This is a genomic window from Cytobacillus sp. GQ23, from assembly GCF_059758675.1.
Window position 1 is genome coordinate 1 of the sequence record NZ_JCAXER010000030.1, and the last position, 56,166, is coordinate 56,166.

General features: G+C 41.5%; 66 protein-coding genes (1 of these 66 only partly in view). 15 read left to right on the plus strand and 51 right to left on the minus strand.

Annotation, left to right across the window (positions count from 1 at the left end):
• Positions 1 to 9 precede the first annotated feature (9 nt).
• The gene (locus tag AC6CHU_RS21135; protein ID WP_159862313.1) at positions 10 to 408 is read right to left on the minus strand and encodes a cytidine deaminase; all 399 of its coding nucleotides are present in this window, start codon (positions 406 to 408) and stop codon (positions 10 to 12) included.
• A gap of 928 nt (positions 409 to 1,336) precedes the next feature.
• On the opposite strand from AC6CHU_RS21135, the gene AC6CHU_RS21140 reads away from it, so the two are divergent.
• A complete protein-coding gene (locus AC6CHU_RS21140) occupies positions 1,337 to 3,496 on the plus strand; it encodes a YhgE/Pip domain-containing protein (RefSeq protein WP_498122718.1) in 2,160 nt (719 codons plus the stop codon).
• 386 nt (positions 3,497 to 3,882) lie between these two features.
• Positions 3,883 to 4,242, plus strand: a complete 360-nt coding sequence (locus AC6CHU_RS21145; protein WP_159862315.1) for a cyclic-phosphate processing receiver domain-containing protein — start codon at positions 3,883 to 3,885, stop codon at positions 4,240 to 4,242.
• 146 nt (positions 4,243 to 4,388) lie between these two features.
• Here the strand turns inward: AC6CHU_RS21145 and AC6CHU_RS21150 are convergent, their stop codons facing one another.
• From AC6CHU_RS21150 to bla, 5 genes are all read right to left on the minus strand, one after another.
• A complete protein-coding gene (locus AC6CHU_RS21150) occupies positions 4,389 to 5,567 on the minus strand; it encodes a M20 family metallopeptidase (RefSeq protein ID WP_498122757.1) in 1,179 nt (392 codons plus the stop codon).
• 6 nt (positions 5,568 to 5,573) lie between these two features.
• Positions 5,574 to 6,836: a Zn-dependent hydrolase gene (locus AC6CHU_RS21155; protein ID WP_498122720.1), complete on the minus strand. Its 1,263-nt coding sequence runs from the start codon at positions 6,834 to 6,836 to the stop codon at positions 5,574 to 5,576.
• A gap of 18 nt (positions 6,837 to 6,854) precedes the next feature.
• Complete coding sequence (locus AC6CHU_RS21160) at positions 6,855 to 8,060, minus strand: hypothetical protein (protein WP_159862318.1); 1,206 nt, start codon at positions 8,058 to 8,060, stop codon at positions 6,855 to 6,857.
• A 259-nt stretch (positions 8,061 to 8,319) separates the two neighbouring features.
• The gene (locus AC6CHU_RS21165; protein ID WP_498122721.1) at positions 8,320 to 9,150 is read right to left on the minus strand and encodes a glycerophosphodiester phosphodiesterase; all 831 of its coding nucleotides are present in this window, start codon (positions 9,148 to 9,150) and stop codon (positions 8,320 to 8,322) included.
• A gap of 169 nt (positions 9,151 to 9,319) precedes the next feature.
• Complete coding sequence (bla, locus tag AC6CHU_RS21170) at positions 9,320 to 10,246, minus strand: class A beta-lactamase (RefSeq protein WP_498122723.1); 927 nt, start codon at positions 10,244 to 10,246, stop codon at positions 9,320 to 9,322.
• Between the two features lie 236 nt (positions 10,247 to 10,482).
• Between bla and AC6CHU_RS21175 the strand changes: the two genes are divergently transcribed.
• The 3 genes from AC6CHU_RS21175 to AC6CHU_RS21185 all read left to right on the plus strand — a co-directional run bounded on the left by AC6CHU_RS21175 (position 10,483) and on the right by AC6CHU_RS21185 (position 13,359).
• A complete protein-coding gene (locus AC6CHU_RS21175) occupies positions 10,483 to 12,264 on the plus strand; it encodes a BlaR1 family beta-lactam sensor/signal transducer (protein ID WP_498122758.1) in 1,782 nt (593 codons plus the stop codon).
• Between the two features lie 34 nt (positions 12,265 to 12,298).
• Positions 12,299 to 12,685, plus strand: coding sequence for a penicillinase repressor BlaI (gene blaI / locus AC6CHU_RS21180; protein ID WP_159862322.1), 387 nt, complete (start codon positions 12,299 to 12,301; stop codon positions 12,683 to 12,685).
• 227 nt (positions 12,686 to 12,912) lie between these two features.
• Positions 12,913 to 13,359 carry a YndM family protein gene (locus AC6CHU_RS21185; protein ID WP_251283543.1) on the plus strand — a complete coding sequence of 149 codons (447 nt, stop codon included), beginning with the start codon at positions 12,913 to 12,915 and terminating at the stop codon, positions 13,357 to 13,359.
• 54 nt (positions 13,360 to 13,413) lie between these two features.
• Here AC6CHU_RS21185 and AC6CHU_RS21190 read toward each other — a convergent pair whose 3' ends face one another.
• From AC6CHU_RS21190 to AC6CHU_RS21275, 18 genes are all read right to left on the minus strand, one after another.
• Positions 13,414 to 14,268: a manganese catalase gene (locus AC6CHU_RS21190; protein WP_159862324.1), complete on the minus strand. Its 855-nt coding sequence runs from the start codon at positions 14,266 to 14,268 to the stop codon at positions 13,414 to 13,416.
• Between the two features lie 282 nt (positions 14,269 to 14,550).
• Positions 14,551 to 14,715, minus strand: a complete 165-nt coding sequence (locus tag AC6CHU_RS21195; RefSeq protein ID WP_159862325.1) for a hypothetical protein — start codon at positions 14,713 to 14,715, stop codon at positions 14,551 to 14,553.
• Between the two features lie 162 nt (positions 14,716 to 14,877).
• Positions 14,878 to 15,438, minus strand: coding sequence for a sugar O-acetyltransferase (locus tag AC6CHU_RS21200; RefSeq protein WP_159862326.1), 561 nt, complete (start codon positions 15,436 to 15,438; stop codon positions 14,878 to 14,880).
• 73 nt (positions 15,439 to 15,511) lie between these two features.
• On the minus strand, positions 15,512 to 15,721 hold the full coding sequence (locus AC6CHU_RS21205) for a hypothetical protein (protein ID WP_035325521.1): 210 nt from the start codon (positions 15,719 to 15,721) through the stop codon (positions 15,512 to 15,514).
• A gap of 131 nt (positions 15,722 to 15,852) precedes the next feature.
• Entirely contained in the window at positions 15,853 to 16,560 is a 708-nt protein-coding gene (locus tag AC6CHU_RS21210) for a DNA alkylation repair protein (RefSeq protein ID WP_159862327.1), read from the minus strand.
• Positions 16,561 to 16,606: 46 nt separating this feature from the next.
• Positions 16,607 to 17,302: a Type 1 glutamine amidotransferase-like domain-containing protein gene (locus AC6CHU_RS21215; protein ID WP_498122725.1), complete on the minus strand. Its 696-nt coding sequence runs from the start codon at positions 17,300 to 17,302 to the stop codon at positions 16,607 to 16,609.
• A gap of 123 nt (positions 17,303 to 17,425) precedes the next feature.
• Positions 17,426 to 18,667, minus strand: a complete 1,242-nt coding sequence (locus tag AC6CHU_RS21220) for an MFS transporter (protein WP_159862329.1) — start codon at positions 18,665 to 18,667, stop codon at positions 17,426 to 17,428.
• A gap of 563 nt (positions 18,668 to 19,230) precedes the next feature.
• Complete coding sequence (xylF, locus tag AC6CHU_RS21225; protein WP_201306455.1) at positions 19,231 to 20,298, minus strand: D-xylose ABC transporter substrate-binding protein; 1,068 nt, start codon at positions 20,296 to 20,298, stop codon at positions 19,231 to 19,233.
• A gap of 29 nt (positions 20,299 to 20,327) precedes the next feature.
• Complete coding sequence (locus tag AC6CHU_RS21230) at positions 20,328 to 21,863, minus strand: response regulator transcription factor (RefSeq protein ID WP_498122727.1); 1,536 nt, start codon at positions 21,861 to 21,863, stop codon at positions 20,328 to 20,330.
• Entirely contained in the window at positions 21,838 to 23,298 is a 1,461-nt protein-coding gene (locus AC6CHU_RS21235) for a sensor histidine kinase (protein ID WP_498122728.1), read from the minus strand. Before AC6CHU_RS21235 ends, AC6CHU_RS21230 begins: the two co-directional genes overlap by 26 nt.
• On the minus strand, positions 23,295 to 24,272 hold the full coding sequence (locus AC6CHU_RS21240; protein WP_159862333.1) for a sugar ABC transporter substrate-binding protein: 978 nt from the start codon (positions 24,270 to 24,272) through the stop codon (positions 23,295 to 23,297). The genes AC6CHU_RS21235 and AC6CHU_RS21240 overlap by 4 nt, the downstream gene beginning before the upstream one ends.
• A 184-nt stretch (positions 24,273 to 24,456) precedes the next feature.
• Complete coding sequence (locus AC6CHU_RS21245; protein ID WP_159862334.1) at positions 24,457 to 25,632, minus strand: sugar ABC transporter permease; 1,176 nt, start codon at positions 25,630 to 25,632, stop codon at positions 24,457 to 24,459.
• 12 nt (positions 25,633 to 25,644) lie between these two features.
• Entirely contained in the window at positions 25,645 to 27,165 is a 1,521-nt protein-coding gene (locus AC6CHU_RS21250; protein ID WP_251283552.1) for an ATP-binding cassette domain-containing protein, read from the minus strand.
• A gap of 84 nt (positions 27,166 to 27,249) precedes the next feature.
• Positions 27,250 to 28,362 (minus strand): sugar ABC transporter substrate-binding protein, encoded by a 1,113-nt coding sequence (locus AC6CHU_RS21255; protein WP_159862336.1) that lies wholly within the window; start codon positions 28,360 to 28,362, stop codon positions 27,250 to 27,252.
• Positions 28,363 to 28,640: 278 nt separating this feature from the next.
• Positions 28,641 to 28,946, minus strand: a complete 306-nt coding sequence (locus AC6CHU_RS21260; protein WP_159862337.1) for a hypothetical protein — start codon at positions 28,944 to 28,946, stop codon at positions 28,641 to 28,643.
• Between the two features lie 119 nt (positions 28,947 to 29,065).
• The gene (locus tag AC6CHU_RS21265; RefSeq protein ID WP_498122730.1) at positions 29,066 to 29,839 is read right to left on the minus strand and encodes a TerC family protein; all 774 of its coding nucleotides are present in this window, start codon (positions 29,837 to 29,839) and stop codon (positions 29,066 to 29,068) included.
• 134 nt (positions 29,840 to 29,973) lie between these two features.
• Entirely contained in the window at positions 29,974 to 30,831 is an 858-nt protein-coding gene (locus tag AC6CHU_RS21270) for a manganese catalase family protein (RefSeq protein ID WP_498122731.1), read from the minus strand.
• A 387-nt stretch (positions 30,832 to 31,218) separates the two neighbouring features.
• On the minus strand, positions 31,219 to 31,407 hold the full coding sequence (locus AC6CHU_RS21275; RefSeq protein WP_159862340.1) for a DUF4177 domain-containing protein: 189 nt from the start codon (positions 31,405 to 31,407) through the stop codon (positions 31,219 to 31,221).
• 144 nt (positions 31,408 to 31,551) lie between these two features.
• On the opposite strand from AC6CHU_RS21275, the gene AC6CHU_RS21280 reads away from it, so the two are divergent.
• A complete protein-coding gene (locus AC6CHU_RS21280; protein ID WP_159862341.1) occupies positions 31,552 to 31,875 on the plus strand; it encodes a DMT family transporter in 324 nt (107 codons plus the stop codon).
• A gap of 2 nt (positions 31,876 to 31,877) precedes the next feature.
• Entirely contained in the window at positions 31,878 to 32,222 is a 345-nt protein-coding gene (locus AC6CHU_RS21285) for a DMT family transporter (RefSeq protein ID WP_498122732.1), read from the plus strand.
• A gap of 27 nt (positions 32,223 to 32,249) precedes the next feature.
• Here the strand turns inward: AC6CHU_RS21285 and AC6CHU_RS21290 are convergent, their stop codons facing one another.
• Positions 32,250 to 32,798 carry a GNAT family N-acetyltransferase gene (locus tag AC6CHU_RS21290; RefSeq protein ID WP_159862343.1) on the minus strand — a complete coding sequence of 183 codons (549 nt, stop codon included), beginning with the start codon at positions 32,796 to 32,798 and terminating at the stop codon, positions 32,250 to 32,252.
• 111 nt (positions 32,799 to 32,909) lie between these two features.
• Positions 32,910 to 33,101: a hypothetical protein gene (locus AC6CHU_RS21295; protein WP_159862344.1), complete on the minus strand. Its 192-nt coding sequence runs from the start codon at positions 33,099 to 33,101 to the stop codon at positions 32,910 to 32,912.
• 147 nt (positions 33,102 to 33,248) lie between these two features.
• Here AC6CHU_RS21295 and AC6CHU_RS21300 point away from each other — a divergent pair, with 147 nt between their 5' ends.
• A complete protein-coding gene (locus AC6CHU_RS21300; RefSeq protein WP_498122734.1) occupies positions 33,249 to 33,716 on the plus strand; it encodes an SRPBCC domain-containing protein in 468 nt (155 codons plus the stop codon).
• 35 nt (positions 33,717 to 33,751) lie between these two features.
• Here AC6CHU_RS21300 and AC6CHU_RS21305 read toward each other — a convergent pair whose 3' ends face one another.
• Complete coding sequence (locus AC6CHU_RS21305) at positions 33,752 to 33,955, minus strand: ChaB family protein (protein WP_498122735.1); 204 nt, start codon at positions 33,953 to 33,955, stop codon at positions 33,752 to 33,754.
• A 125-nt stretch (positions 33,956 to 34,080) separates the two neighbouring features.
• Entirely contained in the window at positions 34,081 to 34,557 is a 477-nt protein-coding gene (locus AC6CHU_RS21310) for an Lrp/AsnC family transcriptional regulator (protein ID WP_498122736.1), read from the minus strand.
• 208 nt (positions 34,558 to 34,765) lie between these two features.
• On the opposite strand from AC6CHU_RS21310, the gene AC6CHU_RS21315 reads away from it, so the two are divergent.
• Positions 34,766 to 35,695 (plus strand): DMT family transporter, encoded by a 930-nt coding sequence (locus tag AC6CHU_RS21315; protein WP_498122738.1) that lies wholly within the window; start codon positions 34,766 to 34,768, stop codon positions 35,693 to 35,695.
• Positions 35,696 to 35,779: 84 nt separating this feature from the next.
• Here AC6CHU_RS21315 and AC6CHU_RS21320 read toward each other — a convergent pair whose 3' ends face one another.
• The gene (locus AC6CHU_RS21320) at positions 35,780 to 36,049 is read right to left on the minus strand and encodes a hypothetical protein (RefSeq protein WP_498122740.1); all 270 of its coding nucleotides are present in this window, start codon (positions 36,047 to 36,049) and stop codon (positions 35,780 to 35,782) included.
• A gap of 24 nt (positions 36,050 to 36,073) precedes the next feature.
• The gene (locus AC6CHU_RS21325; protein WP_498122742.1) at positions 36,074 to 36,433 is read right to left on the minus strand and encodes a hypothetical protein; all 360 of its coding nucleotides are present in this window, start codon (positions 36,431 to 36,433) and stop codon (positions 36,074 to 36,076) included.
• A 181-nt stretch (positions 36,434 to 36,614) separates the two neighbouring features.
• On the opposite strand from AC6CHU_RS21325, the gene AC6CHU_RS21330 reads away from it, so the two are divergent.
• Entirely contained in the window at positions 36,615 to 37,055 is a 441-nt protein-coding gene (locus tag AC6CHU_RS21330; RefSeq protein ID WP_159862350.1) for a cell wall hydrolase, read from the plus strand.
• On the opposite strand, the gene AC6CHU_RS21335 is transcribed toward AC6CHU_RS21330, so the two are convergent.
• From AC6CHU_RS21335 to AC6CHU_RS21395, 13 genes are all read right to left on the minus strand, one after another.
• A complete protein-coding gene (locus AC6CHU_RS21335) occupies positions 36,994 to 37,680 on the minus strand; it encodes a hypothetical protein (protein ID WP_201306456.1) in 687 nt (228 codons plus the stop codon). The genes AC6CHU_RS21330 and AC6CHU_RS21335 overlap by 62 nt on opposite strands.
• Before the next feature lie 319 nt (positions 37,681 to 37,999).
• The gene (locus tag AC6CHU_RS21340) at positions 38,000 to 38,461 is read right to left on the minus strand and encodes a hypothetical protein (protein WP_251283555.1); all 462 of its coding nucleotides are present in this window, start codon (positions 38,459 to 38,461) and stop codon (positions 38,000 to 38,002) included.
• Between the two features lie 384 nt (positions 38,462 to 38,845).
• A complete protein-coding gene (locus AC6CHU_RS21345; protein WP_498122743.1) occupies positions 38,846 to 39,175 on the minus strand; it encodes an IDEAL domain-containing protein in 330 nt (109 codons plus the stop codon).
• A 73-nt stretch (positions 39,176 to 39,248) separates the two neighbouring features.
• Entirely contained in the window at positions 39,249 to 39,662 is a 414-nt protein-coding gene (locus AC6CHU_RS21350) for an RrF2 family transcriptional regulator (protein WP_159862353.1), read from the minus strand.
• A 77-nt stretch (positions 39,663 to 39,739) separates the two neighbouring features.
• Complete coding sequence (gene spxA, locus AC6CHU_RS21355; protein WP_159862354.1) at positions 39,740 to 40,135, minus strand: transcriptional regulator SpxA; 396 nt, start codon at positions 40,133 to 40,135, stop codon at positions 39,740 to 39,742.
• 216 nt (positions 40,136 to 40,351) lie between these two features.
• Positions 40,352 to 40,795 (minus strand): GNAT family N-acetyltransferase, encoded by a 444-nt coding sequence (locus AC6CHU_RS21360; protein WP_159862355.1) that lies wholly within the window; start codon positions 40,793 to 40,795, stop codon positions 40,352 to 40,354.
• Between the two features lie 106 nt (positions 40,796 to 40,901).
• The gene (locus AC6CHU_RS21365; RefSeq protein WP_159862356.1) at positions 40,902 to 41,642 is read right to left on the minus strand and encodes an ABC transporter permease; all 741 of its coding nucleotides are present in this window, start codon (positions 41,640 to 41,642) and stop codon (positions 40,902 to 40,904) included.
• Entirely contained in the window at positions 41,639 to 42,550 is a 912-nt protein-coding gene (locus tag AC6CHU_RS21370) for an ABC transporter ATP-binding protein (protein WP_498122744.1), read from the minus strand. Before AC6CHU_RS21370 ends, AC6CHU_RS21365 begins: the two co-directional genes overlap by 4 nt.
• Before the next feature lie 193 nt (positions 42,551 to 42,743).
• A complete protein-coding gene (locus AC6CHU_RS21375; RefSeq protein WP_498122745.1) occupies positions 42,744 to 43,541 on the minus strand; it encodes a hypothetical protein in 798 nt (265 codons plus the stop codon).
• 107 nt (positions 43,542 to 43,648) lie between these two features.
• Positions 43,649 to 44,062, minus strand: coding sequence for a DUF3021 domain-containing protein (locus AC6CHU_RS21380; protein WP_498122746.1), 414 nt, complete (start codon positions 44,060 to 44,062; stop codon positions 43,649 to 43,651).
• Positions 44,059 to 44,517 carry a LytTR family DNA-binding domain-containing protein gene (locus AC6CHU_RS21385; protein ID WP_498122748.1) on the minus strand — a complete coding sequence of 153 codons (459 nt, stop codon included), beginning with the start codon at positions 44,515 to 44,517 and terminating at the stop codon, positions 44,059 to 44,061. Before AC6CHU_RS21385 ends, AC6CHU_RS21380 begins: the two co-directional genes overlap by 4 nt.
• Before the next feature lie 178 nt (positions 44,518 to 44,695).
• Positions 44,696 to 45,133, minus strand: coding sequence for a YfmQ family protein (locus AC6CHU_RS21390; protein WP_498122750.1), 438 nt, complete (start codon positions 45,131 to 45,133; stop codon positions 44,696 to 44,698).
• Between the two features lie 22 nt (positions 45,134 to 45,155).
• On the minus strand, positions 45,156 to 45,347 hold the full coding sequence (locus AC6CHU_RS21395) for a hypothetical protein (protein WP_159862362.1): 192 nt from the start codon (positions 45,345 to 45,347) through the stop codon (positions 45,156 to 45,158).
• 160 nt (positions 45,348 to 45,507) lie between these two features.
• Here AC6CHU_RS21395 and AC6CHU_RS21400 point away from each other — a divergent pair, with 160 nt between their 5' ends.
• A complete protein-coding gene (locus AC6CHU_RS21400; RefSeq protein ID WP_251283565.1) occupies positions 45,508 to 45,987 on the plus strand; it encodes a VanZ family protein in 480 nt (159 codons plus the stop codon).
• 34 nt (positions 45,988 to 46,021) lie between these two features.
• On the opposite strand, the gene AC6CHU_RS21405 is transcribed toward AC6CHU_RS21400, so the two are convergent.
• A complete protein-coding gene (locus tag AC6CHU_RS21405; RefSeq protein WP_498122751.1) occupies positions 46,022 to 47,473 on the minus strand; it encodes a serine hydrolase domain-containing protein in 1,452 nt (483 codons plus the stop codon).
• 329 nt (positions 47,474 to 47,802) lie between these two features.
• On the opposite strand from AC6CHU_RS21405, the gene AC6CHU_RS21410 reads away from it, so the two are divergent.
• A complete protein-coding gene (locus tag AC6CHU_RS21410; protein WP_159862365.1) occupies positions 47,803 to 48,408 on the plus strand; it encodes a cupin domain-containing protein in 606 nt (201 codons plus the stop codon).
• Positions 48,409 to 48,573: 165 nt separating this feature from the next.
• On the opposite strand, the gene AC6CHU_RS21415 is transcribed toward AC6CHU_RS21410, so the two are convergent.
• From AC6CHU_RS21415 to AC6CHU_RS21425, 3 genes are all read right to left on the minus strand, one after another.
• Positions 48,574 to 48,804 (minus strand): hypothetical protein, encoded by a 231-nt coding sequence (locus AC6CHU_RS21415; RefSeq protein WP_159862366.1) that lies wholly within the window; start codon positions 48,802 to 48,804, stop codon positions 48,574 to 48,576.
• A 128-nt stretch (positions 48,805 to 48,932) separates the two neighbouring features.
• The gene (locus AC6CHU_RS21420) at positions 48,933 to 49,352 is read right to left on the minus strand and encodes an RDD family protein (RefSeq protein WP_159862367.1); all 420 of its coding nucleotides are present in this window, start codon (positions 49,350 to 49,352) and stop codon (positions 48,933 to 48,935) included.
• On the minus strand, positions 49,300 to 49,791 hold the full coding sequence (locus AC6CHU_RS21425; RefSeq protein WP_498122753.1) for a DUF5412 domain-containing protein: 492 nt from the start codon (positions 49,789 to 49,791) through the stop codon (positions 49,300 to 49,302). The genes AC6CHU_RS21420 and AC6CHU_RS21425 overlap by 53 nt, the downstream gene beginning before the upstream one ends.
• Positions 49,792 to 49,893: 102 nt before the next feature.
• On the opposite strand from AC6CHU_RS21425, the gene AC6CHU_RS21430 reads away from it, so the two are divergent.
• Entirely contained in the window at positions 49,894 to 50,349 is a 456-nt protein-coding gene (locus AC6CHU_RS21430; protein ID WP_159862368.1) for a YusW family protein, read from the plus strand.
• A gap of 127 nt (positions 50,350 to 50,476) precedes the next feature.
• Here the strand turns inward: AC6CHU_RS21430 and AC6CHU_RS21435 are convergent, their stop codons facing one another.
• From AC6CHU_RS21435 to AC6CHU_RS21445, 3 genes are all read right to left on the minus strand, one after another.
• The gene (locus AC6CHU_RS21435; protein ID WP_159862369.1) at positions 50,477 to 51,184 is read right to left on the minus strand and encodes a DNA alkylation repair protein; all 708 of its coding nucleotides are present in this window, start codon (positions 51,182 to 51,184) and stop codon (positions 50,477 to 50,479) included.
• Between the two features lie 131 nt (positions 51,185 to 51,315).
• Entirely contained in the window at positions 51,316 to 52,290 is a 975-nt protein-coding gene (locus AC6CHU_RS21440) for a DUF2268 domain-containing putative Zn-dependent protease (RefSeq protein WP_498122756.1), read from the minus strand.
• Positions 52,291 to 52,389: 99 nt separating this feature from the next.
• Positions 52,390 to 53,160 (minus strand): class I SAM-dependent methyltransferase, encoded by a 771-nt coding sequence (locus AC6CHU_RS21445; protein WP_159862370.1) that lies wholly within the window; start codon positions 53,158 to 53,160, stop codon positions 52,390 to 52,392.
• Positions 53,161 to 53,678: 518 nt separating this feature from the next.
• Here AC6CHU_RS21445 and AC6CHU_RS21450 point away from each other — a divergent pair.
• Together AC6CHU_RS21450 and AC6CHU_RS21455 are read left to right on the plus strand one after the other, a co-directional pair.
• A complete protein-coding gene (locus AC6CHU_RS21450; protein ID WP_159862371.1) occupies positions 53,679 to 53,930 on the plus strand; it encodes a YiaA/YiaB family inner membrane protein in 252 nt (83 codons plus the stop codon).
• A 789-nt stretch (positions 53,931 to 54,719) separates the two neighbouring features.
• Entirely contained in the window at positions 54,720 to 55,106 is a 387-nt protein-coding gene (locus AC6CHU_RS21455; protein ID WP_159862372.1) for a DUF1259 domain-containing protein, read from the plus strand.
• A 59-nt stretch (positions 55,107 to 55,165) separates the two neighbouring features.
• On the opposite strand, the gene AC6CHU_RS21460 is transcribed toward AC6CHU_RS21455, so the two are convergent.
• Positions 55,166 to 56,166, minus strand: partial view of a bifunctional cystathionine gamma-lyase/homocysteine desulfhydrase gene (locus AC6CHU_RS21460; protein ID WP_159862373.1) — the 3' portion only. 127 nt of this gene lie beyond the right edge of the window; only the last 1,001 of its 1,128 coding nucleotides appear in the window; its start codon lies off the right edge, out of view; the stop codon is at positions 55,166 to 55,168.

Consider the following 56,166-nt stretch of genomic DNA (forward strand, 5'->3'; position numbering starts at 1 on the left):
CTATTTATGCTACATCTCTAAATCCGTAAATGCATAAGGCAATAAATCCTTTAATGTCAGTTCTAATATTTCTTTCTTCTCATTTGTTAAGTAGACTGGCATATCAGGCAAACAAAACTCCGCTAATACCTGCCTGCAAATGCTGCATGGCGGAAGAAAATCTGCCGTATCACCAGCTACAGCTATAGCTTGAAAATCACCTTTTTTGTAACCGTTAGCAATTGCAGTGAAAATGGCTGTTCGTTCGGCGCAATTCGTTGCACCTAACGAGACATTTTCCACGTTCACTCCATTAATGACAGTGCCGTCTTTCAGTAATAAAGCAGCTCCAACTGGAAACTTGGAATAGGGAGCATAAGCTCTCTCCTTCATACTGCGTGCACTTTCCATCAATTGCTCTTTATTCATCGTTACCCATCCTTTACAAAGAAGAATGAACTTTTCACAGTCCCCTTAGGCCAAAGTAAAAATTGGCAGGATTTTTATCATATATTTTTTTGAAAAGTTTGTCAATAAACCCACACTGCAATCTGCAGAAAAAATAAAAGCTTGATTACAATCCTATAGTTGGTATTATTATCCTATGATACTATTATTGATTAAACACCAAGGAGGAATGAATGTGCACTGGAGAAAATACTTTATTCTATTAATTCCAGCTCTTGTGATTTTTATAGCTTCAGCCTTTATCATTCCATATAATAAATTTTATTTAATATATATAATTCCCTTCACTTTTTGGGTGATTTACTACTCTTGGCTTTATATAGAGAAAAGGAAAAAAAGGCAGTAGCTTATGTTTATTAACATATTTACCTTTTTGTACTCTTATGAAAAAGCAAAACGCCTGCACAGACAGCAGATTTCATAATAGTAACTCCATCCCGGAAGACTTATCTATAAACCCTATTTTCTTATAAAGCGGGTAGCCAGCCTTAGAAAAATGCAGCCATATCCGCCTTACACCTAAACCTTTACATTCTAGAATACATTTTTCCACAAGAGAACGAGCAGCACATGCCCTCTATATTTTGTTTTAGTATACATATTCATTATATATGCTTACAATCCGCTAATATTTTCCCCATGCGGCGGTCACTCAAAAAATACTCATCCTCCTATGGCAGCAACAGGACCGTTAAATCCGTTTTTCGCTCATCCAACTTTATCCGATAAATCCATAACCTTTATTTTAAAGCTCCAAATGTTATTGTCATTGCTGTGAGCACTTAGTATTTGTATAGAGGTTGTAATGTTGTGTACACTGGGATTCTGAATATATTTAAACGATTATTCACAAAATCTATATGAAGACGAGAAGATAGGACTGAAAAGCATGTGGAAAATTTATAAGAATGATATTAGAAGTATTTTTACTAATTGGGTTGCGGCAGTATTAATTGGAGGCTTGACGCTGCTGCCTTCTTTATATGCCTGGTTTAACATTGTGGCTTCCTGGGATCCCTATAGTCAAACGGATCAGCTTCCAGTGGGAATCGTGAATGAAGATGCCGGAGCAGTGGTTCGTGATAAGAACATCCATATAGGGGATGATATCATCAAGGAATTAAAGAAGAACGATGATATGGACTGGCACTTTGATGACCGCAAAGACGCGATGGAAAAGGTAGAATACGGTGACTATTTTGCTGTCATCGTAATCCCGGAGAATTTCTCTCAGAAGCTGGGGACCGTCATGGAAGACAAGCCCGAAAAAGCGAAAATTGAGTATTATGTGAATGAAAAAATCAATGCCATTGCACCTAAAATCACAGAAAAGGGTGCTGGCGGGATTGTCGATACGGTTACAAGCAATTTCATCTCATCTGTAAACGGCACTATTTTTGAGAGATTCAATGAATTGGGTCTGGAAATTGAAAAGGACCTTCCGGATATAAAGCGGTTCGAAGAGTATGTTTTTCAAATAGAGGAAAAGCTTCCTGAAATTCATTCTTTATTAAGCAGCTCCCTATCAGACGCTGAAAACGCCAAAATAATGATTGATAAAGCACAAGCACTCGTTCCTGAAGCCAAAAGTGCAACAGGCAACGGTCTGCAGACCATTAATGAAACGATGACATTCCTAAATGAGGCAGAGAATCGCCTGAATACAATGGAACCCAAGATTCAGGAGAACCTGGAGAGTGTCCAGAATATGGCGATAAAAATAAACGATTTTGTCTCTTCGGTGCAATCCTCTGACTTGAACCTGGACCAGGGAAAGGAAATAAGCAATCAAATCAATGAGCAGATAGCGGGTTCTCTTCAGAACCTAGAAACTATTGAAGCAGCATTAAAGCAGCTGCAGGAAACAAATAAGGAACAAGAATCAAACCAAAATCAGGAGCAAATTAACAGGGCTCTGGAACAAGTCGCCTTGTTAAAACAGGAACTGCAGACGATCCAGGAAAACGGGCAAAAGGTCACTGTCTTTCTTTCAGACAAACAGCAGGAAGCAGATGAGTTCATCACCCGGCTTCAGGAACGTTCAGCTGCAACTGCAGACAGGATCGACACATTTGTGAAAGAATATAACGAAAGCATTCGGCCAGCCATCAAAAAAGAAGTGGCCAGCGCCAAGGACACATTAAACAACGCCCGGAATATCCTGACCGATATTCAATCCGCCATACCTGAGATTGAAAAAATCCTTGCTAATACGGAGGGGAACTTAGGTGAAGGAGAAAAAACGCTGAAGCACCTATTAGGAGAGTTTCCTTATGTAAACGAAAAGGTTAATCAATTAGCAGACAGGATTAGGGAAATCCAGGGTGAGACAGACATCAACGAGATCATTGAGCTGCTGCAAAATGATCCCGAAGCAGAGAAAGGTTTCTTCGAAGAACCTGTTCAGCTCAATAAAAACAGCCTATTTCCAATCCAAAATTATGGAACGGGTATGACTCCTTTCTATACCGTACTTTCGATCTGGGTAGGTGCTTTACTATTAATTTCTTTATTGGCTACAGATGTTCATCATTCTGAAGAATTTACGGAAAGACAAATCTATTTTGGCAAACTGCTCACCTTCCTTAGCATTGGGTTTGCACAGACCCTAATAGTGACTCTGGGTGATATCTTCTTGCTGGGAGTGGATGTGGCAGAACCAGTATGGTTTGTCTTGTTTGGACTGGTAAGCAGTTTAGTGTTTATATTAATTGTTTATACCTTAGTATCTGTATTTGGAGATGTAGGAAAAGCTATGGCGATTGTCTTGCTGGTACTGCAGATTGCGGGTGCTGGCGGAACCTATCCGATTGCCCTGCTTCCTGAGTTTTTCCAAACCATTCATCCGTTCCTGCCATTCTCTTATGTAATTGACATTATGAGAGAAGCTGTAGGCGGCATAGTTTGGGAAAAAGTATACAGAGACCTCTTGGTTCTCATGATTTTTGGCATCATTGCGCTATTAGTTGGCACTTTCCTGAAGGAGCCATTGAGCAGAAAAACGAAAGCACTGATGAAGAAATCGAAGGAATCAGGGTTGTTTCATTAGGTTCAAATGTATGCAAACAGAGATTACCATACCACTGAAGCTCTGAAAATTACACCTTGAATTATTTCATGATCGGAGAGTCCTTCCGCAGCTAAACTTCGGCCACACTCATCACTAGGAAGAGTGTGGTCTTTTTAATTGGTGTTTTACCGGTATTGTCCGCTGATTTTCGCTCCATGCTGTTCAGCAGTCCATGAGCTTCCTCGAAGCTGCAAGCCTTAAAAGCCAAACCCTGCAGTTTTTAATGGAGAAAGGAACGGCTGATATCTTCCAATGAATCCCTCTTCCGTATCTTTGCATCCATGTGTATGTTACAATGAAATAAGTAACACAACTTAGGGTCACCATGACTTTTCTTAGTCACCCCTTCGAAAGGGGATTAAAAAGTGGAGAAAATAAGCGTATTTCTTGATGATTACAGGAAAGCGCCTGATGGTCATGTATTAGTTGAGACCATTGATGAATGTATCCTTTTGCTTCAGACCTATGACATTGACCACTTGTCTTTAGACCATGATTTAGTAAGCAAATCAAGAAATGGTCTTATGCTTGTTCAAATGATGGTTCAAAAACAGTTATTCGCAGATCGCATAACTGTTCATTCAGCCAATTCAGTCGCCGGGAAAGCCATGTACCACTATCTAAAACAGGCACAGCACGATTTTGAAATGCCCTCTGATATTAAAGTCATCTTACGTCCACTGCCTCTAAATTACATTCCGCCAAGGTATCTGCAAAACTATTAATGATTAGTAGCCATCAACCATTCTCCTTCGTCAAAGGAATTTTATAAATCACTTATATATAGGAAGCAGATCTAATCGACTGCTTCCTTTTTCGTGTCTTCAAACAGAAAAATCCGCTCCTCATACAAGGAGCGGATTGAACAGCTTTACGGTTTTTCGTTCAAGTATGCCCATGCATATTGTGCATATAGCTCTGCACCAGTTGATAAGGCGTCTTCATCAATATTGAATTTACCGTGGTGGTGTGCCCACTCTGTATCTTTCTCCGGATTGCCGCTGCCGACGAGGGCGAAGCTGCCAGGTGCTTTCTCCAGGTAAAAACTGAAATCTTCTGCCCCCATTGTGGGCTTTTCATTAAATAAAACATCTTCCCCGAAAGCTTCAGAGGCAACCCTTTGGACCAGCTGCGCACTGGATTTATCATTGATTACTGCCAGCGAACCCTGAGTATATTCTACCTCTGCTTTAGCACCATAGATAGCTGCCGTGTTTTCAGCATAATGCTGCAGCTGTTTTTCAATATAATCTCTTGTTTCAGGATCAAAGCAGCGCACTGTTCCCTCAATGACTGCATTTTCAGCGATGATATTGAATCTTGTACCCACTGTCATTTTCCCAATGGTGACTACGGCAGGCTGCTGGGCATCAATGGTTCTCGACACCACACTCTGCACATTCATAACAAAGGAAGAGGCGACAATAGCGGCATCAATGCAATCATGCGGCATTGCCCCATGCCCGCCTTTCCCTTTGAATGTCACTTTGAATATATCGGCTGATGCGAAGGATGGCCCGGGTGTACAGGACACTTTATGTGTCGGCATTTGCGACCAGATATGAATGCCAAAGACATTGTCCACATCTTCCATTGCACCCTGTTCCACCATCATCCTCGCCCCTTCCGCCACTTCTTCGGCTGGCTGGAACAGAAGACGGACACTCCCCGGCAGATCTTCTTTAATTTCATTTAATGCCTTGGCGGCAATCAGCAGCATGGCAGTATGAGCATCATGTCCGCATGCATGCATTTTGCCGTTTTCTGTGGATGCATAAGGAAGATCTTTATTTAATTCTTCCACCTGCAGCGCATCCATGTCTCCCCTTAAAGCTACCGTCTTTCCAGGCTTCCCTCCTGTAATTTCAGCAATGACACCCGTTGGTTCCGTTCTTCTATAATCGATGCCCAGTCCATCCAGGTACTCACAGATAAATTGAGTGGTTTCAAATTCCTCCCATGATACTTCCGGTTTACGATGCAATGTTCTGCGCAGTTCTGTTAATTCATCGCTATATGCCGCAATCAATTCTTTTAATCTGTTATGAATCATGACTTATTCCGCCTCCGTTAACTCTGCTGCTGCCTCAAAAAGAATCTGAACTGCTTCTGCAATATGCCGGGAATCTGACCATTCCTCCGGACAATGACTAAGTCCGTTTTTACTCGGAATGAATAGCATTCCGGTACTTGTGTAGTCAGCGAAAACCATGGCATCGTGTCCTGCACCGCTATTCATAGGATATGAAGGGTATCCCAGTTTACTGCTTTTCTCTTTTAAAAGACTGACAATCTCTTTATTCATCTCTTTTGGCTGAATATATAAAGGCTGTTCAATGGTTATTTCGACACCGCTATCATGATAGGACTCGGCTAATTCCTTCACTCTCCGAATGACATTCTGGACATGCTCCTCCTTGCCGGAGCGTATATCTACAGAAAAAACTGTCTGATCGGGAATCACATTGGCTCCGTTTGGATATACCTGCAATCGTCCCGTTGTCACAACCGTCCCATCTCCTTCAGCTGCTGCAAGCCCAGGAAAATGGGCAATCATCCCGGCTGCCGCAACCAGCGCGTCTGATCTTCTATCCATTGGTGTGGTCCCTGCGTGGCCGGCTTGTCCTTTTACAGTTACCTCCAATTGCGTCAATCCGACAATTGCTTCGACGATCCCAATTGGAATATTCTTTTCTTCTAAAATAGGACCCTGTTCAATATGCAATTCCAGATAAGCCTTGACTGACTTCTGGTCTCTTGCTTTCGGGAGAGAAGGATCTAGCCCAATTTTCTCCATAGCTTCAACGGTCGTAATGCCATCTTTATCCTTCAATGTTTTGAAGTCTTCCTCGGTCAGCAAACCAGCCATCCCACGTGACCCCATTAGACCGCCGCCGAATCTGGAGCCTTCCTCCTCGATAAGAGCGACAACCTCTAAAGGATATTTTGGCGCTAATCCATTTTCAGCAAAAAGCTTAGCCACTTCAAGCCCCGCCACTACTCCTGCTGGCCCATCATAGGCCCCTCCATTCGGCACTGAATCAAAGTGAGATCCGACCAGAACACTCGGTGCATCTTTCAAGGATCCTTCAAGCTTTCCAAAAATATTGCCCAATCCATCTTCACGGACACTCAAGCCTGCTTCCTTCATTTTCTCCTTAATATACTGCCGTGCAAGCAGATCCTCCTGGCTATATGTTAATCTGGTTGTTCCTCTGCCTGGTGTCGCTGTATATGTGCTTAAGGTGTCAATATGGTTTTCGATTCTCGTCTGAACTTTTTCCAGATTCACATTTTTCCCTGTTTGAACTTCGCTCATTTCGATTCAATCCCTTTCTTATAATAATCCGACAAATATTCCAGCCAAGACTACCGACACAATGGTAACGGTGATGAATCCCCCGACAAGCATAGGCGGAAGCATATTGCTGGTCAGCATTTCCCTCTCTTTTTCATCTTCTGTCAATGATTTTATGACTTCATTTGTAATAATGTAATCAGCCGGGAAACCATATAGTGCTGTCAGGGAAACAGCGAAAGCCATTTCCTTGCTCACTTTTAAAATTTTCCCTGCGATAAATGAGAAGATATACATTCCGATTACGCCCAGAATAATCGTACCGGCAAGCGGATAAATAATTTCGAGCATCATCCCTGGGGTAGCCTGCTTTAAGCCGTCAAAAATAAAGAGCATGAGGGCCATGATCGCAAAACCAAAGCCATTTGCTTTTTGGAGCACCTGCTTTTCAAGAAAGCCAAGGCTTGCAGCAATAACCCCGAATAATAGACAAAGGACAAATGGACTGACATTGGCAACAGGTGCAAGCAGTGTTGAAGTCAGGTAAGCAAGATAGGATACAATAGCCAATCTTAAAAATTTGAAGAAGTCTGTATTATATTTCTCCGGTACTTTTTCTATGAGCTTCAGTCCAGGCCTAACAGTCTCCGCTGCTGCAGCCGTCTCTTCAGCGGCCTTGTTCTGCGCCTTAAAAACAAGCTGTCCGCTTCGGTACTGCTTCAAAAGCCGTTTTCCTTCTTTTTTCAGGACGATGGATGTAAGCGGGTATCCCGCAAATCCCTGCATCACATATATCACAATCGCAAAGACAGATAATGAAGCAAGACCCGCTTCTTTCGCACCTTCAGACATGATCAAGGCAGAAACTACACCGCCGACTAAAGGAGGAACAGCTACAACCATAGTTTGATATCCAAAAATAAATGTTCCAATTCCAAATAAAATGGCAATAATCCCTATAATTCCTGACAAAGCAATTACAATCGTCTTCCACTGATTTTTCAATTCCTTAATGGAAAGCAATGTGCCCATATTGGTTATCAATAAGTACATCATCATTGTGGCAACAACCGGCGGAACCCCTGCCAATGCCACGATATCCTGTGGAAAGAATGTCCAATATCCTGCAAGGAACAGAACGGCACAGACAAATATGGATGGCACCCATGCCTTGGTCCGGACTGCAACCAAATCTCCTATGAATAAAATAAACAAAAGAATGACTAACGCTAACATCTGTGACATAAATCCTTCCCCCTCTTAGTTGAATACCTATTCATTCGTGTTGCGAAAATATATATTGTTAGAATAATAATACAATTATACTATTCAGTCAATTTAAATTATTTTTAATTTTTTTGTAACCGTTATCAATCTGTCTTCTGTATGACAATATCTCTTGAATCAATTTAGCAAAATAATATTATTATTTTAAATGTCTATTAAAACTGAAAAAAACCCGCCATTAATGACGAGTCTACTCCATTTTTGATATAGATTAAGCCTAGTTTCTGGGATCTACATAATCCGGATAATCGGTAATAATGGCGTCAACCTTCATTTCGAACAGGAAATCAGCGGCTTCCTGGCTGCGCACAGTCCATGATCCAATTTGCATGTCAAGAGAGTGAACCTGATTCACTAATTCTTCGGTAACAATTCCATAGCTTGGATTAAACCAATCTGCATAAGCTGAAAAATCCTTTAAAGCTTCCGCGGTAGTATCTGCAGGGTTAGACGTCAGTACCCCAATCGGAATTTTAGGCAAAAGCTGATTCATTGTTTTCATAGATTCAAAGTTAAAAGACTGGATAATGATTTTTTCATTTTGCGGTTTACCAAGATTTCGTTCTTTTAACGCATCAGCAACCTGTTTTTCAATGCCGGGATAAAGCTCTGGGGCCTTCAATTCTATTAAGATTCCAACCTTTCCGCGGTAACGATCCAGAACCTCTTCAAATGTCGGGATTTGTTCCCCCGTAAATTGTTCCCCTTTCCAGCTGCCGGCATCAAGACTTCTTAAATAATCTAACGGCAAGTCCCCCACTTTTCCGGTGCCATCTGTTGTTCGATCCACAGTTGTATCGTGGATGACCACTAATTCTCCATCTTGGCTCCTTTGAACATCAATTTCGATAAAATCGGCTTTCATGTCAACGGCAAGATCAAATGCGGCGATTGTATTTTCCGGCGCATACCCTGTCGCACCGCGGTGAGCGATATTATCCACTTGTTTCCTTTCCCCAGTTCCCGGTTCTGCTGCCAGCGTCTGAGTGATTGGGCTGAACAGCAGCGACAAAGCCACACCTGTACCAATTAATAACTTTTTGCTCACGCACTCCATCTCCTATCTAAAATATGTATTCAACCATATTCTAGATAAGGATTGTTGAAGAGGTATGTGATTATTTTTATGGCTAAATTAAGATCATGTTAACAAAAACCAGCCATTTTCCTTATGATTTTTTACAAAACAAATGAATATTTCTCCCCTTTCATATGTTTTAATCCAAAGCCTTTATGGTCATCTCCGCTGCCTCTGCAATCAGAGCGTTATCAAATTCAGCATCCTTTGTCTTCCTGCTAGAAAGGATTGTCATGATAATCGGTTCTCTGTCCGGAGGCCAGATAATCGCAATGTCATTACGTGTGCCATATCCTGCTGCACCGCTCTTATCAGCCACCTCCCAGCCGCTTGGCACACCGGCACGGATTAATGGATCCCCAGTAGCGTTCCCCCGCATCCAATCGGTTAAGATGTTCCTCTTTTCCTCAGTTAGAAAATCGCCAATTAAAACTTTCTGAAGGCTTGCTGCAAGTGCTTTTGGTGTACTAGTATCCTGGATGTCCCCCGGCTTTGCCTCATTCAAATCTGTCTCGAAACGCTCAGGCCTTGTGACAGTATCCCCCATTTCCTTTAAGGCTGCTTTGAATCCTTCAGGGCCACCTAATTCCTCTAATATTATGTTGCCTGCGGTATTGTCGCTGTACCGGATTGCAGCTTCACAAAGTTCTCTTAAAGTCATGCCAGTATCTACATGCTTTTCTGTAACCGGAGAATATGTAACCAGATCATCACTTGTGTATGTAATGATTTCATCCATTTCCTCCAGTGACTTTCTCTCCAGCAATATGGCTGCTGCCAGCGGCTTGAATGTAGATGCGTAAGCAAATCTTTCGTTAGATCTGTAAGCAATTTTCTTTTTTGTTCCTGTGTCATATGCATAAACGCCAAGCCGTGCGTCAAATTTCTTCTCCAGCTGTTTGAACTTTTGGTTTGTATTTATAGAAGTTTCTTTAAAGTTTTCTGCCGCACTGGCATCTGATTGAGAATTACCATTTGCACAGCCAGTCAGGGTAAGAAGCAAAAGCAGAACCAAACAGACTAGCCGGGCTCCTATTAACCTATTCTTACTATTGTATTTCCTCATTTTTATAACCTCTTTCCTCAAAAAAATTTTCTCCAGCCATTTTTTAAACAGCATTAATGACTACAATTGTAATCTAATACTACATATGTAATCCTCGATTGTCAAACCCTATTATAATCAGAGATTCTATGATCTCCCTAATTTGTTAAATTAAAAATAGGATGCTAGAATGGTTGGGATTCATTTTATCTATGGAATTGAAACTGGATGTCAAAAAGTGCGAGGAAGGTATGAGAATGATCACAAGCTCACAGTCTTTAGCTGTTTTTTTGGAATGTCTGCTGGTGTCTTCCTTTACAATCGGAGTCGTTTTTCTTTTTAAAAATATTTTCAGGAAGCATTTAACAGCACAAACCCACTATAATCTTTGGTTTCTATTATTGCTTGCTCTGCCGCTGCCTTTTATCCCATTACATTTCATGTCATTTGCGGATTCATTATCTTTTTGGAATAACAATAGCAGCCTTCATTCCCAAACTGCTCCTGCTGCTGATACTTCTTTAAGGCAAAATAATTGGATGGAGGACCTGACCGTTTCGGTAGAACGCTATGATTTAGCCTTCTTAAGTAATGCTGTCTTCTACACTTGGATTTCCGGAGTCGCTATTCTGACTGTTTTTATGCTGATCGCAATGCTTAAAATCAATAAAGTAAAGAAACACACCAATTGTCTTAGAAATAAAGAGATTTTATCCTTATTCGAACACTGCAAACACAAACTGAAGATTTCAAAATGCATTATTGTCGGAGAATCATCTCTCGTTAAAACCCCCATGACGTTTGGACTTTTTAAGACATATGTGGTTCTCCCCCGTCATTTTGACCAGTGGCTTTCTGAAAAGGAGATAGAATATATTTTTTTACATGAACTGAACCACTATAAAAATAAAGATTTTGCAGTCAACTATTTAATGGTGATTCTGCAAATTATATATTGGTTTAGTCCCCTAGTTTGGCTTGCTTTAAGGAGGATGAGGCTGGATCGCGAAATTGCCTGTGATGCAGCGGTTTTAAATACCCTGGATGAGCCTGATTATACTGAGTATGGAAACAGCATTATTCATTTTGCCCATAAAACCTCAAGGGCAGTGACAGTCGATTTGGCAAACCATTTAAACGGGTCAAAGAAACAAATCAAAACGAGAATCGAAAAAATTGCCTGTTTTAAACCGGAATCAAAACGGCTGAGATGGAAAAGTGCGGCTGTACTCATTTTGGCAGGGATATTTATTGCTGGCCAAGCTCCATTTATCTCTGCTATGGGTCGTGATAATAGCAGCTATAACTTGAAGGATGAAAACATTAGTTATGAGGATTTAGGCAATTATTTTGAAGGATATGATGGAAGCTTTGTATTGTATGATAAAGAAGCAGATCAATATCTTATTCATAATAAAAATCAAAGCACATTAAGGGTTTCACCAAATTCCACTTATAAGATTTATAGTGCACTGCTTGGTTTAGAGTCAGGCACCATTACGGTTGAAAATTCATCGGCAAAATGGAACGGATTTACGTATCCGATTGAGTCCTGGAATGCGGATCAGGATTTAACTTCTGCCATGAGAAATTCCGTAACATGGTATTTTCAGATGTTAGACAAGCAGATGCAGCCGGGTACGATTCAAACTTTTATAGACCAAATCAATTACGGGAATCGTGATTTATCTGGTGGAATAGAGGAATATTGGCTGGAATCCTCCCTTAAGATTTCTCCTGTGGAGCAAGTTCAGCTGCTTAAAAGCTTTTATGCAAATCAATTTGGATTTAAAGAAAACAATATCCAAGCAGTGAAAGATTCCATTAAACTAGAAAGAAAAGAGGGTTCCCTCCTTTCAGGAAAAACAGGTACAGGCACTGTAAATGGAAAAAACATTAATGGATGGTTCATCGGATATGTTGAGTCAGAGCATAACACATACTTTTTTGCAACGAATATCCAGAATGATAATAACTCTAGTGGAAGTAAAGCAGCTGAAATCACATTATCTATATTGAAGCAGAAAGGCATTTATTAATTCGTTTATCTCATTAATTAAGGAGGGTGGTCATATGACTGAAAGGATTCCCAGCATTTCAGAATCCGAGTGGGAAGTCATGACGGTTCTTTGGCATGGTGCACCTAAAACAGCTAATGAAGTCATTCAATCCTTGCAAGAGCGTACAGACTGGAAGCCCAAAACAATCCGGACTCTTCTGGACAGGCTTGTCCATAAAAATGTAGTTGGCGTAAATAAAAATCAGAGAATCTATACCTTTTTCCCGCTCTATTCACAGGATCAATGCCAGCGGGCAGAAGCTCAATCCTTTATTAAGCGAATCTATGGAGGAACAGTCAAATCCATGCTGGTCCAATTCATCCAGGAAGACTCCCTGACTGAGGAGGAAATTAACGAACTCCGGACAATTTTGGCAAAAAAACAAAAGAAGGATCATTAACTTACATGCAAAAACCTCACAATTGTGGGGTTTTTTGCGTTCACTTCTTTGCCGAGCCTCCAAAAGTTGCGACTAGTGCGGTGAAAGCACTAATTTCAACAGCAGAAGTCCAGTTAAATGTCCTTTAATATTTTCGCATTCTACTTATTCCATTTTGAATCAATGAATAGGTGCGCGGGCATATTTTCCTCTAGTACATACAGAATAAGGAAAAAGGAGGAATGAATATGCCTCATGGAAAAGCATTGGCACTTAAATTTATAGGAAGCTTGGTGCTCCTATATATCATACTTGGCATGATATTTAGAATGAGCTTTATTAACGTATTTCTTATAACTGCTTTACTGTGCATCATATCTTATACTCTCGGGGATATGCTGATCCTTCCAAGAACCGGCAACACCTTTGCCGCAGCTGCCGATTCCGGCCTCAGTTTCGTCTTAATATGGTTTCTAAGTTCCATCTTAACGGATGGGGAAAACCTCTTGGCCATGTCCATAATTGCTGCAATAGGTACTGCTTTATTCGAATACTTCTTCCATAAATATTTGGCAAAGGTTATGACTGAAGCATCATCAGAGAATAAGGGTGCACAGCATGTAAGCCTGCGTTATAGCACAGAAGCATCTGAAGAGATTACCCCTCTTAATCCGGAAGAAGGGAGGGAAAATTAACAGTAACACAATAGAAATAGAAAACACCCCGCTTTGATTAGCAGGGTGTTTTCATTAAGAAAGGCTTGGAGGAATTTGTTCCTGCCGCATAACTGAAGGCGGCGTATTATAAATATACGGAGGTGCCGGCTTTAATTTCGGTTTTTTCGCAAATGGCTGCGGATTCTGAACATACTGGAACGTACCCATTCCATCCATGCTCGGCCCGCTGGCCCAGCGTCCTTTGGCACTTTGATCTCCATCTGAAAAATTGAATAAAACATAGGAGACTTCCTGCTTTTCCAAGTTTTTAGGGAAAGTACTCGGAACCACGATATTTTCTTTCGATTCTAATTCCTGAATCGCCGCAATCCACTGATTTTGGTGCATCGTATCCCTCGCCAGCAGCCAGGAGAGCATATCTCTTACTCCACGGTCATTTGTTTCGTTATAAAGCCTGGCTACCTGAAGACGTCCCTGAGATTCTGCTGTAAGATTCGCCCGGAAATCAGCCAGGAGGTTTCCGCTTGCAGCAATATAATCCGCCTTCCATCGATTGCCGACACTATCCGCCGGCATTGCTCCCAGTCCAGAAACGATTACATGCTGAGGATTCATTCCTCCCAATATGGCCTCCATTACAGGATCCTTAGCAGCCTCATCCTGTGCTCCAACCGGCGCCCCATCGAGCAGTCGTGCTATCATCGTACAAAGCATCTCTATATGTGCCAGTTCTTCCGTCCCTGTGTCCATTAATAAGTCGCGGTACTTTCCATCCCCGCGGGTATTCCATCCTTGAAATAAGTATTGCATGGCAACCGAAATTTCCCCGAATTGTCCTCCAAGTACTTCCTGCAGCTTCTTAGCAAAAATCGGGTCCGGTCTCTCAGGCTTGGCATGATATTGAAGCTCTTTGATGTGATAAAACATAGGAGTCCTCCTTTATCTTTGTCATACCTTTATAAGCCTATGAACGCCCGCTCGTCTAAATGCTAAATTTTGTATCTTTAGCCCTATTTGTCAAGGTGAAAACAAGAACAGAAAGGAGGATTTGTTAGTCCGTAAGAATCCCTCCAATAAAAAAAAGACCCCTTCGGCAAGGAGCCTTTGACTTGGATATTTTTCCGTCAGCATGAATGACTGCCCTCCATCGTTAAAATGGTTGGCTGCAATGGATCATTTCCAGCTTAGACTCAAACTCAAGTTTTTGTATCATAGCCCGCCACATTCAGGAGGTTTTTCCTTTTCTCCTTCAGCAAAATCGCAGCCTTCTGCAACTGATTCAAGGCCATACTCTGTAGTGCTGATATCCTTAGAACCCTGATCATGTATGGTGCTGCTTAATTCCTTACCCTGCTCTTCTTTATTTTCTCTCATGAGTTTACCTCCGCCCTTTTTATAAGAAGTTTTCTCTTAGAGGATTCAGGTTATTCATGCAGAGGAATTCTTGGGATGTGTATTGCAGAGTTATACTGTAACTTCGCAGCACAGCTCTCCCTCCTTACGCTGAGCATAAAAAGCCTAACACTTGGAATCGATCTACAGCTCAATCTGCTTAATGACTTTTGCCGGGTTTCCGCCCACTACCGTATTAGCCGGGACGTCTTTGTTAACGACCGCACCTGACGCGATCACTGCATTGTCCCCAATTGTTACACCTGGATTAATGACAGCACTTCCCCCAATCCATACATTGTTTCCAATCGTAATCGGTTTTGCATATTCCCTGCCTGAATTGCGTTCAGCAGGGTGAAGCGGATGAGTTGCCGTATAGATATGTACGCCGGGTGCAAGCATGCAATTATCTCCAAAACGCACTTCACAAACATCCAGGATGGTACAGTCAAAATTCGCAAAAAAGTTTTCTCCTACATGGGTATTATAGCCGTAATCAAATCGGATATTGGGCTCCATATATACATTTTCCCCGGTAGACCCAAGCAGCTCCTTTAATAACTTTGTCCGCTTTTCTCCTTCTGTCTCCAGAGTCTGATTGTACATTCTGACCTTTCGTCTTGCTTCCCCGCGTTCCTTTAATAATACCGGATCGGCAGGATCATACATTTCTCCGGCCAGCATTTTTTCTTTTTCTGTTTTCATTTAATGACCTGCTTTCCAGAAAATATTCAGATAAAGAACTGAAAAAAGGACAGTATTCCTGTCCCCTGTCCCTTTAGCGCGACGCTTTAGGCGGCTGGCAAACGTCACATTTGCGCTGGTGATTATTTTTGAATTTCGTAAATGTTTTTTCAAACTGGCTTCCGCATGCACATTGAAAAAGCAGCTTTTGAGAAAAACCATGATATTCCGTCGATAGCAGTTTACTATCCGAGTTCTTCTCAACGAACTCGTTAATTTTGCTGATGGTCCATCGTTTATTCATTACATGACCCTCCATATTTATACTCAGAGCGGAGGCTTTCTCGGCATCCGTTTCACTATGAGTGCTTATTTATAATTCTTAAGTTCCTCATTATAACACAAAGGGGCAAGTTCATTATCATGTCCAATAAGTTAGCATCTTACATATTTCCGTTTAAAGCCAATCTTTCCTCTGTCTACTTCCTTCTGGATATTATCTGAGGCCTTCAGGATGGCACTTTTTTTCTTACCCCTTTTCATTTCGACCGGCCCAATGGCTTTTGCAATTTCAACTGCCTTTTCATGGAGCGGCACAAATGAAACACCCACAGTATATACGAAATTATTCATTGCGGATTTGGTTCGCTCGGGAGAATCGTGAATAGTGTCTTTCACTTTATCAAGCATTTTAGCCAGCTTCTCTTCTGAAAATTCAGCGTCCGGACGATTTCCCAAAAGCCAGCAGTAGCAGCTCCAGCCACCAGACATCCGCAGTTCTTCCCCGCTTTCGATCCATTTATCTGCAACTTCCTGTGCAATATCACTTTCAGCTAATGTAACAGCAACCACATAATCGGACAGCATATAAAAATAGGCTTTATCCATCCAGCGGTCAAAATCCGCTTCCGTCATAGCTTCAGGATCTGCAATGACACCTGCAAAGTACATGGCATCGTAGTTTCCTGTAGCGTATAGCTCCTCTGCCAAAGGCTGATTCCTTTTTATTTTTTTAGCAATTGGCTTCATTGCACCTGTTGCCACTCCAAAAAGCGGCTCATGCGCGCCATTTGATATGTACATTTTCTTGGTCCGTTCCTTGCCAAGAGCTTCGAGCTCCTGCATAACCGTCTGCAAATCCACTTTAAGCACTTCCTTCCATTATTAATGTTAAGTTCTCTTGTGCGCCTCAAGAACCCAAGTATTCTGTTTTCAGTTCAATCTCTTTTACTTCCTTATCGCAATAGACCTTATAGGCCCTTGCGCCGGGTCTAGAGCTTACGATTCGGCTGACCTCCTCCTCAATAAAGTGGATAGCCACTCCATCATCCGCTGCAATTCCAGGCTTTATTTTATCAGAAGCCAAAAGCTCATGGTAGGCAGGCCTTCTTTCCGCTTCGCCATCGTAATGAGGACAATTGCTTCCTTTTAAGAACCCCAGGCATGTTAAAGGCTCCAATTTATCTCCATAAGAATCCGTAACCCCTTCTTCAAACCAGCAAATGGATCCTGCGCTGATGCCGGCTAATACGATCCCTTGATCCCATGCCTTTCTTAGAATCTTATCTAATTCCCATTCTTTCCATAATGCCAATAAATTCTTCGTATTTCCGCCTCCAACATAGATGATATCTTTATCTAAAATAAACCCCTCTATATCCCTTGTTGGCGGCTTAAATAAAGATAAGTGGGACGGCTGGCATTTCTGTTTTTCAAAAAAGTCATAAAACCATTTAATGCAGATATCGGAATCACCTGTTGCAGTAGGCACATAACAGACTTTAGGATTTTCTTTACCTGACTGAGATAAAATATATTCATCCAGCAATGGATTCTCGGGCTCCATGGAGAACCCTCCTCCTCCGAGTGCAATAATTTGCCTCATCTTTCTACTTCCCTTCAAATGACATTACGTATAAATATTCTCCTTCAGTACTGTTGTTCCTTGTTTTTACATAAAAAAATGGAGCTGCCACTTTTGACAGCTCCACTTTACAAAGACCTCTTACTATTCACTTAGCGCAGGCTTTCCTGCTTCAAGAAGCACCTGATCCCGGCCTAAAATAACAGCTAACAGGATAATGAATGCCCCCGTTCCCACAAGAAGCCATTCGATGGCTATGAAGTCTGCGATTGGGCCAAATATCAGCATGCCAATCGGCATCATAGAGGTGGAAATCATCCCCATGACACCAAACACTCTGCCTAAATAATTCTCTTCAATTTTTTCCTGCAGCAATACGGTTACAGGTGTATTGAAAATTGGCATGGCAATCCCGAACAAGGCCATGAACACTAAATAAATCCAGAAAACCGGCACGATGCCAAGCGCCAGGGTGCAGATCCCCATGATGAGACTGGCAAGGGTCATGGATTTAATTTTATTTGGATATCCGCCCCAGGAAGCAATGATTGCCCCTCCTGCCATCATGCCAACTGAAAAGGCAATTTCAATGGCGGTCAAAAGCCACACATCTCCGCCAAAGGTCCGGGTAACCTGCAGCGGCGTCAGGAAGGCAGCAGGTGCCATTAGGACGAAGAAGATCGCAAAGAACAGAAAGAATTTTTTCAGAAACGGGCTGCTATTGACATATTGGAGCCCCTGTTTAAAGTCGCTGAAGTAGCTCGTTGTCTGTTCAGCTGCTGCTTTTTCGTGCACAGCGACTTTAACAAAAGCCATCAGAGTTATTATGGCAATCGCTGCTGTGGCGACATCGATGAAGAAGATGACTTCAAGTGACGCCATTGCGATTAAAGCGGCGCTGACCATCGGTGAAACAAACATAATGACAGCCTGTATGCTCCCATTTACGCCATTCACCTTTGTGAGCTTATCCTTAGGAACGATCTGCGGCAAAATAGCCCCGACTGCAGGAGTCTGAATCCCTGTTCCCAGGGCACGAATCCCAGCCATGACAAACAGCAGCCAGATGGATTCATATCCCATTAAAAAGAGAATGGCAAGTATCAGTGTTGAAAAGGCAATGAGGCCATCCGCTAAAATAATCAGCATTTTCCGGTTGTACCGGTCTGCCCAGACACCCGCAACCGGTGATAAAAAGAAGGTTGGAATGAACCCGCAAATGATATAGAGAGTCATCATCAAACCGGATTCGGTTGTTAAAGTAATATGCCACATAATGGCGTATTGAACGAGCGACGATCCAAAAAGGGAGACCGTCTGGCTGCTTAAAAATAGAATAATATTTTTCAGCCAATTTTCCTGCAGATTTGGATTTACGGTATTCATATAATAACCACTCATTTCTATATTTAATAGGCTCTTTTCCTAGAAATTATGATGTTCCGCTTATAAATGCTGCCCGTTGATTTCCGCTCCAGGTGCTCGCTTTCCGCGGGCCGGGCGCTGAGCCTCCTCGATGCTGCGCATCTGCGGGGTCTCACCTGTCCCGCTACTCCCGCAGGAGTCTCGCACCTTCCACTACAATCAACTCAGTAAATAAAATCCGAATAGCAACAACCTTTACGAAAAAGCCATTTAATAAAAACAAGCTTTGCCTATATTCAGCTGATCAATTCCGTCCAATACATTCTATTTCTAAAGACAGCAAAAAAGAGGGGAAATTCATCCCCTCTTTAAAAGATACCGTTAAATATAGGTTTCCTTAAATAGACAGACCAATCCCTTTGCTCTGAACATAGGCAGAGCCTTCAAACGTATTCAGTTAACGATTGAAAAGCGGGCTTCTTAGTCTCATTGATGCTGTCAAAAGGAAAACCTCCATTTCATTATAATTACATTAATTTTACCAGCAAAGACCGGTTGAAGCAATACCTGGAGAGGTAAAGTCCTTACTTATAAACATCTTCCCGGGAATGGAACCCATCAGCAATAATAGTCCGATCCATATTATCTTTATCTACGGCAATTGGCGGAAGAAGGACGGCAGGGACCTCGATTTTGCCATTGTTGATTTTTTGGTTTGCTTCAACAGACTCTCCCTTTGCCATTCTGACCGCAAGTTCAGCAGCTTCTTTGGTTAGTGTGCCGATAGGTTTGTATACTGTCATCGTCTGCGTGCCTCTGATGATCCGCTGGGCAGCAGCAAGCTCGGCATCCTGTCCGGCTACTGGGATCTTCCCTGCCAGCCCCTGCACAGCGAGCGCCTGGATGGCTCCACCCGCGGTTGCATCGTTAGCTGCAATCACTGCGTCTATTTGACCCTGATTGGCGTTAAGTGCTTCTTCCATGTTCACAAATGCATTAGCCGGCGTCCAATCTCTGGACCACTGATCATATACAACCTGTATATCCCCTCTTTCAATAAAGGGCTGGAGCACATTAAAGACTCCTCGTTTGAATAAATGAGCATTATGGTCGGTGACTGCTCCCCCAATGTATACATACTTTCCTTTAGGTACCAGCCTTGTGATTGCTTCTGCCTGCTGTTCGCCAACTTTTTCATTATCAAAAGATATATATAAGTCAATATCCGCATTTTTTACGAGCCTGTCATATGAGATCACCTTAATGCCCGCTTCGTGTGCCTTTTTGACAATTGAAGCAGTCGCTTCAGCATTATGGGGAACAACAACCAGCAGGTCCACCCCTTGTTTAATTAAGGTTTCCGCCTGCGATATTTGAACGGCGTCATCCCCATTAGCCGCCATGATCTCCACTTCGGCTCCAAGCTCTTCAACAGCCTCCTTGAACAGATCTCTGTCCTTCAGCCAGCGCTCTTCCAATAGTGTATCCATTGAAAAGCCAATCTTAATTGACTTTTCCTCCCCGCCGCCATTCATTTGTTCACCAGCAGCAGGAACGGGATTCCCATCACGCACTGTACCTATTTCACAGGCTGACAGGGTGCATGCCAGAAACAGCGCAGTCAAAATGAGTTTCCAGTGGATTCTATACATCTTCCTTGCCCCTTTTTCTTTCATAAATCCTATTTGCCCAAAAGGGCTTTGCGGAACTCTGTCGGTGACTGGCCGCACATTTTTTTGAAAACCTTGCTGAAATAATTCGGCTCATGATAGCCTACCTCAAAGGTGATTTCTTTCAGGCTTTTCCCTGCATCAGCCATCAGCTTCTTTGCTTTTTCAATACGGCATTCAGTCAGGAAGTCGATATAGTTTACCCCAAGCTTTTCTTTGAACATTTTACTGATGTAAATCGGGCTGAGCCCCACTTTCCTTCCCAGTGCTTCAAGAGAAATATCCTCATGCGAATGTTCGGTTATATAGTGTTTCAGCTGCTGTATGGTGTCTGCTTCCAAACGGTTGTAATGCTCCCCATAGGATTTTTTCATTAATTTTATCAATTGTTCGGCTTCCGTGCGCAATTGGCGGAAATCCCGGGTTTGATAAGCAAAAAATGGTGCAGGACTCTCTGACCCAATTTCACTCATTACCCGTGATGCAATCCAGAGCATCTGCAGAACACGCTGCTGAGCCTGAACAACCCCTTCCTTTTCTCTTTCACACCGCTGGATCATATCCATTACACTAAGAGAGACCTGATCCCATTTGCCAAGCCTGACCTGATCGAAAAACTGTTTTTCTCGCTCTTTAGTCAGCTGCAGATCTTCCCCGGTTCTGAGAGCCGGCACATCAGAGTAAAATCGGTATTTAACAGGAAGAGTGGAGTCCATGGTCGCAATGAGAGATTCCTGATAGGATTGACGAATGGTCTGCAATGATCCGCAAACATTCCCAATTCCTATGAACCAGCCTTCTAATGAATCCTTTTTCGGAAGGGACAGGATTTCACCCGCAATGGATATCGCCTGAGAGCGGAATGATTGCTGCTTTTCCCGAAAAACAATGATCGGCAGCTGGCGTCCATATAGGGCACCTACCCATGCACTGCCTGCTTGTCTTACCTTCTCTTTTACCGGGGTATAAAGATACTCATGTCCTTCGGGAAGCAAAATGCTCATAACAAATTGTTCATGGGTTGAAGGAATTTCAAGCATTTCGACCAGCATGTCCAAATGAACTTCATGGACGTGATCGAACAGCAGCTGTGTTACGACATCCGTCTCAATCACCGGAAGTGCCTTTTGCAGCGCATCCTTTTGAATCTTCGTCAATGCGCGGAATTTCCGCTCTTCTTCAATCTCTTCAAGCACCTTCCCGACTGTTGTCTCAATTTCAGTGATCTTGCTCGGCTTCAGCAGATAGTCCTTAACCCCAAGCTTTATCGCCTGGCGGGCATAATCGAAAGTATCGAATGCAGTAATCATGATAAACTTAATTTCCGGATCTTCTTCACTGATCAGCTTAATCGCTTCGAGGCCGTTCATCCCCGGCATTTGAATGTCCATCATAATTAAATCAGGATGAAGCTCTTCAGCCATTTGAACCGCCATCTTTCCATTTTTCGCCTGGCTGATCTCAACATCCGGAAATGCCTTCTGCAGAATCACTTCAAGGCCTTCCCTTTCAATTTGCTCATCATCCGCAATCAGAAGTTTTGTCATGCTGCCCCCTCCTATCTTTCGGTATTCTCATCACCACTTTTGTTCCGGCTGCGCTGCTTTCGATATTCATGATATCTTCATATCCATAAAGGAGCCGGAGCCGCCTGACGACATTGGTAAATCCGATGCCCGTTGTTTTTCCATCCGTTTGGGTGAATTGCCCTTGAAGAATTTGTTTAATTTTGGATTCCTCAATGCCCGGACCATCGTCTTCCACCTCTATAATCACACAGTCATTTCCATCCTGAATGCGAAACCAAATGACTCCGCCTTCTTCCCTTGGTTCAACTGCATAGTTAACAGCATTCTCGATGATCGGCTGCAGTGTGAGGCCAGGGATGTCCACATGGAGACAGGATTCATCGATTGACATCTTTAACTGCAGGCGATCTGTAAATCTTGCTTTTTGAATATCCATATACTGCTGCAGGACCATTACCTCTTCCCTGAGTGTGACAGGGCGGTCAAGCCTTTTTAAGTTATAGCGCAGTATGCCCGCAACACTTACAAGCAGGTCGCTGGTTTCATGAGAGCCTTCCAGATAGGCTTTCTTTGAAAGAGTATTAAGTGTGTTAAATAGAAAGTGGGGATTGATCTGGCTTTGCAGATTTAATAGCTGGCTTTCCTTCAGCAGCAGCTTGCTTTCCTGCAGCTCATGCTCCAGCTGTGCTTTATGCTGTATCTCTGATATCAGATTATTTATATTAATCCTCATACGGTCAAAGGTTTGAGCAAGGAAGGCAATTTCATCATTTGAATCGACCTTTATCGGCAGGTGAAATCTTCCTCTTGATAAATCATTTGCAGCTTGAGTCAGCTTCTGTACAGGCTTGGTAATGCTTAATGAAAATCCATAAGTTAAAAGCATCAAGAGGCAGGTTATCATCAGCATAACCCAAATCCCGAGCTTTTTAATTTCCCCGGATTGATCAATGATTCCCCTGTAAAAACGTTCATAGGTATTCAATTCACTATCAATTAAAGTAAGCGTCATCTCGGAAATATACAACGAGATGCGCGTCGCTTCCGCAAACTCTTTAGCAGAATCCTCTTTCTCATGTTCATTAAAGAACAGAAGGGAGCGGTCTGCGGTCTCTGCCAGGCTGTCAATCAGATTTATATAATTGGTCAAAGCAAACTCATTTTCCGAATTTCGAAGATAAATAACTTCCTTTTGCACCTTTTTCATTTTTTCCTTGCTGCTGTTCAGTTTTTCCAAATTTTCCGGAGATGGTGTGATAAAGTAGTTATTCAAGTCTGCGATTACCTGCTGGCTGGTTGTTGTCACCTCGTTCATCCTGAGGTATCGCTGAAGAATGTCGTTGTACTGATTCTGAGTTTTCTGATTATAGTAGGTCAGTGTGACCCAAATGGCTGCCATAATCAATAGAATGACCGTTGTAAGTGCCCAGATCTTCTTATGAATTTTATTCATTGCTCTTCCATTGCCTTTAAGATCCTGATATCGGTGAGATAGCCGTCAGATTTTAGCGGCACTTCCTCATCTTTAAGCCATTTTAAGATCAGCTCAGCACTGAGACTTCCCATTTTCTCAGGAGATTGTTCAATGATTCCATCAAGCTTTCCCTGTGTAAGTAAAGACAGTGAATCCGGACCATCATCGAATGAATAAATGTAATAAGGCTCAACCTGTGATCGCCTTCCAATTTCCTGAATCATTGCTTCGGCTATATTAGCTTTAATCGCTATAAAACTATCAGTATCCGGATTTAGATTTAACATGTTCTGAGTCGAAGCAATAATTTCCTCCCTGACATCCCCCGTTTCAGCATAGACGGTGCGGATGCCGGGATAAGCTTTCAGGACATCATGAATGCCGTTTAAGCGCTGCTGCAGATAATACTCCTTATGCTTGTCGCCCATGAGTATGACTTTCCCCTCATGACCCATGTCGTCGATAAGCTGCTCTGCAATTAACTGCCCGGCCAGATATTGGTCAGAGCCTACATATGTTTTTCTCAGACTTTCAGCTTTTGGTACATCATTGGCCACTGTAATAATCGGAATGCCATAAAAAGCAGCTTTTACCTTAACTAAATCTTTAAATTCCTGAGCATCCAAACCCTGAACAATAATGCCGTCCACTTTTGACTGAATCGCGATCTCCAGCTTCTTCAGAAAATCTTCCTGGTTCTTTCCATAGCTTCCCCAGACTTCAAGACTTGCTCCATCCTTCCGCGCCTGTTCCTTTGCTGCGATGCCTGCCTTGTCCCAGAAAGGAGTGTCTAATTCCTGAGTAATCAGGACCAGCCGGTATTTCATATCCTTTCCGTCTGCAATAGCAGGGAGATCCTCTACTGTTGTAAACGCTTTCTTAGCAAGTGCCAATGTAAAATAGCCAAGGGCGATGCATGTGATGCAAATTATTAAAATACTTATTTTACGCAAGGCAGTATCTCCGTTTCCACAGTATAAATGACTGAATATTTTTAATCATATCACCTTTTTACTTTCGATAGAATAGCAGGATGAAAGGTGGTTGATAAGCAGCCTGAACACACAGCTGGGGCATCCTGATCCAACAGATGCCCCAAACCATTCTGTCATACTATGATTCCAGAAAACTGAAAATCTATCCTCTTTTCTTCCGGGTCATGACATCAAAAATTACAGCTCCGGCCAATACGCCTCCACGAATCATATACTGGAGAGAAACGCCTACACCAAGAAGATTCATCCCGCTTGATAAAGAGGCCATAACAACAGCTCCGATAATAGCACCGGTGATTTTCCCTACGCCTCCGGCAGAAGAAACCCCTCCGACATAAGCAGCTGCAATGGCATCAAGTTCAAATAAAGTCCCTGCTGTAGTGGTCGCTGATTGAAGCCTTGAAGTGAATAAAATGCCTGAAAGTGCAGCCAGCATCCCCATTGAACCGAATACAATATACGTTATTTTATTTACATTGATTCCGCTTAAATGCGCAGCTTCCGGATTGCTTCCGACTGCATATACATGCCTGCCTAGCACTGTTTTGGTTGTCAGGAAGTGATAAATGACAACCACCAGAAGCATAATGACAACTGTCCAGGAAAAACCGTTGTATCCTGCAAGGATCCAGGTAATATAGGATATGATAGCAGAAACAAACACTAATTTTAGGATAAAAATCCCTTTTGATACTACCTCAAACTGATATTTAATTTTATTTTTGCGGGTGGAAATTTCACTGTATATATACATTAATATAGCTAATAATCCCAGTATCAGGGTAAGCAGGTGAAGCCCATTCACTTGCATAAGGGAAGGGATGAACCCATTACCGATAGCGTTAAATCCGTCGTCCTTGATAATAATCGTTCCTGTTTTCTCCGTTACCTGAAGAAGAGCTCCTCTAAAGATCAGCATTCCTGCAAGAGTTGCTACGAAAGAAGGGATGCCGAATTTTGCAACCAGGAGCCCGTTGAACAGCCCGACTACAATGCCAAGCACAAGGATGATGGGGATGGTGATATAAAAAGGGATTCCCATTCCCGTTAACAGAATCGCTGCAATGGCTCCCAAAAAGCCGGCGACGAATCCGACTGACAGGTCAATATGCCGAATCACGATCACAAGCGTCATTCCCACTGCAAGGACTGCGATATATCCTGTTGAATCAAGGAGATTGCTGATATTCCGTGAAGACATAAATAACCCGTCAGTCATAATGGTGAAGGTAAGCATAATAACGAATAAGGCAATGTACATGCCATAATCACGGATATTATCTTTAAATAGCGTTTTTGCTTCATTAATAAATTCCATTAGTTTAACCTCCTATTGCGTAGCAAGCTGCATAATACTTTCCTGATTTGCTTCCTCAATCGACAGCTCGCCTTTTATTTGTCCTTCCGCCATGACATAGACACGATCGCTCATCCCCAGGACTTCACCCAGTTCTGAAGAAATCATTATGATGCTCATGCCTTCCTCGATCAATTTATTCATAATCGTATAAATTTCGAATTTAGCCCCGACATCAATGCCCCTCGTCGGCTCGTCCAGGATCAGCAATTTCGGTCCGACAAATAGCCATTTGCCCAGCGACACTTTCTGCTGATTCCCCCCGCTCAAGTCGCCGACAACCTGTTCAAGGGAAGATGCCTTAATGTACATGGACTTTTTATATTCCGCTGTTTCCTTCACTTCTTCGTTATCGTTAATAATTCCATTGACAGCAATACGATTAAGGTTAGCTGCAGAGATGTTGTTTTTAATATCCTGTATTAAAAACAGCCCATCCCCTTTCCGGTCTTCTGTCACATATGCAATCCCCGACCTGATGGCGTCACTCGGATGCTTCAGCGTTTTAGGAACGCCATCCACCAATAGCTCGCCTTGTACTTTATACGATTTTGGATTTCCGAAAATACTCAGGGCAAGTTCTGTCCTGCCTGACCCCATCAAGCCCGCAATCCCGACGATTTCTCCTTTCTTAACATGGAAGTTAACATCTTTTACAACCTGTCTGCCCAGGTGCACCGCATACGCAGACCAGTCGCGAAGCTCAAGGACAGGATCGCCAAATGTTTTGTTCGGCCTCTTCGGATAAATATCTTCAATCTCCCTGCCGACCATGTTTTTAATAATGAGATTTTCAGAGATTTCGCCTTTTGCTGCGTCCAGGGTACAAATGGTTTGGCCATCACGAAGCACCGTCGCCTTGTCTGCAATGGAGATGACTTCTTTCAATTTATGGGAGATCATGATGCAGGTAATTCCCTGCTCTTTAAGCTCACCTAACAGATCCAGCAGATTTTCGCTGTCATCTTCATTCAATGCTGCAGTCGGCTCATCGAGAATAAGCAGTTTCACGTCCTTGCTTAATGCTTTTGCAATTTCGACTAATTGCTGTTTTCCAACGCTCAGATCTTTTACAAGCGTTTCAGGATTCACATCAAGCTTAACTTTATCCAGCATTTTTTTAGCTTCTGCAATCGTCCGGTTCCAATCGACAATTCCGCCTTGCTTAATTTCATTGCCTGCAAAAATATTTTCATAGACTGTGAGATCAGGAAATAAGGCCAGCTCCTGATAGATAATAACGATTCCTGATTTTACGCTGTCGCTGATTGTATTGAATTGCTGCACACTGCCTTCAAATACAATATCTCCCTGATAGGTGCCATAAGGATAAACGCCGCTGAGTACTTTCATCAAAGTGGATTTGCCCGCTCCATTTTCACCAATCAAGCAGTGAATTTCACCTTTCTCCACCTTGAAATTGACATTGCTGAGCGCTTTAACACCTGTGAATTCTTTGGAAATTCCGTGCATCTCCAAAATATTTTCGCTCATTATGACTCACTCCTTAGCCCAAAAGCTATTCAGAAGGAGAAATAGTGATAGACGCTTCTATCACTATTTCTCGTCCATTATTAATTAAAGCCCTGTAAATTCATCTGCTTTATAATATTCAGAATCAATCAGTTCTTTCTTCACATTGTCCTTGTCTACAACAATTACATCTGTTTGCTTTGCTTTCACTTCAATCTTTCCGTTATCGTAAGAACCTGTTGTCTCAGGGTCCTTGTCTTCAAGGATTTCAATTGCCATGCCCATTGCATCTTGTACAAGAGTACGAACATCCTTAAATACTGTCATAGATTGTTTTTCATCTATCACATACTGAATAGATGCTTTCTCAGCATCCTGACCTGTAACAAGGTAGCTGGATACTGCACTGTCAGTTCCAAAAACATCTGCGATGGAGCGTGCAGTTCCGTCGTTCGGAGCAAGAATAGCCACATCGCCTTTCATATCATCAGATGCAGCTGTCAAATGCGTTTGAGCCTTATTCTTTGCTTCGTTCGGATCCCAGTTTGTTGTCACCTGGCCAATAATTTTGCTCAGCTGGTCACGGGACAGATCAGCTGTATCTTTTAAAGCCTCAGCTTCGCTTGAGTTCGCAATTTTGAATGTCCCATCTGCAATCTTTGGCTGAAGCACACTCCATGCTCCCTGGAAGAATAAGAAAGCATTGTTATCAGAAGCAGCTCCTGCGTACAGATATAAAGGCGTATCCTTGCCCTTTGCATTGTCGATCAGGTATTGCGCCTGAGCAGCTCCTACAGCAAGGCTGTCAAATGTTACATAATAATCAATTGCATCTGTATTCGTAATTAAACGGTCATAAGAAATGACTTTTACGCCATCTTTTTTTGCAGCTTCAACCGCTGCAGCAGCTGCATCTCCATCCTGCGGACAGATGATCAGCACATCAATTCCTTTGTTCAGCAAAGTCTCAACATTTTCTTTTTCCTTGGCGGAAGATCCCTGGCTAAACAAAATTTCAGTTGTATATTCTGTACCTTTTAAAGCGTCTTTAAATCTTTGCTCATCCTGAACCCATCTAGGCTCATCCTTGGTTGGCAGCACAATTCCCACACTTACTTCACTGCTGCTGCCGCCAGTGCCTTCACTGCATCCTGCCGCAATAAATGCAAACATCAAAACAGTCAGCATAAGAGAAATAACTTTCCACTTTCTTTTCATTCTTTTTCCCCCTTTATAATGGATAAAAATTACTTGCCTACATGAAAATTATATCTTTATTACTAGACTATGAAAGCGTTATCAATAGCACTCTTTTAATATTATCTGTAAATTTTTATTCTTCAACTAATCCTGGACACCGCTGTTTATCCTTATGGATACTGACTGGCGGATCCCTTTTTTTCAGACAAAAGCTCCTTCCTCCTGTTAAGACAAAAAAATGGCAGCCCTCAAAGGGCTGCCTGTATAAAAAGGCTCTGTGCAAGCCTATTGACCTATTAAGATTTCAGCCTGCCAACCAGTTTTTGCAGCTGTTCAGCCCTCAGGCTAATATGTTCGGCCAATGCAGCAATTTCTTCTATAGAAGATAACTGTTCTACAGATGATGCAGCCACACTTTGCGACGCTGCAGATAGTTCCTTTGATATCATAGCCAAACTTTCGATGGAACGGGCAATTCCTTCTGTCCCCCTGGCTAATTGTTTCAAAGCTGCTGTATTGACAGTCTCTTGAATGGAATTGATTTGTTCAATAGTACTGGCTACCGCCTTATTCCCTGCTGCCGCAAGTGAGGAGGCTTCCATACCAGAGCCATTAACAGCTGTAGCCGATTGGGCAACTGAAATACCTCTGTATTTTCTTGAAATTCTGATATATTCAGGAACAAAAAAATGCGCTAATCCTTAGATCAGCGCATTTATATTTATAAAGCTTCACCTTCCGTTTGTTTTTTGCCCGGAGCAAACCACCCAAGCAGTGCAATGGCCACCAATACTCCATAGAAGACGATTGTCCAGCCAGTACTATGAGGAAAATGGTGATCAAGAACACCAATATCCTCATGGGCAAGCGTGATAACAGCAAGCTTTACACCAACCCAGGCAACAATGGCATAAGCCGTTGTTTCCAATGCCGGCCGTTTGCCAAGCAGTTGCACAAACCAGGTTGCCGCGAACTTAATCAGGATCAGTCCGGCGATCCCGCCAAGCACGACTACGATAAACTGCCCGCCGTCCATGCCGCCGAAATCGGCAAGCGGTGAATCCGGCAAACCAAGTGCAAGTGCAACAGCAGCCAAAATCGAATCGATGGCAAAGGCAAGATCGGCTAATGCAATCTTTCCTACTGTTGGCCAAAATCCTTTCCCGGCAGCTTCTTCCTTCACATCCTCGCGAATATTTTTATTTTCTTTCCCAAACCTGGCCTTAATCACATGCTTTAAGCCAAGATACAATAAGTAGGCAGCTCCGATTGCCTGAATCTTCCAGACGTTTGCAATAAATGAGATGGCAAATAACGCACCAAACCGGAAAACGAACGCCATAATGATTCCATAATTTATCGCTCTTTTCTTCTGATCTTCCGGTAAATGCTTTGCTATGACAGCTAAGACAAGTGCATTGTCAGCCGACAGCAATCCTTCGAGTCCAATTAATATCAATAATGCCCATGCGTACTCGAGCCAGATAGACTCCATTCGCTGCACTCCTTTCAGAAACAACCAGTTCTTCATTATTTAGATAACTATAGATTCCCCAAAAATGCTAGAGGAAACCTAAAAAAATATATAAAAAAACGGCGTCCTGTACTCAGGACGCCAGAAGAAGGAAACTAATTATTCAAATCAAAAAGCCCCGGCGCATGCTCATTTGGCATTTCTGGCATTTCAGGAACAGGATAGCCTTTTGGCGGTTCCACAACAGCAAGATCTCCGCCATTTCGGCTTGGAGTTTTACCCTGGAATACCTCTCCTATCCGGGTATCATCCAGCCTGAAATTAAATTGTGCATTATGGAAGCCCATTTCCACATATTTTCGGCACTCAGGGTATTTATTTAAATCGTAATTAGGAACCGGGAATATTTTGCCCCAATCCACTCCCAACGTTTCCAGCGCTTTTGCGAACGCATTTTGATGGGCATTATCGCGGACTATCAGGAAGGCAATCGTCTCTCTCAGCGTCTTATTGCTGCTCATCTCGTAAATCCTTGATTTCTGCAGAACACCCGTCGATTCAAGCATCACATTATTGATAAGATTCGCCACCAGGTTTCCATGGTCATAAACCCAGGAACCGTTCCACGGATTGCCGCCGGCATCAACTGGAAGCGATGCCTTCGCCCCCATTATGAAATGATGCGGATTCGCGCCTCCCTGGATGACATCATCCAAAGGAGCCCCATCTGCTGCCTGGTTGCCAGGCATATCCCCTCCGGCTTCGTTCAGAAGCTGATTAATCGTGGATTGGACGAGCTCCACATGGCTAAGCTCTTCTAAAAATACGCCTCTAATCAGGTCGCGATATTGCTTCGCCTTGCCTCTAAAATTTGCACTCTGGAATGAGAACTGCATCAAGGTCCGCATTTCGCCAAACTGTCCGCCCAATGCCTCCTGCAGCACTTTCGCCGCATGCGGATCGGGTTTATCGGGTACAATCATATTGATTAAGTCTTCTTTATAAAAGTACATAGATCATCAATCTCCTTTTCCAAAGCATTCTTAATTAGAATGCCTGAATGGAGGCACATTATTCATCCCGGATTGACGTCCCGGCACCCACTTATCGGAAAAGAAAGACCTTGCATTAATAAAAAATAAAGTTCCGATGAAAAATAAAGCAACCTTAAGACAGCTTGCAATCGCCGAGTACTCTCCATTTCTAGTCAGATTAACAAAACCATTACCGTCATGATTTCATGGATGTCTCTCCCAGCAGAACAATCCTTTTACCTGAAACATAAGTCCATACAGGAGAAATCTGAAGGATCCTTTATTTCACACCTTTTGCTGGTTATTTGATCGATCCATAGAGACCTCGTTTTGCCTGACTGGAAATTCATAGGCACATCTTCTTTATCATTTAAGCTCCCTCTCAAAAATGAGTTGTATTTCCAATGCCTGTCCCCCTGAAGCAAACGGAAGCGGAGTGAAGGTATGCAGGCGCCATCCTTCCTGTGCCTGCTGAATAATAATTTCCTCATAGTCTTCCTTTGGTTTGCCGCTAAAAGCCCCAACGTTAATTTTTATAAATTTGTAATCATACATATAAACACCCCTCCCAAGTGTAGTTTACCTAAGGTGCGGTTTAGATATGAATTGGTTTCACTTTCCCTCTCAAGTATTTGGCAATGGGCACGTCCAGAGAGGTAAAATAAATTGAATCCATTTTAGAAAGGAACCGGAAACAATATGTATGCGTATTTACTTTTAGGATTGGCCATTGTAACCGAGGTGTTTGGCAGTTCCATGCTCAAAGCATCAGACGGATTTAGAAAAGTGCTGCCCTCACTTGGCGTAATAATTGGATATGCTGCTGCTTTCTATGCCTTATCACTTGCATTAAAAACACTTCCTCTCGGCGTAGCCTATGCAATCTGGGCAGGCCTTGGAACTGTGCTTACATCCTTAGTCGGGATCTTTATTTACAAAGAGAAGGTAAACCGCAAAAAGTTTCTGGGCTTGGTTTTAATAGTTGGAGGGGTCATCTTATTAAATAGCGGCGGGGGCCATTAAATATGAGGGGATATGTATTCTTAATCATTTCAATCGCAGGAGAGGTTTTTGCTACTACCATGCTCAAACTGTCGGAAGGTTTTACTGTGCAGCTTCCATCTGCAGGAGTTGCCATTGGCTATGCACTTTCATTTTATTCCTTATCATTATGTCTTAGGACCGTTCCATTAAGTCTGGCTTACGCCATTTGGTCCGGGGCAGGGACTGCGTTAACTGCTTTGATAGGCGCCATTATTTGGGGAGAAGCTTTCAGCAGCCTCAAGATAGCCGGCATCATGCTGATTATTGGCGGTATCATTGTATTAAATTCATCTCACAGTGCCGAAACAGCAGAAGAGCCTTCATGATGAGGCTCTTTTTTTTACATAAGCTCATTATACAGAAAACAACTCATTAACCCTGACTCGCCAAATCATATGATGAGCCCCGTCCCCCCAATAATCCTTAAACAAATAATCAGGTTCTTCAAACTTCTTTTCCCATATCTTTTGTGAATGTTTATAGCCCGAATCCAGACAGAACTCTTCCACACCTTTATTCTTTAGAGTCAAATACATTTCATTTAGCAATTGATTGGCTATGCCTGAATTCTGATAGTCAGGATGTACAAATACTGTTCCCACTTCATAAAGACCACTGAGTGCCCCCTCTGTACATTTGTCTATGAGCTCACTTGCAGGTCCGTATTCAATAGTTCCGATAATCTTCTCCTCAGCTAAGGCAATTAAAAAAAATCTATCATTGCCGCCGCTTAACAGATCATGCTGCAGATAACTATTCTTGGCTTCTATCTCTTTTTCTATGTCTTCGTGCAGCTCCCCTATACCTTCTTTATGAAATGTATCGGTAATCACTGTTCTAAAGAATTGGTTCAGCTCATCTATATCCGCTGGCTTTGGTCTTCTTATTCGAGCTTTAACCATATTAGACTCTCCCTTTCAGCCATTTCCTTTAACCTGCCTAGAATAATCAAAGTGCCCCCTTAATCAGGGGCACTCTATGAACAACAGCTCTGTTCCGGACTTCTATCTTTTTCAGTCACCGCCTCCACCGCAGCCGCCGCCATCTCCTCCGAAATTACTACAACTATCCGAGCTGCTGCTATAATCTCCTATAAAATGATGGGAAGAGAAATCCCCGCTGTCATAAGTACGTTTCGATGGTTTGGAACCACTAATACCAATCAAAATAACAAGTAAAAAACCCATAATAATTATTCCTGACATGTTAATCACCCCTTATCTGAATATACGGATGACGGCTTATTTAGTTTCAGAAAATTTACAAAATAAAAGACTTTATTAATCTCCAGCAAGCTTTGCCGAAAAAACTAGTAAGATGCTTTTGATTAAATAGAAAATGAGGATTTTAACATGAAAGAAATACTGGTTTATAGATATGAAGATGTTATTCACGCCCCCATTGATCTGGTTTTTAAATACGTGGATGAAGATGAAAAGATAAAGCTCTGGAATACCATGCTGATCGAAAACATTTATGATAATGAGGAAAATAAACCAGTCCCGCATCCCGGGACTAAGTTTGTCACCGTTCAGAAAATGGATAAAAAAATCATCAAAATCAATTCCGAGTTAATTGAATATGAGGCTCCCTATAAAGTGGTTATGCACTCCCATTCCAAAGAGGGATTAAGCATTTCAAGGTATCTCTTATCAAGGGAGCATGATGGGACGCGCCTGATTGTGGAGGCAAGCCTGATTCCGAGCAGCCTCTTTTATAAGCTGACAGCCAAACTTTTAGGCTGGACGGCTAAATTTGTGTTTGAAGAGCAATACGAGAATTTAAAGAGATATGTAGAGAATGAAGCGGAAGAAGATTGAAAAAAGGTGTCCTCGAACGGACACCTTTTACCAATCTACTCTTCTTTTTTAACCCACTTATCATCATCATTTTTCTCATATTTCTTCTTCACTGCACTCCAGGCTACCTTAAAGGCCGTTTCTTCCTCATCATACTCTTCCCTTGCAGAATTAAACGCTTCCTTAAATATTTCCTGGGCGTGATGAGGTAGATTATCTTTGACAGAGTCCGGCAGATCACTTAGTTTATCGTATGGCATTATTTGCTTCCTCCCTTGTACATGTTCTAATAGGTATTTTTCCTGTTAAGGTTTGTTTTAAACACATGCCAAAAGCAAATAATATTGGTTTCCACCCCTGAACGTACTTTTATAGATTCAAAAGACTACTCCATTATCGGCAGCACTGTTGAATCCTTGATCTCTCTCAAAGCCAGGCTGGTCTGAATCTTCGTAATCCCCAATTCATTGAGCTTCCTGATAAACATCTCAAGCCCTTTGCGATCCTTGCAGGCGACCTTCAGCAAATAATCATACTCTCCTGTTAAACAATGACATTCTAAAACTTCCTTCATGGATTCCAGCGTCTTTTCAAGGGACTCCAGTTTATCAGCCTGGTGCATATTCGTGCTCATAAACACGAAGCATAATAAATCAAACCCTAGCTTCTCATGGTTGAGAATAGCGACATGCTCCTGGATATACCCTTCCGTTTCCAGCCTCTTAATTCTTGCATGTACAGCCGGAGCCGACAGATTCACCCTTTTCGACAGTTCCAGATTGCTGATCCGCGCGTCCTTTTGGAGCAAATCCAAGATTTTTATATCCAGGTGATCCAATACCTTGCTTACAATTGATTCCACTGTCCATCCGCCCTTTTCAATTATTCCAAATTAAGTTCAGACCAAATGCGTAAACTGAATTTTTTATTCTATTTCTCTGATAAACTTTTAATTATTTCAAATTAATATCATTATACAAAATTATCTTTAGGTTTTAATAAAAAATGTTAAAATTATTCATATAAACAATGTCATTGTGCACAATGGCTCTGAAAAGGAGCTAGATGACGTGAAATATTACCTGCTTCTTCTATTAACCAGCTTACTTTGGGGCGGAAATTTTATTGTTGGAAAATCGCTTGTAGATCATGCATCTCCTACTACCCTGACCATTTTGAGATGGGCCATCGCCATTATCTGTCTCGTTCCTCTTGTCTGGCATAAAGAGAAACGGCTGCTGCCGCCTAAAAAAGCCATTCTGCCATTATGGCTGATGGGCATCACGGGCGTAGCTTTATTTCAGGCACTGCAATTCATGGCACTGGAGAAAACATCAGCCACCAGCGTTGGCTTAATCTCTACTTTAAATATGTTCTCCATTGCTGCCTTCTCTTTTATTTTTCTTAAAGAAAAACTAAACACCCTGCAGCTCCTCTCCATGTTTGTTTCATTGTTTGGCGTCCTGCTGGTTCTTTCAAATGGAAACCTGGAATTGCTGATTTCGCTGCAGTTTAATAGCGGGGATCTGTACATGATGGCCGCGGTGGGCATGTGGGGCATCTATTCCGTCTGCAGTAAATGGGCCATGTCTTTCGTTTCACCAATGATGTCCATCTTATATTCAGGCTTGTTTGGCCTTCTTGTGCTTCTTCCGTTCGGCATGGCTGACTTCACCGTTACAGATGTCAGTGTTTCCTTTCTATTATCCATTCTGTATACAGGACTGATCTCAACCGTTCTTTGCATGGTGTTTTGGAACATTGGGATTTCCAAGGTGGGAGCGAGCACTTCCGGCCTGTTTTTAAACTTCAATCCCATTTTCACAGCCCTATTGGCTTTTATCTTCTTAGGAGAAGTCATGAACTGGCTGCAAGCCATTGGAAGCATCATTGTCATTGCGGGTTGTTTCTTATTCTCCGCACTTAAAAAGAGGCCTGGAAAAACAAAAATGGGGATACCTGCACCTGTGTTCCTAAGGGAGCCAGTTAAGCAAAGATAAAAAATAGTGCCTGTTCCATAAATGGGGCAGGCACTTTGCATACTTTATATTATGTACTATGGGCAGTGCAACTAGGGATTTGCCTCAATAAAATTCATTTAATAAGGAACTTTTATTCACTGCTAAGTGATTAATAATCCCAGGAAGCTGAGAGTTATTGCTATGAAGCAATTCTTCATTTGGGACGGGTTTCTCTTGAACAAACTCTCTCCACTCATCTTCAAGCTGCTGTAATGTTTTTCCGTAAACAGTATGCAGTTCCTGGAAGTTGTCCACATTAGGTTTCGGCACGCTGCAGCCAGCCATTAAAAACAGCAAAAATACAATGTTGCTGACTTTTATTAGTCTTCTCAAGCCATCCCAGCCTTTCTTAACCATTTAGTGAGCTGTTAAGTTTCCTGCAAGATAAATAGCCATACAGATGCTAATCCCCCATAGCAGAATTAAAATCAGGTAAAATATTTTTCTCCATAATCCTCCCCTGAAATAGACATGCACTAAAAAATAATAGATTAGAAAACTCCCAAAAATAAACAACAGGAATTCCATGGTTTTATCCATTGAAGGCAGCGGATTTGTCATATTGGTTAAAACCATACCTCCGAAAATAAATAGGCCAAAACCATATAATAACTTTTTCAGGCTTACTTCCTTTTGAGTTTTCAAGACATCCACCTCTTTTACTAATGGTACGAACTCCCAATAAGAAAGTTTCACCAAATGTTTACTTTTCTGCATTTCCTTAACGGACATAGCATATAAATTAGCAAACTCATTAACACCAACATTCTTATACCTGATAAGGGGGTGCTCAACGCGATGCGGTATGCACCCCCAATTGATATTTTCCCGACTTATATTGAACCTGTTAACATGTTTACAGAATATCTTAATACAATTCCTTTAGAGGTGATAAAAAGTGCCAAGAGTACAATATACCGACAGCGATGTGGCATTAATGGCAAGGATGATGAGAGCTGAGGCCGAAGGTGAAGGAAAACTGGGGATGCTGATGGTTGGAAATGTAATCGTCAATAGGCGGAAAGCGAATTGCCTCGACTTTGAAGGCCTAAGGACCATCCCACAGGTCATCTTCCAGGTGCAGGGCGGGAATTATTCTTTTGAAGCTGTTCAGAAAGGAAATGTCTTTTATAACAGAGCAAGAGGCGTGGAAAAAAGATTGGCCAGACAAACCTTAGATTATTGGAGACAGCATCCTTCCAAGTTTGCTCTCTGGTATTTCAATCCGTACGCTGCATGTCCGCCAACCTGGTACGACCAGCCTTTCTCAGGACAATTCAAAAAGCATTGCTACTATGAACCAAAAGCAAATACATGTGAAGGAGCCTATACTTGGTGAACAAGACCCCCATTATTGGGGGATCTTTTTCCTTATTATATGTTTTTTGAAGGGCATCTGAATAATAATCATCTATAACCAGCATGGGTTCCTGTATAGATTCCAGGAGCCTTTCTATATCGACAGATTCCTGTTCCGCTTCTTTGCTGACATTTCGATACACAGAAATTACTGCTTCCATTTTTTCTTTATCTTCATCGCTAATCCTATATGACTTGTTCTTCAGAAACTTATTAGTCATGTCATCTAAAAACATATCAGCGTGAAACAAGCTATATTGAAGCAAATTCCATTCCTTTATCTTATCCTCCATATGTATTGTGTACATACTGGACAAATAGGATTTAATACTCCTGCTCTCACCTCTGACAACCCTCCATGAGTCAAACAATTGGTCTTTCTTTTCATCTTCTTGTTCAATAGGTATCTGCATAAATATCTCCAGCCGGTGAGCCAAATTATCCCCAATTACAGATATAGTCCGCAAATGCTCATAATTTTTTTCCTGACTTTGCTTAATATGATTTCTGTAACCGAGATTTATAAAAATACTATATATAAAATAGGAGACTAATAATGTTATTAGCATTCTCTTAAGATACTTTTTCATATTCCTTTTCTTCATTTGATCCTCCTCCGTAACTTCCTTTACAAAAATAAAGAGCCGCCATCCGGCAGCTGAACTAATTGATAAAATGGATTAACACTGCTCCCCAATAAAGAAAACTTATAGCCAGAAAAACGACTGCAAATGTGGATAACATTTTTGGTAATTTACCATATGTATAAATAAGCGCACACCCTACTGCGATGTGAATAATAACAAAAAGAAAAAGGTACATTTTCCCACCTCTTTTTCAAATGGTATCATGTATTAATTTGGAAAGTAACCCCATTATTAAAAAAAGCCGCCCTTGTCAGAAGAACGGCTAATTCTGATCATTTCATATAAAGGTATCCATAACATATACGCCACCCATAAACATTATCCAGATGAGAACCGGCAAACCGAAAGATTTCAAAGCATTCCTCCAGCCTCCGATTTGTTTTCGCTGTAAAACATTATCCGTAACAAAAAATAATAAAGCTGCAGCTAAACTGTATCCAAGCAGAATTAATCCAAAAAGCAGGTGAAGTAGTAATGAAATAGAAAATTCCAGTTTCCTGTTGGTATGATTCGAAATAAATAAAGCTATGCAGTCACTAATGATAGAAGTTACTGTGCCATAAACCAGGATGATCGGAATGCTGTACATAAGATAGAAGGGAGTAGACAGTAACACCCCCTGAAAGTACTCTCCGGCTGAATTAACTTCTCCGCCAAACGGATCCACTATAATCAGGCCTAACATAACGGCGAACAGTGATCCTGTTATAGATGCAGCTATTATCTTTCTTGCAAGCATTTTACTGATATTGTGTTTGATAAGAGATCACTCCCCGTTATGAATTTGCATGGATAATACATGCGACCTTTTCACCAAATATTAAAAACTATAAAGACCATAAAAAATGCAACAGCTATCCTCCCAATCTGCCATAATACAAAATTTCCTTTATCGCTATTTACCTTTCCTTCATATATATCACGTTTGATCGTTTTTGAAAATATTAACACTTTCGCTAATGACCTCGGTGACATCACCAGGATAGCTGATTTTCTATAGATAATCCGCTTTCCCATTGACAGGCTCTTTAATGTCTCCTTGATTTGATTCCGCCTGCACAACAAAACAAAGTGCCTGCATCTGTCTGCTGTTAAGCAGACTGACACAGGCACCTATCCGAATTTAATTAACATCCTTCACAAGCTCTCTCATTGAGTTTAGCTTCGAGCTCAGCTCAAAGAACCATTCTTCATCTCCCGTGGAAAGAGCAAGGTCAATCAGGAAATGAATCTGTTCCTTGTTGGCTACTTTCGCCGCCGGCATTTTTTTAACCTGCTTGCTCTGCAGCGGAATAATTTTGCCTTCAATGGTTTTATTATCACTCGAAATCACCTTTGTCTTAATAATACCTTCTTCCAGGTTTTCGATATAGCCAATGATTAGCTCCCCTTCACGGGATTTGCCTTTAACCCAATCCCCTGCTTTTAAAATAGCATTCTGGCTGGACATCATATTCTCCCACCTCTTTTTTAATCTGTAATATTTTTTGTTACATTTTAATGATGGAAAGCTTGTTAGCTCCCAATTAATTTTCTTTATAGATTAAGTCAACGATATCTTTTATGGTATAGTGCTTCAAATATTCACCGAGATGTTCCTCTGCGCCTAAGAAAATGCTGATCAGGACTCTTTGCATATTGGCACCCACTACACACGCCTCATTTGAATCCGGACACTTGGGCTGTAGAGCACCTTCAGATGTAATCTTATAAATATCCCAAAGATTCACTTCACTTAAATCCCGGGCAAAAATAAATCCGCCGCCCGTTCCTTCTTTCGATTTAATAAATCCATGTTTTTTTAATAGACTCAGGACTTTTCGGATGCGGACCGGATGGACACATGCGCTTTCAGAAATTGCATCGCTTGTTGACATGCGATCCAGCTGCAGAGCGAGATACGTTAAACTGTGAATGGCAAGAGTAAAATCGCTATTCATGGCCGGCCTCCTATATTGTGCTGTATACTGTCATGTTATGATTTACAGATTAGCTTGTCAAGAAATCAAAGCAGTTCCTAGTTAGCCAATCTTTGCAGTTCATTGAACGAAAACGTACGGAATTTTCGCGGAAGAAAGCTGCGGATTTCATCCTCGTTAAAGCCGACCTGAAGCCTTTTTTCATCCACCATAATCGGTCTCTTCAGCATTTGAGGGTTATCAATGATTAATTGATATAACTCTTTCAGCGGCATGGAATCAATATTCACGTTTAGTTCCTGATATGCTTTTGATTTAGTAGAGATAATCTCTTCAGTTCCATTTTCAGTCAGGCGAAGAATTGATTTGATTTCATCGACGGTAAGCGGATCGGTTACAATATTTCGTTCCACATACTCAATTTGATGCTCCTCCAGCCATGCACGGGCTTTCCTGCAGGAACCGCAGCTGGATGATAAGAATAGATTCACCATTTAGAACACTCCTTCTATTGTGTTTAATTTTATGAAATGTAATAATAATGATTACAGTTTATGCAAAAAATATAATTTGTGATTGTTTATACTGTAATAATAATATTTACAGTTCAAAAAGTCAATATCACTTCTAACTTTTTAGATCACTTAAACCGAATTCCTAATAAAAATACTCCGGATAAACCGGAGTGTAAGAGTGCGATTGTATCTAGATTAACCAATTACCAATTCATAATGATAAAATTGCTCATCACGCTTAAAGCCCATTTTTTCATACAGCCTCTGAGCAGTAAAATTATCCGAAGCCGTGCTGAGGCTGATGCTCACCGCTCCTGTTTCGGCTGCAAGCTCTTTCGCTTTATCTATAAGTTTTTCCCCTATCCCCCCCTTCCTTGCTGCTGCGTCCACGTACAGGTCATTTAGTATCCATGCCTTTTTCATAGATACGGAAGAAAAAGTCGGGTACAGCTGAGTGAAACCAAGATATTTACCTTCCTCTCTCACCACAAATATGACAGAATCCTCCTTCTCTAAGCGTTCTCTTATGTAACCTGCTGCAGCTTCCAAATCGGATGCCTGGCTGTAAAATACACGGTATAAATTAAATAATGCCGAAACTCCTGCTAAATCCTCCATTGATGCTTGATAAATCTCCATTTTCATAGCCACCTTTATCTCTTTGATGAAACAATTATATAAATATTAAAAAATATTTGTAAATAAAATGTGTTCATGTATAAAAAAAGCCCTGAGATATTAGGGCTTACTTTCCGCTCCAACGAAAGAACCGCACTGCAAGGAATACAGACACCATTGCAATTCCAAGCAAAATAGCCACTTCAAACCCATATTCCGTAATAGGCGCTTCAGTCCAAGTTCCCCTCAGTAGTTGAATTACGTAATAAAGTGGAAGAGCTTTTGCTGCGTATTGAAGAACTGTCGGCATCATTTCAAGCGGAAAGGTCGCTCCTGAGAGGAAAAGCATCAGATTCAGAAAAAGAGAACTGATTGCTGCTGCAGCTTGAGCATTTTTAGCTAAAGATGTCAGGAATAATGCAAACGGAAAAAAGGCAAGGATGCTAATCAGTAAGGATAACAGCGTACTGCCCATATAAACCGGCAGAGTAAGATCATACAGAAGCATGCCAAAGACCATAAGAAGCAAGGCGGATATGGCAAAGATGACAGTCCCTTGAAAGGTGTGGGCGGCGAGGATTTTCCATGGCTGAAGCGGCGTTGACTGATATCTCCTTAAAACACCCGTTTCCCGGTAATTGGTCAATACGGTTCCCAGTGTAAAAAAGGAAGTGGTCACTATGTTGACGCCGATCCATGAAGGAACAAAGTATTCTGCGAAAGTCTTTTGACTCATGTTGTCCCCGACAAACATGGAACCGAACAGCCAAATCATCACAACCGGGAAAAGGAACGTCCAAAACACGCTCAGACGGTCTCTAAAAAACATTTTCGTCTCAAGATTGGCAAGTTTTACGATTGCATTCATCCGATTTTCTCCTTTTCTAAGTACTGGACAAACAAATCATCTAGGGATCCCTTCTCGAATTTGAACTCAGAAAGAGTGATCCCCTTTTCCTGGCAGTGAGTAAAAATGTGATAAGCCGTTGTCTGCTGGTCCTCACAGTATAGTTTGAATTCCTCCATATTGTTTTCCACTCGTTCAACACCAGGGAGGGAGTATAAATATTCACGGCTAAGGCCCGCACTCTTAAAGGCCAGACAGTCTGCCGTCCCTTCATTCAGCAGTTCATGTGGTGTATTCAGCGCTTTCAATTGTCCGCTGTAGATCATGGCGACCCGATCACAAAGCTGCTCAGCTTCTTCCATATAGTGTGTGGTTACCACAATGGTGCTGCCCCGCTCCCTTAACAGCCGGATCAATGACCACATTTCTCTCCTTGCTGAAGGATCCAGCCCCATGCTCGGTTCATCAAGAAAAAGAATCTCCGGTTCATGCAGGGTCGCCAAAGCGAGTGTCACCCGCTGCTGCCAGCCGCCGGACAGGTCGTCGAACCTTACATTCATTTTTTCGCTTAAACCAAGTAAGTCTATTAAATACTCTTTTTGGGTTGGACCTTCGTAGAAGGAGGAAAAGAGATCCAGCGCTTCTTTCACTTTCATTTTCTTCTGAATGGAAGTGGCCTGGAATTGAACGCCAATCCTTTTATTTAACTCACGAAGCTGCTTGCTTGGAACCAGCCCAAGCACTTCAACCTCCCCTCCGCTCGGGGTCGTAATTCCCTCAAGTATTTCAAGTGTTGTCGTTTTGCCTGCACCGTTCGGCCCGATAATCCCGAAGATTTCACCTTTGTAAACGGTGAAGGAAAGATTCCTTACTGCCCGGGTGGCGCCAAAATTTTTTGATAAATTGTTTACAGTAATAACACTTTCCATCTGAACCCTCCATTCATCTTTATATATTCAGTATAGGGGCAATATTTCCAATTGTCTCCAACTAATTGACGACACGCAGGATGAGTATGGTAAGATGCATTTTTCAGCTTCCGACTTGCAATTTCTTAATCAGACAGTGATGGTGTAAAAAAAATGCCTGCATCACTTATGATAAAGTGAGCAGGCATTATTACTATTTGATGGATACTGCAATTTCCAGGGTTTTGAGGGCTCCTTCAGCTTTTTCAATCTTATAGACAGTTTGGTCCTCCTGCCAGGCAAGAATTTGATCGCGGGAATGCTCGCTGATTGTGTCAAATTTGCCGGATCCATACATTTTAGGAGGCGGCAGCATGTTGCTTTCTAAGAATTCTACAATTTTCTTGGATTCGGTCAGCAGGATATCAGAATCCTCTGTCCGTGCCCGCGATGTAAATGCCCATCTTCCCTCATTCCAGCTAAGGAAAACGGAACCCGCCCCTGCATCCTGGTAACCTGTGATGGAATACCCAAGATCAACCGGCTCTCCTCCAATTTGCTCAAAATTCTGGTATGAAATTTGTTCAGAGGCCGCTTCCTTACTTTCATAATTCTGTCCGGTCAGAACCGCAAGGATGGAGTCATCACTTAACTGGTCTAATTTAGCGTCGTTTATCGGAATTACTTCTTCTGTCTGGAAAAAGATAACCTGATAAGAATTCTGATCAGAATCAGTTTTGGCTGTTAAATGATATCCCTCGTTCAACTTCAGTGTTTCAGGGAGTTTAATTGGAACATCTGTGCTCAATTGCTTTTCTATTTCAGCTATTACTTCCTCTGGAGTTGATGCTTCCTCTTGAGCTGGCTCCTCCTTTTCAGCCTCCGCGTTTTCATTTTCCTGATCGCTGTTTTCGACTTTTCCTTCATCTGTTTGTTCCTTAACGGGCGGTTCACTGGTGCATCCTGTAAGAACAATCAGTAAAGCCGCGATACAAATTGTCTTCATCTTCATGATTTCTCACCTCCTAAATAGTTTTCCCTAATGTCTATTTGCAAAACAGCCATGATATGCAGATTCCGTCTGTATATCCGCTCGTGACGGTATACCACGGACGATTCTTACTCCAGACATTCGAGATCCTTATTCAGCTTCTTCGATTCGTTTTTGAAGTAAAGATAAAAGCCGATCCAGGCAATCGCGTAAATAAATAATGAGATTGCGAGATATATAAAGAAGTTTTTCGTTCCAATCGGAATCCAGCCAATCCAACGCCCTAAAGTGAAATAAACAATCGTGACGGTAAGATAGTGCAGGGCTGTCTGCATGGGCAGACGGAGTGAGCGAATTTCAAAATAAAGCGGAGTAACCGTAAACAGCCAGCCGCTGATAATAAAACCTAATGCGTTTAGGATAAATGCCTGCCCGTCCAAAGTCGTCTGGCCACCGAAACCAATTAAGGCTATAGCTGAGGCTGTAGAGATGAATCCCCCAAAAAATATGCCAAGCATGCTTCTGTACAAAAATGTCCTCACTTCTTCTCCCTCCTGCTCATTTTTAAAATTTCTTTTATCCGTCCAACATAATGGCGTGAAGCATATTCCTTCTCTCCCGATTTAAAGTGAACACAGAGTGTCCCGTTAAAGGATGGCTCAAAGTGACTCATAGCATAAAGATTTGCTATGACAGACTTTGATATCCTGATAAACCGGTGAGAAGGGAGGGATTGTTCAAGTTCATAGAGCTTTTCCTTTACTTTAAAAATTCCTTCAGGGGTTGCAGCTGTCACAGTGTCACCTTCTGATCGAAAAAATTGAACGTCATCAGGCTTTATTAAGTGCTGGTTCTCTCCATCCTTTCCGACAATAATGCCGGTTTCATTCTTTCGAAGGTACTCGAGGATTTCCTGAATATCCGGGGTGATTTCTTTGCAGTGTATTGTCACGGTGGTTTCCTCGTTGCGCGGATCGAGGTCAATCAGTATTTTCATGAAGGAGTCCTCCTTTCCATCAGCTTCTTAATTTAAGTATAGATGGCTGATTTCCAATTGTCACCAGATTCAAGGCAACACGCATGACCGGCAGGATAAGCTGCAGGTAATTCCTCCCTCCTGCAGGCTTAAAAAAACCTAAATCACGTAGGATTTAGGCTTCTATTTGATATTTAGTTTAGCTGGCCCTGATTGCCAATGAACTGTTTTGCAGGCTATCGGAAAACATGCTGTATGCAATGACCTTTTGTCCGCGCTGTTTAACCACATCAATTCGGTCATGATAGCTAAAAACGAACAGCTTGTCACCTCTTTCAAGAAACTCTATAACTATAGGTGTCCCACTGATCTCCGGCCGTAGAAAAAGCTGTTCGCTGCCAGGGTGGATATAATGCTTCTTAATAAATATTCCTTCATTGAATTGATTGATAATCTGAAGTTTTTCCTCACCTTCCAGCCTGCCATCTTCAACTGTAACTATAACCTCTTTTACATCAAGCCTTGAATGAGTTTCAAATTTCCTGATCAGCCAATTAACTGTGCCAGTTGGCATACAGGTCAGCACGATTTTCAGAATACTAGCGAGAATAATAGGAACCACTATTGCCCATGTCAACTTTTTTCATCTCCAACAATATTTAGAATCTCCAAATATAAACTCCAAGGGAAGCTAATCCCATAAAAATAATGACCACATATATTAAGGTTAAATTGGTGGTGTTCCGTTTTGTTGAACTTCCATAGTTTTCATCAGATTTGCCTGTCAGAAGCAAAGTCGAAACCACAGCAAAAATCAAGATTAATAGTACCAGTCCAAGCATTATTCCCATGCTGCGCACCCCTTCCTTTACATCAATACCTATATAATATCGCAAACTAAAGAATAAACAATCCCACTTTCATTATAATAGCCAGCAGGCTAATTTCTCTAATTAAATATGAAAATATTATGTTATTATTATCAAAGACTAGCCTTAAGCGGGGAATTTAATGAAAAAGATAATCAGATTGATCATTGCAATTAGCTTTCTTTCATACATATGTGCCTTAATCGTATTACTCTTCTTTCTATCGAGAGGATTTTGGTCTGGCATGCCATTAATGGAATATATCAGGTATTCTTCAAACTTTGTGCCGTTTAAAACAATTAACGGGTATGTGGTGTCAATTTCCAATGTAAGCATGAATTTAGACATTCCTATAAAAAACCTTGCCGGCAACGTTGCTGCATTTTTGCCAATGGGATTTTTCCTGCCCTATTATTTTAGAAAGCTATACAGACTTAAGACGTTTACCATTACCATGACTGTCATGATTCTTAGTGTGGAAGTTATCCAGCTGGTTACAAGACGGGGAAGTTTTGATATTGATGATTATATTCTAAATATCATTGGAGCTCTATTGGGTCTGGGAATATGGAAGGCAGTGACAGCCCTTAGGGCACGTAAAAATGCAGTGAGCGCACAATAAAATGCCTGTCTCCCAGTGTAGACAGGCATTTCCATTACTTTGCTTTTTTTAAAGCTAATATAATCAGCAGCAGTCCATTTATGGCCAGCATAATTACCGCCAATATGGCTAAACAGGCAATATCAGGCGCAAAAACAGAGATGGAATGCCAAGGGGATGATGTGATGAATGTGAAAAGCGGGATTATGGCAGCTGAAAGGCCAATTAATACCAGCCCTAAGAAAAGACACACTCCCTTTTTTATATGCTTTTGGTTTCTGATTCGGTTTCCTAAAAAAATTGAAAGCAGAATCAGCAGCAGAATGCATCCCAGCATAATGTATTGGACGTCCGAATTAAGGCTGGGCACTTTTTCAGGCTTCTCTCCATTCAAAAGACTAATGATATGTTCCTTCAGATAATAAAGACCCTCTTCCTCCATAACATGATTCTTATTTGTCAAAATCACGCCGCCCCATCCGGTTTCCGGAATATAAAAGACTTCTGCATGCGAATCAGGGGTAGAGCCAGAATGCCAGATCATTTCTTTCGGAGTATCCGGATTGGAAATGCGAATTCCGAACCCATAATACCGGTCTTCACCTGTTTGAACCTGCGGAGTCATATATAACTCCAAAGTTTTATCACTAATAAAATGGTCCGGCCCGTTTCCGCTCAATACTTTGACGAATTGTACCATATCTTCAGAGCTGGCTGTAATGTATCCGTAAGGTGCGCCAGCATCATCATAGGCTGCAGAATTTTTCACCGGCAGCCCAAACCAGGACTGATAACCGCGGAGATACCCTTTCTTATAAGCTCCCTTTATATCCGCTCCAGCATTTTTCATTCCTAAAGGCTGAAAGATCTGCTGTTCCATATACTCTGAATAGGAAATACCCGTAAGTTCTTCAAGTATTGCACCTAAGATTAAGAAATTAGCATTGCTGTATTGATGCTTCTCACCAGGTTTAGCAGTCAGATCGACTTCTGATAACTTCCTGACTTGATTCTTAATAGCATTCCTGCCTGTTAACTCTTTATCTGATAATGCAAGACCATCGTACGTGCTAAACCCGCTTGTTTGTGTGAGCAAATGCTGCACAGTGATTTCGGCAGCTTTCCCATTGTTCAGCTTCAGCCAGGGAAGATATTCCTGAACGCTGGCATCCAGGCGGATGGTTCCATCATCAGCTAATTTCATTATGGCCATTCCCGTTAAAGACTTGCTTATGGAGCCAATTGTAAAAGGAGTTTGTTCTGTAACCTTCTCCTCTGATTCTCCAGTAACTCCCCATGACTGGGAAAAAAACAGTTCATTATTTTGAACGATGGCAACCGAAGCACCCGGAACCTTATATTCCTCCAGATAATCTTTAATTGCCTTCTCTATGTTCATTTCTATTCCATCTTCAGCTGAAGCCGATTTTCCAAGAAAAAAACTAAATGAAATGAACATAAAAAGAACTGCTATTACCTTTAAAAATCTTGACCGTAAGACAGCCATATTACCTCTCCTCTATCAATGACCTTCTATCATTAATATGACCTAATTTAATATTATCTTTATTTGGAAGGCTCTAAAATGAGCCTCAGCATGATTTTGCAGTAGGTCTTGAGATGTAATAGGCTGGATTCTTCCCATGTTCATTTAGAAAAAGTGCAGGTATTTGCGTATTGATGAAGTGTACACACGGGGCAGACAGACAAATGAAAGCAGCAAACCTTACTTCCTTATTACTCTTCTTCTATCTCGTTACTGGGATACATGCACTGGTTGTGGGCGGATGCATACTTTATCAGAGACACTCATTTTCCCAGGAGGACTGAGCAGAAATGGTTAAATATTTAGATTACACCTCTCCATCTTTAAATTACTTTTTTGATTTGAATAAAAGCACCCTGGTGAAAAAAGACAACAGAAACTATATAAATGTAATGGGAATTCAGCAATTAAACACGCTGGAGGATGTCTCGCTTCTTGACATCTATCTAAGCCAAAATAATGTAATAGAACCGCATTATCATCAAAATGCTGCTGAGTTGGTTTATTGTATATCGGGGGCAGCTACTGTGTCATTGCTTAACCCATTCACCAAACAAATCCAGAACTATTACATTACTCCCGGACAGGTAGCCAATGTGCCTCAAGGCTGGTGGCACTATGAGGTAGCACATACCGACGGCACTCATCTGCTGGCCATCTTTAATGCTCCTGCTCCGGAGGTGATCCTGGGATCTGATATTCTCAAATTAACGCCTTCCAATATTATGGCACATACTTATTGTATGGATGAAAAGCAATGGAAAAAGACCATAGCACCTGTCCGGCCTTCAACCTTTATCGGCCCTGCTAAAGATTGCAGCAGGTATACTCAGGAACCAAACAAGCCATACCAATACAACCAGCCATATTATCCCCAGCAAATGTATTATTATTAAAAACTCCGCCGGCATGGATAGTACCATGCCTGTCTTTTCAGGTCTTCAGCGTACAAGCCTTCCGCTGAATCCCAACCTGGACCTATTGCTATAATTGTGCAAGTAAAAGAGCTCCAATCTGATTTCTTATCATTCAAGATCTTGAATAATGGAATTTTCAAGTAATTAACCGTAGTAATTATGAAACAACCTAACAATAAGGAAGATACTCACTATTCCCCAAGCTGTAACACCCACTATCCACCAAACTATAGATCTGGCTTTTAATGTACTTTCTTCACTCTCCTTATTTGCTTTTATAAAAGCAAGATTATTTTCCATACTTTTCTTCTTAAATATAAGAAAAATGATTCCAATTATAATGAATCCACTCGTTACCCAAAGTAATAAGTCCACCTTTCCACCTCCATATTTTTGCAAATTATGCTAATAGCCTTAATAATTAAGGAAAATGACGTGTACCAATACACACACGCCATTCTATCTATAAATCTCCTGAAAACGAAAACCGAACAGGGCTCACCCTATATCTGCTCTCGGCTGACATAAGTCCCGGCAATCAAATCATGTATCGCCCTCTTGTCTTCTCTAAATATGACCATAAATATACTGGCCAGTGTTGTGATACCGAACGTCACATTTGCCAGTAAAAATTTTCCGATCATTTCTCTTAGAACCATCGTTTTCAAGGTCAAGCCTTCTTCATCCATTCGGCAAACCTTGATCTTAAATATGCGCTTCCCGATGATATAACCGCTCCAGACAAGGGGAATGAATGTTAAATAAATTGTATAAATCGTTGGCCAGGTCCATCCCATCATCCAATTAAATGTGAGATCTCCCGTTATAAAAAAGAACACTGTTGAGATGGGTATAGTAAGGATGAGATTATCAATAAGGTCTGCGGCAAACCTTATGCCAAATCCCGCATTCTGTTTCTTCATTTATCTTCTCCTTCTTTATAAAAAATTCTATAAAACTCTTAATCCCACTTCGATAATCAAAAACCTCATCCGGAACTTCAAGCTGAATGTTATTAATTTTAACAGTATCGTCATCAACCCATTCTATAACAGCTTTCTCCTCCCTATATTGCCAATAGATTTTCCTGGATTTTCGGTTTTCTTTATTAAAAATTAATTCACCCAAAATTGCATAAGACACTGTAGCACCTTCATTAGATCGATACGCTCTAACGGTATAAGTGCCATCCGGAGAAGCGGCTTCCGCAATGAACTCCTGTTTAAATCGGCTCCAATCATAAAATAGCCAATACACACCATAAGCAAGAACACCTGTCAATAATAAAACAAAACAAAGTATTGCCATCATAACCTTACAGCGTGCCAGATTTATTTTCATATCATTTGTATGTGATGCCAACTGGTTTCCCTCCTAATACAATGATCCTCCAGATTTATTAATGATTGGTTCAGTAAATATTTGGGTAACTTAAAATCAACATCGTGATTAAGGAGGATTTTAATGAAACTGAACCTTATAATCTCGGCATCTCTCTCAGCATTATTGCTAACAGCCTGCAATGGTGACAAAGTAGAAAATCCGCCTGAAAATGCACCTGCTGAAAACGAAAATAAAGAAGCTTCCAATGAGGCTGCATTTAATTTTACGAATTTCGACCTTGAGGTAGAGTACAAAGATAATAAAACCATTGATGTGGATTATGAAAATGAAAAAAACGGAATGGAAGCTGCATATCAGGATGACCTTGCTGACGAGAAGTTAACATCAGATGAAGCGATGGAGAAGCTTACTCCAATTTTTGAGGGGCTTTCGTTTGATCAAAATACAGAAAATCAAGAGGTCATTAACCAGGTAAAGGACGCATTTTCAGTTGATGACAATTACCAAACATTCGAATTGGAAGTAAAATTCCCGGATGGAACGGAAAAAGAATATTCAGAAACGAAAACTCAATAAAAATGAAATGAGCTCAGCGCATTGCCTCCTGAGCTCATTTGACATGCATCAGCAATCCCTGGTATCTTGGCACTCACCTATAACTATGCTGCATTTGTTTACAGCGGCCAATTTCCCCCGGCAATTCTCAGCATATACAGGTCTTCCGCTTAATCCCAACCCGGTCCTTTGATTCCACTTTCTCAATATATTCCTTGGCCAAAGGCACTTTGCAGGCTGTATTTCCTACATCTACATGCACTTTTCCGATATGTTCAGCAACATTCTTCGCTTCCTCATTCAGCTCTGGTACATAAGAGCCCACTGAAATAACAAAGCCGTTCATAACATACCTTACTCTATTTTTTTCATCATGAATGGTATTTTTAACTTGTTCCAATAATGCTCTTATTTCACTAAGATCAAGCTCGTCATCAGGTGTGATGGACACATAATTAGAATACGCGCTCCAGCCGCAGACCGAAACCATTTCATCTTCTGATTTGATCCACTCCCGGGCCAATTCAAGAGCATAATCACTTTCCGCTGCCACCTGGGCAACTGTATACTCCGCAATCATGTACCAATAGGCTTTTTCAGCCCATTCCTGTAAAGTCTCTTTTGTCATTAGCTTCGGATTGACAGATAGTCCTGCCAGATACATCGCATCATGATTTCCTGATTCAAATAATTGAAGTGCCAGCCCGTGATCCTTCTTTACAAACTTCACCAGCTTTTTCAAATCTCCAACCTTCACGCCAAAATAAGGCTCCTTCACCCCATGATTCATGAAGATCCGTTTCGTCTGATCAGACCCAAGCTCCTCAAGCTTTTGCATAATTTCTTCATAAGTCATCTCTCTCACCCTTTCAATCCATTGCTTCCTTTACATTATCGGCCATGTTTAAATGCTTTTAGCCAAAAATCGGGATGTTTTTATGCCGGGCTTTCAAAAGGCATTTTTATCACACTTACTCCTCAGCAGTGCTACTGATAATTTTTTACATACTGCCCTTCTTGAAAGATCTCTTCCGCCCCCAAGGCTGTCCACTCTTTCGGAGTGCTGTCAGGATGCAGCTTAAGATAAGAATCGACCATTTTGTAGCCTTCACTGTAACCATAATGGCGCGGAAGCTCACCGCCGCCCATAATAATTTGGCTGGATCGATATCCATCCACCTTATCTAAGTCTTTTTCAATCTTGGACCAATTGGTTTTATTAAAACTTTGATTGATGGGAGTAAGCTGCCGAATATCAGGATAAACCAGCTTTTCAAACATGACTGCTTTACCTTCGAAGATTAGATTATCCAAAACGGTTACGTCCAGATTTCCATCATAAAGTTCTTCGGTCCATACACTATGATGGTATTCATGAGCGATACCCATCCTGATAGTTTCCCCGGTATAGTATTTATTGTAGAAAACAGTTATTTTCCCGGCTCCAGCGTTTACCATAAGAGGCGTATCCTCAGAAAGCTCAACTGGAAATACACAAACAGCCGTTTCTCTCTTACCCGGTAAAATATCTGAGGACTTCAGCAGAGCCTCTTTAATGATCTCATTTGTTTTGTATTCATTAATCTTCTCAATAACGCTCTGAATTTCCTTTAAATTTTCAGGTGCTTTATCCAATATCGGGTCCGCCATATGAATGTACTCCTCGTCTTCGAAACAGTTATCATAAACAGGAGAAATGACTTCATCTTTATAAATTGAATATTTTGAGCTGGTCTCTGCCTTTTCTACTCTATCCGCGTAACTGCCGAATAGCTTATAGGCATTAACAATTTTGAACTTCTGCTTTGTCTCCGGATGTTCAAACGAGTAAATAAGCTCTTCCTCAACTGCAGGCTCATTATCGTGCACCGCACTCGATTCCTCTTTTTCTGAACAGGCAGCCAGTGTAAACGCCATGGCCAGCAGAAGCACACCTGTCCTCAAAAGTGAAATTCTCCTCAAATATGCCCCTCCATTCCACCTATTGCTTTTTCATAATTTTACCATCAAATTTGGCGAATTGCAGTTGCCAATTAGAAAAGGTCTGTCAGACATAAATGGCTATACTTCCCTTACCTTCCTGCAAACATAGACCATTTCATGGCTATCGCAGGTAATAGGGGTCTCCTTCCAATCACTATAAATATTCACAATCTCCAATCCGTTAGAGGAAAGAATCCTGTCCATTTCTCTCGGAAAAACATATCGCAACTCTATATTAGTTCTTTTTTCATCTATTTGTTTTCCTTCTTGATCATAAAATTTTCGAATGGTGGTATAGTGCTGTACCTGACTTATTGAGTCGTACCTGCTGATTGTATAAACATCAACTTTATTTTGATTATCCGGGTCGTTATACGTTTTCCAATATTCTTCATTTGCAGGCTGCAGCAGCTCTTCTCCATTGGGAAACCTTGTTCCAAATACAAAGAGGCCGCCAGATTCCAAATGTTTATTAACAGAAGATAAGAAAGCATCCTGATCTTCATTCGTTAAAAAATGCTGAAAAGAATTTCCGACTGAAAACATGAACTTACTTTTTACACTAAGGCTGAGCCTTCTGCAATCCTGCTCCACCCAATCGATTTGCAGACCCAGCTCCGCAGATTTCTTCCTTGCAAGGTCCAGCATCCCTCTATGTACATCAACACCGATTAAATGATGGCCCTTCATTGCAAGCGGAATGGTTGCCCGTCCTGTCCCGCATGCTAAATCAATGATGGGTCCATCCGTTTGTGAAGCCCATTGCAGCAGATAGGGAATTTCCCCTTGAAAGAGACCATTCTCTTGATCATATAAAAGTGGATCATTGTATTCCTCTGAATTTTTCATATTATGCCGATTTAATTCTCCCTTCCATCTTCATACGAGGCTTGATTTTTTGCTTCAATTTTATGAGGTTCCCTGCTGTCTTTCCTTATCAGACCAGTATCCAAGTCATCGAATGGGGTAAAGCCGCTGCTTGAGCCGCCTCTCCCGGACTTGAATATGGGAAAAAGAAGAATATTGATCATAAAACCTAATACAGCAATTAACAAAATATAGAGCTACTCCACCTCAAATCCATTATTTCTTAAGCATCCATATAACAAAAACTATCCCCAATAAGAGTAAACACAAAATAAGTCCTGGAACAACTATATTAGACACCATTTATGTACCTCCTAAGAAAATACAAGTTTAGTACTCTTTCTTTATCTAAACTTTTAATTAAAAACCGTAAAAATCACTCATGGATATTTGTTGCAATTTTTCACAAAAAAGGATAATTTTAATTCATTAAGAATAAAATGTTACATCTGTGCAAAGAGAAAACGAGAAAGAACGCTATGAAAAAGGGGATTGAAACTATGCAAAAGTATAGAAGGAGAAACACGCCAGCTTTCACTTTTTTGGCCTACTTTACATTAATTGCCGGTGTTGGTTTGTTTCTAATCGGCCTCTATAATGCCGATATGCAACTCAATGAGAAAGGTTATTATATTGCGGTCATGCTCCTGGTTGCAGTTGGATCCATTCTTACCCAAAAAGTGACACGGGATAATGCTGAAGATGCGGAAATCCTGGCAGAGCAAGAGCGCAGATCAGCTAAGATTGATTAATAAATAACTCTATCATGTTGAATAAACAAAGTGCCTGTTGAAGATGACAGGCACTTATTTTTCCCATGTATCCAGCGGAATCTCATAATCCCGAAGCATCTCGTAAAATGCAATTCACTTCGCATACCAGTCTGCATGTAAATTCAGCACAATTACTTTGTCCCCTGCTAAACTAACCTCAAGCTGGACCGGAGCACCTTCTTTTGTTCAGCTGAGTGACTGACTCCACCTCTTCCCACGGATAATTTTCAACAGCTCTTATATTTGCTGCGCTATTTATATGAATCCCTTTTCGTCCACATAGGTATACACATCAAGAGACAAATAAAATATGAAAAGAGACAGGCAGAACAAGGTAACTGCTGTTAAATTCAGCCATTTTGAAGAATTCATTTCTCTGGAATATAGAAAAAGCCCAGCCACAGCGAACAAAAGAAAAAACCCTGCACTAAAAATCACATATGATAGTTTATAGGTGATAAATGCTAAGAAATATTGAGGATGAAAGTAGAATTTATGAATGAAGTTAACACAAATGATGCTAATGGGGATGACACTTAAAATGTAAATCAGGCTTAGGCTGAATATAGGTATTAAACCTTTTTCATGCGCAAGCTGAATTTCCATCACCCCACTATTTTCCTTATATTACCATATAAACACAAATATTTATATAGCTGATTTTGTGTTTTGATACTGATGCACAGAATACTCAAGAGCCCACCATCATACATTAGAGCGAAAGTTGTTAGGGCAGGTCACTAATAATAAGACGGGGGGCATAAATGGATGGCTATCAATGAAGAAGCGCTGTGTCAGCAATTCGCACGAACAATCGGCGGGCAGGAAGGGTTTGCTGGCGGGAAGTGTGTAGCAACGATTAATCGGGATGACCTGGAAGTCACCATTAAGGGGAAACCCTTTAGCGTAACAGCTTCTTTCTCATTTGAATCGATGGATGCCAGGTCAGGAAGAGCATTATGCCTGGGCAGGGTGGCCCTTTTGCAACAAGAAGTTGATGGATTTGCTGCTGCCATTATTAAACAGGGAATAACCATTTCATCCGTACACAATGAGTGGCTATTTGATCAGCCCAGCCTTATTTACGTGAATATCCAGGATGTTGATCATCCAATCAATTTTGCAAGGAAAGTCAGAAGAGCATTAAAACGTTAAACATTTCATATGAAAAATAATAAAGCCCCATATAGAATGTGAACTAATGGGGCATTTCCTTATAACGCTGACTGCAAATCTTCAATGAGATCTTCCGCATCTTCAAGGCCAACTGATATTCGGATCAGGCCATCTGTAATTCCCAATTCCAGACGGCGCTCTCTCGGTATAGAAGCATGCGTCATTTTGGCTGGCAGGGAAATCAGGCTTTCAACCGCGCCCAAGCTTTCCGCAAGGGTAAAATATGTTACTTTCTTCAGCACCTCTTCTGCCTTTTCACCGCTGCCTGCATCGAATGAAATCATACCGCCAAATCCTCTGGCCTGCTTCGAATGAATTTCATGACCTTTATGATCTTTAAAACCTGGATAATAAACCTTGGAAACCTGCGGATGATCAGCAAGAAAACCGGCCACTCTTTTCGCGTTTTCTTCAATTTCTTCCATCCGAATGGCCAGTGTCCGAATTCCCCTGATTAACAGCCAGCTGTCCTGCGGTCCTAAAACAGCCCCGATTGAATTTTGGATAAAGTGCATATCTGCTGCAAGCTGTTCGGAATTCACCACAACCAGCCCGGCAACCACATCACTATGTCCGCCTATATATTTGGTGGCACTATGAAGAACGATATCAGCACCCAGTTCAATCGGATTTTGCCAATATGGTGTACTGAAGGTGTTATCCACGATCATGAGCAGGTTCTTGGATTTGGCCAGTTTAGAAATACCGGCTAAATCAGTAATCTTCAGCAATGGATTCGTAGGCGTCTCGACATAGATGGCTTTTGTATTTTCCTGTATTGCCGCTTCCACTGCAGCCAAGTCGCTAGTATCCACAAAGGATACATCTACATTATATTTCGTCAAAACCTTTGTCACTAAGCGGTAAGAACCGCCATATACATCATCTGTGAAAATAACATGATCTCCTGTTGAAAATAAATGCATGACAGACGAGATAGCCGCCATGCCAGAGCCGAAAGCGAATCCGCTGTGCCCGCCTTCCAGATCCTTTATTAATTCCTCCAGTGCATGCCTTGTCGGATTTCCGGTTCTGGCGT

Excerpts from the sequence above, each read along its gene's own strand:
- AC6CHU_RS21135 (WP_159862313.1), bottom strand. The coding sequence starts at position 408 with ATGAATAAAGAGCAATTGATGGAAAGTGCACGCAGTATGAAGGAGAGA.
- AC6CHU_RS21140 (WP_498122718.1), top strand. The coding sequence starts at position 1,337 with ATGTGGAAAATTTATAAGAATGATATTAGAAGTATTTTTACTAATTGG.
- AC6CHU_RS21155 (WP_498122720.1), bottom strand. The coding sequence starts at position 6,836 with ATGAGCGAAGTTCAAACAGGGAAAAATGTGAATCTGGAAAAAGTTCAG.
- AC6CHU_RS21160 (WP_159862318.1), bottom strand. The coding sequence starts at position 8,060 with ATGTCACAGATGTTAGCGTTAGTCATTCTTTTGTTTATTTTATTCATA.
- bla (WP_498122723.1), bottom strand. The coding sequence starts at position 10,246 with ATGAGGAAATACAATAGTAAGAATAGGTTAATAGGAGCCCGGCTAGTC.
- AC6CHU_RS21175 (WP_498122758.1), top strand. The coding sequence starts at position 10,483 with ATGATCACAAGCTCACAGTCTTTAGCTGTTTTTTTGGAATGTCTGCTG.
- blaI (WP_159862322.1), top strand. The coding sequence starts at position 12,299 with ATGACTGAAAGGATTCCCAGCATTTCAGAATCCGAGTGGGAAGTCATG.
- AC6CHU_RS21185 (WP_251283543.1), top strand. The coding sequence starts at position 12,913 with ATGCCTCATGGAAAAGCATTGGCACTTAAATTTATAGGAAGCTTGGTG.
- AC6CHU_RS21190 (WP_159862324.1), bottom strand. The coding sequence starts at position 14,268 with ATGTTTTATCACATCAAAGAGCTTCAATATCATGCCAAGCCTGAGAGA.
- AC6CHU_RS21195 (WP_159862325.1), bottom strand. The coding sequence starts at position 14,715 with ATGAGAGAAAATAAAGAAGAGCAGGGTAAGGAATTAAGCAGCACCATA.
- AC6CHU_RS21200 (WP_159862326.1), bottom strand. The coding sequence starts at position 15,438 with ATGAAAACAGAAAAAGAAAAAATGCTGGCCGGAGAAATGTATGATCCT.
- AC6CHU_RS21205 (WP_035325521.1), bottom strand. The coding sequence starts at position 15,721 with ATGAATAAACGATGGACCATCAGCAAAATTAACGAGTTCGTTGAGAAG.
- AC6CHU_RS21215 (WP_498122725.1), bottom strand. The coding sequence starts at position 17,302 with ATGAGGCAAATTATTGCACTCGGAGGAGGAGGGTTCTCCATGGAGCCC.
- AC6CHU_RS21220 (WP_159862329.1), bottom strand. The coding sequence starts at position 18,667 with ATGAATACCGTAAATCCAAATCTGCAGGAAAATTGGCTGAAAAATATT.
- xylF (WP_201306455.1), bottom strand. The coding sequence starts at position 20,298 with ATGTATAGAATCCACTGGAAACTCATTTTGACTGCGCTGTTTCTGGCA.
- AC6CHU_RS21230 (WP_498122727.1), bottom strand. The coding sequence starts at position 21,863 with ATGACAAAACTTCTGATTGCGGATGATGAGCAAATTGAAAGGGAAGGC.
- AC6CHU_RS21235 (WP_498122728.1), bottom strand. The coding sequence starts at position 23,298 with ATGAATAAAATTCATAAGAAGATCTGGGCACTTACAACGGTCATTCTA.
- AC6CHU_RS21245 (WP_159862334.1), bottom strand. The coding sequence starts at position 25,632 with ATGGAATTTATTAATGAAGCAAAAACGCTATTTAAAGATAATATCCGT.
- AC6CHU_RS21250 (WP_251283552.1), bottom strand. The coding sequence starts at position 27,165 with ATGAGCGAAAATATTTTGGAGATGCACGGAATTTCCAAAGAATTCACA.
- AC6CHU_RS21255 (WP_159862336.1), bottom strand. The coding sequence starts at position 28,362 with ATGAAAAGAAAGTGGAAAGTTATTTCTCTTATGCTGACTGTTTTGATG.
- AC6CHU_RS21260 (WP_159862337.1), bottom strand. The coding sequence starts at position 28,946 with ATGGAAGCCTCCTCACTTGCGGCAGCAGGGAATAAGGCGGTAGCCAGT.
- AC6CHU_RS21265 (WP_498122730.1), bottom strand. The coding sequence starts at position 29,839 with ATGGAGTCTATCTGGCTCGAGTACGCATGGGCATTATTGATATTAATT.
- AC6CHU_RS21270 (WP_498122731.1), bottom strand. The coding sequence starts at position 30,831 with ATGTACTTTTATAAAGAAGACTTAATCAATATGATTGTACCCGATAAA.
- AC6CHU_RS21275 (WP_159862340.1), bottom strand. The coding sequence starts at position 31,407 with ATGTATGATTACAAATTTATAAAAATTAACGTTGGGGCTTTTAGCGGC.
- AC6CHU_RS21280 (WP_159862341.1), top strand. The coding sequence starts at position 31,552 with ATGTATGCGTATTTACTTTTAGGATTGGCCATTGTAACCGAGGTGTTT.
- AC6CHU_RS21285 (WP_498122732.1), top strand. The coding sequence starts at position 31,878 with ATGAGGGGATATGTATTCTTAATCATTTCAATCGCAGGAGAGGTTTTT.
- AC6CHU_RS21290 (WP_159862343.1), bottom strand. The coding sequence starts at position 32,798 with ATGGTTAAAGCTCGAATAAGAAGACCAAAGCCAGCGGATATAGATGAG.
- AC6CHU_RS21295 (WP_159862344.1), bottom strand. The coding sequence starts at position 33,101 with ATGTCAGGAATAATTATTATGGGTTTTTTACTTGTTATTTTGATTGGT.
- AC6CHU_RS21300 (WP_498122734.1), top strand. The coding sequence starts at position 33,249 with ATGAAAGAAATACTGGTTTATAGATATGAAGATGTTATTCACGCCCCC.
- AC6CHU_RS21305 (WP_498122735.1), bottom strand. The coding sequence starts at position 33,955 with ATGCCATACGATAAACTAAGTGATCTGCCGGACTCTGTCAAAGATAAT.
- AC6CHU_RS21325 (WP_498122742.1), bottom strand. The coding sequence starts at position 36,433 with ATGCAGAAAAGTAAACATTTGGTGAAACTTTCTTATTGGGAGTTCGTA.
- AC6CHU_RS21335 (WP_201306456.1), bottom strand. The coding sequence starts at position 37,680 with ATGAAGAAAAGGAATATGAAAAAGTATCTTAAGAGAATGCTAATAACA.
- AC6CHU_RS21340 (WP_251283555.1), bottom strand. The coding sequence starts at position 38,461 with ATGCTTGCAAGAAAGATAATAGCTGCATCTATAACAGGATCACTGTTC.
- AC6CHU_RS21345 (WP_498122743.1), bottom strand. The coding sequence starts at position 39,175 with ATGATGTCCAGCCAGAATGCTATTTTAAAAGCAGGGGATTGGGTTAAA.
- AC6CHU_RS21350 (WP_159862353.1), bottom strand. The coding sequence starts at position 39,662 with ATGAATAGCGATTTTACTCTTGCCATTCACAGTTTAACGTATCTCGCT.
- spxA (WP_159862354.1), bottom strand. The coding sequence starts at position 40,135 with ATGGTGAATCTATTCTTATCATCCAGCTGCGGTTCCTGCAGGAAAGCC.
- AC6CHU_RS21360 (WP_159862355.1), bottom strand. The coding sequence starts at position 40,795 with ATGGAGATTTATCAAGCATCAATGGAGGATTTAGCAGGAGTTTCGGCA.
- AC6CHU_RS21365 (WP_159862356.1), bottom strand. The coding sequence starts at position 41,642 with ATGAATGCAATCGTAAAACTTGCCAATCTTGAGACGAAAATGTTTTTT.
- AC6CHU_RS21370 (WP_498122744.1), bottom strand. The coding sequence starts at position 42,550 with ATGGAAAGTGTTATTACTGTAAACAATTTATCAAAAAATTTTGGCGCC.
- AC6CHU_RS21375 (WP_498122745.1), bottom strand. The coding sequence starts at position 43,541 with ATGAAGATGAAGACAATTTGTATCGCGGCTTTACTGATTGTTCTTACA.
- AC6CHU_RS21385 (WP_498122748.1), bottom strand. The coding sequence starts at position 44,517 with ATGAAAATACTGATTGACCTCGATCCGCGCAACGAGGAAACCACCGTG.
- AC6CHU_RS21395 (WP_159862362.1), bottom strand. The coding sequence starts at position 45,347 with ATGGGAATAATGCTTGGACTGGTACTATTAATCTTGATTTTTGCTGTG.
- AC6CHU_RS21400 (WP_251283565.1), top strand. The coding sequence starts at position 45,508 with ATGAAAAAGATAATCAGATTGATCATTGCAATTAGCTTTCTTTCATAC.
- AC6CHU_RS21405 (WP_498122751.1), bottom strand. The coding sequence starts at position 47,473 with ATGGCTGTCTTACGGTCAAGATTTTTAAAGGTAATAGCAGTTCTTTTT.
- AC6CHU_RS21410 (WP_159862365.1), top strand. The coding sequence starts at position 47,803 with ATGGTTAAATATTTAGATTACACCTCTCCATCTTTAAATTACTTTTTT.
- AC6CHU_RS21420 (WP_159862367.1), bottom strand. The coding sequence starts at position 49,352 with ATGAAGAAACAGAATGCGGGATTTGGCATAAGGTTTGCCGCAGACCTT.
- AC6CHU_RS21430 (WP_159862368.1), top strand. The coding sequence starts at position 49,894 with ATGAAACTGAACCTTATAATCTCGGCATCTCTCTCAGCATTATTGCTA.
- AC6CHU_RS21435 (WP_159862369.1), bottom strand. The coding sequence starts at position 51,184 with ATGACTTATGAAGAAATTATGCAAAAGCTTGAGGAGCTTGGGTCTGAT.
- AC6CHU_RS21445 (WP_159862370.1), bottom strand. The coding sequence starts at position 53,160 with ATGAAAAATTCAGAGGAATACAATGATCCACTTTTATATGATCAAGAG.
- AC6CHU_RS21450 (WP_159862371.1), top strand. The coding sequence starts at position 53,679 with ATGCAAAAGTATAGAAGGAGAAACACGCCAGCTTTCACTTTTTTGGCC.
- AC6CHU_RS21455 (WP_159862372.1), top strand. The coding sequence starts at position 54,720 with ATGGCTATCAATGAAGAAGCGCTGTGTCAGCAATTCGCACGAACAATC.